This window comes from Ramlibacter sp., from assembly GCF_035548915.1.
Classification (GTDB): Bacteria; Pseudomonadota; Gammaproteobacteria; order Burkholderiales; family Burkholderiaceae_C; genus Ramlibacter.
In genome coordinates this window covers 167,735-225,047 of sequence record NZ_DASZSE010000054.1, presented here as the reverse complement: position 1 = coordinate 225,047, position 57,313 = coordinate 167,735, and the positions used below count along the sequence as shown (strand labels likewise).

The 57,313-nt window shown below is 68.1% G+C and carries 48 protein-coding genes (2 of these 48 cut by a window edge); 22 read left to right on the top strand and 26 right to left on the bottom strand.

Annotation, left to right across the window (positions count from 1 at the left end):
- The 7 genes from pyk to def all read right to left on the bottom strand — a co-directional run.
- Window positions 1-83: the 5' end (the start) of a pyruvate kinase gene (gene pyk / locus VHA82_RS25130; protein WP_325548472.1), read on the bottom strand. The gene continues 1,351 nt to the left of window position 1, outside the view; the window shows 83 of its 1,434 coding nt (coding positions 1-83); it begins with the start codon at window positions 81-83; its stop codon lies beyond the left edge, outside the window.
- 115 nt (window positions 84-198) lie between these two features.
- Window positions 199-1,410 carry a phosphoglycerate kinase gene (locus VHA82_RS25125; protein WP_325548469.1) on the bottom strand — a complete coding sequence of 404 codons (1,212 nt, stop codon included), beginning with the start codon at window positions 1,408-1,410 and terminating at the stop codon, window positions 199-201.
- Between the two features lie 22 nt (window positions 1,411-1,432).
- Window positions 1,433-1,762 (bottom strand): AzlD domain-containing protein, encoded by a 330-nt coding sequence (locus VHA82_RS25120; protein WP_325548466.1) that lies wholly within the window; start codon window positions 1,760-1,762, stop codon window positions 1,433-1,435.
- Window positions 1,759-2,490, bottom strand: a complete 732-nt coding sequence (locus VHA82_RS25115) for an AzlC family ABC transporter permease (protein WP_325548464.1) — start codon at window positions 2,488-2,490, stop codon at window positions 1,759-1,761. Before VHA82_RS25115 ends, VHA82_RS25120 begins: the two co-directional genes overlap by 4 nt.
- A complete protein-coding gene (gene fmt / locus VHA82_RS25110; RefSeq protein ID WP_325548462.1) occupies window positions 2,490-3,446 on the bottom strand; it encodes a methionyl-tRNA formyltransferase in 957 nt (318 codons plus the stop codon). Before fmt ends, VHA82_RS25115 begins: the two co-directional genes overlap by 1 nt.
- Window positions 3,447-3,465: 19 nt before the next feature.
- A complete protein-coding gene (locus VHA82_RS25105) occupies window positions 3,466-3,966 on the bottom strand; it encodes a hypothetical protein (protein ID WP_325548460.1) in 501 nt (166 codons plus the stop codon).
- Between the two features lie 24 nt (window positions 3,967-3,990).
- Window positions 3,991-4,503, bottom strand: coding sequence for a peptide deformylase (gene def / locus VHA82_RS25100; RefSeq protein WP_325548458.1), 513 nt, complete (start codon window positions 4,501-4,503; stop codon window positions 3,991-3,993).
- A gap of 185 nt (window positions 4,504-4,688) precedes the next feature.
- On the opposite strand from def, the gene VHA82_RS25095 reads away from it, so the two are divergent.
- From VHA82_RS25095 to VHA82_RS25085, 3 genes are all read left to right on the top strand, one after another.
- Complete coding sequence (locus tag VHA82_RS25095; protein ID WP_325548456.1) at window positions 4,689-5,936, top strand: LysM domain-containing protein; 1,248 nt, start codon at window positions 4,689-4,691, stop codon at window positions 5,934-5,936.
- Between the two features lie 21 nt (window positions 5,937-5,957).
- Entirely contained in the window at window positions 5,958-7,088 is a 1,131-nt protein-coding gene (gene dprA, locus VHA82_RS25090; protein WP_325548454.1) for a DNA-processing protein DprA, read from the top strand.
- Between the two features lie 66 nt (window positions 7,089-7,154).
- Window positions 7,155-7,631: a DUF494 domain-containing protein gene (locus VHA82_RS25085; protein ID WP_325548450.1), complete on the top strand. Its 477-nt coding sequence runs from the start codon at window positions 7,155-7,157 to the stop codon at window positions 7,629-7,631.
- 12 nt (window positions 7,632-7,643) lie between these two features.
- On the opposite strand, the gene VHA82_RS25080 is transcribed toward VHA82_RS25085, so the two are convergent.
- The 5 genes from VHA82_RS25080 to VHA82_RS25060 all read right to left on the bottom strand — a co-directional run bounded on the left by VHA82_RS25080 (window position 7,644) and on the right by VHA82_RS25060 (window position 17,329).
- On the bottom strand, window positions 7,644-10,370 hold the full coding sequence (locus VHA82_RS25080) for a DUF1631 family protein (protein ID WP_325548448.1): 2,727 nt from the start codon (window positions 10,368-10,370) through the stop codon (window positions 7,644-7,646).
- A 15-nt stretch (window positions 10,371-10,385) separates the two neighbouring features.
- On the bottom strand, window positions 10,386-11,342 hold the full coding sequence (secF, locus tag VHA82_RS25075; protein ID WP_325548446.1) for a protein translocase subunit SecF: 957 nt from the start codon (window positions 11,340-11,342) through the stop codon (window positions 10,386-10,388).
- A gap of 37 nt (window positions 11,343-11,379) precedes the next feature.
- Window positions 11,380-13,263, bottom strand: coding sequence for a protein translocase subunit SecD (gene secD, locus VHA82_RS25070; RefSeq protein ID WP_325548444.1), 1,884 nt, complete (start codon window positions 13,261-13,263; stop codon window positions 11,380-11,382).
- 54 nt (window positions 13,264-13,317) lie between these two features.
- The gene (gene yajC / locus VHA82_RS25065) at window positions 13,318-13,590 is read right to left on the bottom strand and encodes a preprotein translocase subunit YajC (protein ID WP_325548532.1); all 273 of its coding nucleotides are present in this window, start codon (window positions 13,588-13,590) and stop codon (window positions 13,318-13,320) included.
- A gap of 175 nt (window positions 13,591-13,765) precedes the next feature.
- Complete coding sequence (locus VHA82_RS25060) at window positions 13,766-17,329, bottom strand: indolepyruvate ferredoxin oxidoreductase family protein (RefSeq protein ID WP_325548442.1); 3,564 nt, start codon at window positions 17,327-17,329, stop codon at window positions 13,766-13,768.
- Window positions 17,330-17,571: 242 nt separating this feature from the next.
- Between VHA82_RS25060 and VHA82_RS25055 the strand changes: the two genes are divergently transcribed.
- Entirely contained in the window at window positions 17,572-18,069 is a 498-nt protein-coding gene (locus tag VHA82_RS25055; RefSeq protein ID WP_325548440.1) for an Lrp/AsnC family transcriptional regulator, read from the top strand.
- A gap of 17 nt (window positions 18,070-18,086) precedes the next feature.
- On the opposite strand, the gene VHA82_RS25050 is transcribed toward VHA82_RS25055, so the two are convergent.
- The 5 genes from VHA82_RS25050 to VHA82_RS25030 all read right to left on the bottom strand — a co-directional run bounded on the left by VHA82_RS25050 (window position 18,087) and on the right by VHA82_RS25030 (window position 27,223).
- Window positions 18,087-19,244 (bottom strand): murein transglycosylase A, encoded by a 1,158-nt coding sequence (locus VHA82_RS25050; protein ID WP_325548438.1) that lies wholly within the window; start codon window positions 19,242-19,244, stop codon window positions 18,087-18,089.
- A gap of 106 nt (window positions 19,245-19,350) precedes the next feature.
- Entirely contained in the window at window positions 19,351-19,977 is a 627-nt protein-coding gene (locus VHA82_RS25045; protein WP_325548436.1) for a response regulator transcription factor, read from the bottom strand.
- 65 nt (window positions 19,978-20,042) lie between these two features.
- On the bottom strand, window positions 20,043-22,145 hold the full coding sequence (locus tag VHA82_RS25040; RefSeq protein ID WP_325548434.1) for a sensor histidine kinase: 2,103 nt from the start codon (window positions 22,143-22,145) through the stop codon (window positions 20,043-20,045).
- Between the two features lie 45 nt (window positions 22,146-22,190).
- Window positions 22,191-23,024, bottom strand: a complete 834-nt coding sequence (locus VHA82_RS25035) for a carbon-nitrogen hydrolase family protein (RefSeq protein WP_325548530.1) — start codon at window positions 23,022-23,024, stop codon at window positions 22,191-22,193.
- 2 nt (window positions 23,025-23,026) lie between these two features.
- A complete protein-coding gene (locus tag VHA82_RS25030; protein WP_325548432.1) occupies window positions 23,027-27,223 on the bottom strand; it encodes a YhdP family protein in 4,197 nt (1,398 codons plus the stop codon).
- Window positions 27,224-27,247: 24 nt separating this feature from the next.
- Here VHA82_RS25030 and glnE point away from each other — a divergent pair, with 24 nt between their 5' ends.
- The 6 genes from glnE to VHA82_RS25000 are packed head-to-tail and all read left to right on the top strand — an operon-like array spanning window position 27,248 to window position 37,918.
- On the top strand, window positions 27,248-30,073 hold the full coding sequence (gene glnE / locus VHA82_RS25025) for a bifunctional [glutamate--ammonia ligase]-adenylyl-L-tyrosine phosphorylase/[glutamate--ammonia-ligase] adenylyltransferase (protein WP_325548430.1): 2,826 nt from the start codon (window positions 27,248-27,250) through the stop codon (window positions 30,071-30,073).
- 21 nt (window positions 30,074-30,094) lie between these two features.
- Window positions 30,095-31,477 carry an efflux transporter outer membrane subunit gene (locus VHA82_RS25020; protein ID WP_325548428.1) on the top strand — a complete coding sequence of 461 codons (1,383 nt, stop codon included), beginning with the start codon at window positions 30,095-30,097 and terminating at the stop codon, window positions 31,475-31,477.
- Window positions 31,478-31,511: 34 nt separating this feature from the next.
- Window positions 31,512-32,681: an efflux RND transporter periplasmic adaptor subunit gene (locus VHA82_RS25015; protein ID WP_325548425.1), complete on the top strand. Its 1,170-nt coding sequence runs from the start codon at window positions 31,512-31,514 to the stop codon at window positions 32,679-32,681.
- A 7-nt stretch (window positions 32,682-32,688) separates the two neighbouring features.
- Window positions 32,689-35,817: an efflux RND transporter permease subunit gene (locus VHA82_RS25010; RefSeq protein WP_325548423.1), complete on the top strand. Its 3,129-nt coding sequence runs from the start codon at window positions 32,689-32,691 to the stop codon at window positions 35,815-35,817.
- Window positions 35,817-36,851: a glycosyltransferase family 61 protein gene (locus VHA82_RS25005; protein WP_325548420.1), complete on the top strand. Its 1,035-nt coding sequence runs from the start codon at window positions 35,817-35,819 to the stop codon at window positions 36,849-36,851. The genes VHA82_RS25010 and VHA82_RS25005 overlap by 1 nt, the downstream gene beginning before the upstream one ends.
- A gap of 17 nt (window positions 36,852-36,868) precedes the next feature.
- Window positions 36,869-37,918 carry a glycosyltransferase family 61 protein gene (locus tag VHA82_RS25000; protein ID WP_325548417.1) on the top strand — a complete coding sequence of 350 codons (1,050 nt, stop codon included), beginning with the start codon at window positions 36,869-36,871 and terminating at the stop codon, window positions 37,916-37,918.
- On the opposite strand, the gene VHA82_RS24995 is transcribed toward VHA82_RS25000, so the two are convergent.
- The gene (locus VHA82_RS24995; RefSeq protein WP_325548415.1) at window positions 37,900-38,571 is read right to left on the bottom strand and encodes a TetR/AcrR family transcriptional regulator; all 672 of its coding nucleotides are present in this window, start codon (window positions 38,569-38,571) and stop codon (window positions 37,900-37,902) included. The genes VHA82_RS25000 and VHA82_RS24995 overlap by 19 nt on opposite strands.
- A gap of 116 nt (window positions 38,572-38,687) precedes the next feature.
- Here VHA82_RS24995 and VHA82_RS24990 point away from each other — a divergent pair, with 116 nt between their 5' ends.
- From VHA82_RS24990 to VHA82_RS24975, 4 genes are all read left to right on the top strand, one after another.
- Window positions 38,688-39,653: a tripartite tricarboxylate transporter substrate binding protein gene (locus VHA82_RS24990; protein WP_325548412.1), complete on the top strand. Its 966-nt coding sequence runs from the start codon at window positions 38,688-38,690 to the stop codon at window positions 39,651-39,653.
- Window positions 39,654-39,738: 85 nt separating this feature from the next.
- On the top strand, window positions 39,739-41,187 hold the full coding sequence (locus VHA82_RS24985) for an aldehyde dehydrogenase family protein (protein ID WP_325548410.1): 1,449 nt from the start codon (window positions 39,739-39,741) through the stop codon (window positions 41,185-41,187).
- Between the two features lie 58 nt (window positions 41,188-41,245).
- A complete protein-coding gene (locus VHA82_RS24980) occupies window positions 41,246-43,435 on the top strand; it encodes an arylsulfatase (RefSeq protein ID WP_325548408.1) in 2,190 nt (729 codons plus the stop codon).
- Window positions 43,432-44,217 (top strand): DUF1028 domain-containing protein, encoded by a 786-nt coding sequence (locus VHA82_RS24975; RefSeq protein ID WP_325548405.1) that lies wholly within the window; start codon window positions 43,432-43,434, stop codon window positions 44,215-44,217. The genes VHA82_RS24980 and VHA82_RS24975 overlap by 4 nt, the downstream gene beginning before the upstream one ends.
- Before the next feature lie 37 nt (window positions 44,218-44,254).
- Here VHA82_RS24975 and rfaE2 read toward each other — a convergent pair whose 3' ends face one another.
- Window positions 44,255-44,746, bottom strand: a complete 492-nt coding sequence (gene rfaE2, locus VHA82_RS24970) for a D-glycero-beta-D-manno-heptose 1-phosphate adenylyltransferase (RefSeq protein ID WP_325548404.1) — start codon at window positions 44,744-44,746, stop codon at window positions 44,255-44,257.
- Complete coding sequence (locus VHA82_RS24965; RefSeq protein ID WP_325548402.1) at window positions 44,736-45,602, bottom strand: ferritin-like domain-containing protein; 867 nt, start codon at window positions 45,600-45,602, stop codon at window positions 44,736-44,738. Before VHA82_RS24965 ends, rfaE2 begins: the two co-directional genes overlap by 11 nt.
- A gap of 137 nt (window positions 45,603-45,739) precedes the next feature.
- Between VHA82_RS24965 and VHA82_RS24960 the strand changes: the two genes are divergently transcribed.
- Window positions 45,740-46,279, top strand: a complete 540-nt coding sequence (locus tag VHA82_RS24960) for a glutathione peroxidase (RefSeq protein ID WP_325548400.1) — start codon at window positions 45,740-45,742, stop codon at window positions 46,277-46,279.
- A gap of 261 nt (window positions 46,280-46,540) precedes the next feature.
- Here VHA82_RS24960 and VHA82_RS24955 read toward each other — a convergent pair whose 3' ends face one another.
- On the bottom strand, window positions 46,541-47,155 hold the full coding sequence (locus tag VHA82_RS24955) for a glutathione S-transferase N-terminal domain-containing protein (RefSeq protein ID WP_325548398.1): 615 nt from the start codon (window positions 47,153-47,155) through the stop codon (window positions 46,541-46,543).
- 133 nt (window positions 47,156-47,288) lie between these two features.
- Between VHA82_RS24955 and purB the strand changes: the two genes are divergently transcribed.
- The 4 genes from purB to VHA82_RS24935 all read left to right on the top strand — a co-directional run bounded on the left by purB (window position 47,289) and on the right by VHA82_RS24935 (window position 51,741).
- Window positions 47,289-48,668 (top strand): adenylosuccinate lyase, encoded by a 1,380-nt coding sequence (gene purB / locus VHA82_RS24950; RefSeq protein ID WP_325548396.1) that lies wholly within the window; start codon window positions 47,289-47,291, stop codon window positions 48,666-48,668.
- A 445-nt stretch (window positions 48,669-49,113) separates the two neighbouring features.
- Window positions 49,114-49,674: a YaeQ family protein gene (locus VHA82_RS24945; RefSeq protein ID WP_325548394.1), complete on the top strand. Its 561-nt coding sequence runs from the start codon at window positions 49,114-49,116 to the stop codon at window positions 49,672-49,674.
- A gap of 130 nt (window positions 49,675-49,804) precedes the next feature.
- Window positions 49,805-50,227 (top strand): tripartite tricarboxylate transporter TctB family protein, encoded by a 423-nt coding sequence (locus tag VHA82_RS24940; protein ID WP_325548392.1) that lies wholly within the window; start codon window positions 49,805-49,807, stop codon window positions 50,225-50,227.
- Complete coding sequence (locus VHA82_RS24935; RefSeq protein WP_325548388.1) at window positions 50,227-51,741, top strand: tripartite tricarboxylate transporter permease; 1,515 nt, start codon at window positions 50,227-50,229, stop codon at window positions 51,739-51,741. Before VHA82_RS24940 ends, VHA82_RS24935 begins: the two co-directional genes overlap by 1 nt.
- Before the next feature lie 56 nt (window positions 51,742-51,797).
- On the opposite strand, the gene VHA82_RS24930 is transcribed toward VHA82_RS24935, so the two are convergent.
- Together VHA82_RS24930 and VHA82_RS24925 are read right to left on the bottom strand one after the other, a co-directional pair.
- Window positions 51,798-52,100, bottom strand: a complete 303-nt coding sequence (locus VHA82_RS24930) for a putative signal transducing protein (protein WP_325548386.1) — start codon at window positions 52,098-52,100, stop codon at window positions 51,798-51,800.
- Window positions 52,101-52,105: 5 nt separating this feature from the next.
- A complete protein-coding gene (locus tag VHA82_RS24925; RefSeq protein ID WP_325548384.1) occupies window positions 52,106-52,519 on the bottom strand; it encodes a DUF3717 domain-containing protein in 414 nt (137 codons plus the stop codon).
- Between the two features lie 270 nt (window positions 52,520-52,789).
- On the opposite strand from VHA82_RS24925, the gene VHA82_RS24920 reads away from it, so the two are divergent.
- Together VHA82_RS24920 and VHA82_RS24915 are read left to right on the top strand one after the other, a co-directional pair.
- Window positions 52,790-53,458 carry a TerC family protein gene (locus tag VHA82_RS24920; protein WP_325548382.1) on the top strand — a complete coding sequence of 223 codons (669 nt, stop codon included), beginning with the start codon at window positions 52,790-52,792 and terminating at the stop codon, window positions 53,456-53,458.
- Window positions 53,459-53,491: 33 nt separating this feature from the next.
- Window positions 53,492-53,848 (top strand): phage holin family protein, encoded by a 357-nt coding sequence (locus tag VHA82_RS24915; RefSeq protein WP_325548380.1) that lies wholly within the window; start codon window positions 53,492-53,494, stop codon window positions 53,846-53,848.
- Here VHA82_RS24915 and VHA82_RS24910 read toward each other — a convergent pair.
- Entirely contained in the window at window positions 53,816-55,318 is a 1,503-nt protein-coding gene (locus tag VHA82_RS24910; protein ID WP_325548378.1) for a M48 family metalloprotease, read from the bottom strand. The two genes, VHA82_RS24915 and VHA82_RS24910, sit on opposite strands and share 33 nt — an antisense overlap.
- Before the next feature lies 1 nt (window position 55,319).
- Entirely contained in the window at window positions 55,320-56,087 is a 768-nt protein-coding gene (tfpZ, locus tag VHA82_RS24905; RefSeq protein ID WP_325548376.1) for a TfpX/TfpZ family type IV pilin accessory protein, read from the bottom strand.
- Between the two features lie 48 nt (window positions 56,088-56,135).
- On the opposite strand from tfpZ, the gene moaC reads away from it, so the two are divergent.
- Window positions 56,136-56,621 carry a cyclic pyranopterin monophosphate synthase MoaC gene (gene moaC, locus VHA82_RS24900; protein ID WP_325548374.1) on the top strand — a complete coding sequence of 162 codons (486 nt, stop codon included), beginning with the start codon at window positions 56,136-56,138 and terminating at the stop codon, window positions 56,619-56,621.
- Between the two features lie 17 nt (window positions 56,622-56,638).
- Here moaC and VHA82_RS24895 read toward each other — a convergent pair whose 3' ends face one another.
- Window positions 56,639-57,313 carry the 3' portion of a DUF2971 domain-containing protein gene (locus VHA82_RS24895; RefSeq protein ID WP_325548372.1) on the bottom strand. It continues 129 nt past the right edge of the window, so 675 of the gene's 804 nt are visible here — the last part of the coding sequence; its start codon lies beyond the right edge, outside the window; it ends in the stop codon at window positions 56,639-56,641.

Here is a 57,313-nt window from a genome sequence, read left to right as displayed (position 1 = left end):
GCCGCGATCATGCGGCCGAGCACTTCCGGATCGCTCGACGCGGGGCCGAGCGTGGCGACGATCTTGGTAGCGCGACGAGCCATGCGGCCGATCTCCTCGAAACTCGGTTTCGTGGATTCTCACACGGGATGCCCGGGGCGGGTTACGGACGGGTTACGGGCGCGTCACGGGCGAGTCACCGGCGAATTAGGGGGTGAGTCAGGGCGCCGCAGGGATGTCGGCGGCGCGTCTTTCCAGTATTTCGAAGGCCGGCAGCTGCTTGCCTTCCAGCACTTCGAGAAAGGCTCCGCCACCGGTCGAGATGTAGCCGATGTCGCCTTCGATGCCGTATTTGGCGATGGCCGCGAGCGTGTCCCCGCCGCCGGCGATGCTGAACGCGTCGGACTGCGCGATCGCACGCGCGACGGTTTCCGTTCCCTTCGCGAAAGCATCGAACTCGAACACACCGACGGGCCCGTTCCACACGATCGTGCCCGCCGCCTTCAACTGCCGCGCGAGCATCGCCGCGGTCTCGGGGCCGATGTCGAGGATCATCTCGTCCGCGGCGACGTCCCGCGCTGGCTTCGTGGTGGCGGGCGCATCCGCGGCGAAGCTCTTCGCGACGACCACGTCGAGCGGAATCGGCACGTCAGCGCCGCGCGAGCGCATCGCCTCGATCACGGCGTTCGCCTCGCCCACCAGTTCGGCTTCGGCGAGCGACTTGCCGATCGGCAGTCCCGCGGCGAGCATGAACGTGTTGGCAATGCCGCCGCCCACGATGAGCTGGTCCACCTTCCGCGCGAGCGACGTGAGGATCGTGAGCTTGGTGGACACCTTGGAACCCGCGACGATCGCCACCAGCGGCCGCTTCGGTTGCGCGAGCGCCTGAGTGAGCGCGTCGATCTCCGCTGCGAGCAGCGGCCCGGCGCAAGCGACTTTCGCGTACTGCGCGATGCCGTAGGTGGACGCCTCGGCCCGGTGGGCCGTGCCGAACGCATCGTGCACGAAGATGTCGCACAGCGCTGCCATCTTCTTCGCGAGCGCCGGGTCGTTCTTCTTCTCGCCCTTGTTGAGGCGGCAGTTTTCGAGCAGCACCGCCTCGCCGGCTTTCACCTCGACGCCGTCGACCCAGTTCGACTTCAGCGGCACGTCGCGGCCGAGCAGTTCGCCCAGGCGAGCGGCCACCGGGGCGAGCGAATCTTCGGGCTTGAACTGGCCTTCGGTCGGGCGGCCGAGGTGCGAGGTCACCATCACCGCGGAGGCGCCCGCGTCGAGTGCCATGCGGATGCACGGCACCGAAGCGCGGATGCGCGTGTCCTCGGCGATGCGGCCCGCGTCGTCCAGCGGCACGTTGAGGTCGGCACGGATGAAAACGCGCTGCCCGCGAACGCGGCCGGCGGCACAGAGGTCGGAGAATCGCAGGATGTTCATGATCCCGCGATTGTAGGAAGCGCTACCAGCGCAGCGCGATATGCAGCGGCAGGTAGGCCAGCATGCCCGCCGCGAGGGTGAGAAGGACGCTGCGGCGCCAGAAGTAGACGGCCGTCCCGAGCGCCGCGCCGAAAAGCCGCGCATCGTGCCAGGTGCCGATCAGCCTGCCGTCGGCGGTGAGGATTTCGGGCGCCACGACGGCGGCGAGCGCCGCGACCGGCGCATAGTGCAGCGCGCGCTCGGCCCACGCGGGCAGCATCCACTGGCGATCGAGGATGAAGAAGAAGCAGCGCGAGATGAGCGTCACTACCGCCATCGCGACGATCACCCCGACGGTCCAGCCATCCGTCATGGGGCTTCCTTGGGGCGCGGCCAACCCGCTTCCAGCCGGAAGCACAGCAACACCGCGGCCCCGATCGCGAGCACGACGTTCAGCTTGAGCGGCAGTGAATAAGCCGCGATGGCCACCGCGCCGGCGATGAGCGCGGCCAGCACGCGCAGCGGCGTCGTGGTGAGCGAGCACAGGATGGCGAGCAGGCACAGGATGCCCGCGAATCCCAGCCCCCAGCCGGTGGGAACGAGGTTGCCGAGGAAAACGCCCGCGAGGCTCGCGCCGACCCAGGTCACCCACGTGAGGAAGTAGTTGCCCGCGAGGAACGCCTCCTGCGCGAGCCGCCCTTCGGCGTCCTGGGCCGGCTGCGTGAAGCGGCTCGTGAAGATCGCATACGTGAGGTCGGCGGTGAGAAAGCCGTTCACGAGACGCCGCCAGCGGGGCATGTGCATGAGATAGGGCCGCATGTGCAGGCTGAAGACGACGAAGCGCAGGTTCACGCAGAACGCGGTGGCGAGAATCACCCAGGCCGGCGCGCTCGCGACGATGAGCGGGATCGCCGCGAGCTGCGAGCTGCCCGCGTAGACGAGGACCGTCATGAGGCCGGCTTCGAGCGCGCTCATCCCCGACTTCACCATCGCGACGCCCATCATCAGCCCCCACGCGCTCGTCCCCGGCGTGACGGGCGCGGTGGCGAGGATGCCCTGCCTGAATTCGGGATGGCGGTAGATGCGCCGCTCGAAGAACATCAGCCGAATCGCTCCCCGGCCTGGATGGGAAAGCCGCGCAGGAACTCGGAGTGCGCGAGGCGCTTGCCGCCCGCACGCTGCAACTCGGTGATTTCGAGGCGGCCTTCACCGCACGCCACGCCGATCCCGTGCTCGTCCACCGCCACGACGGTGCCCGGCGGCACGCTGCCGCGGCCGCGCATCGAGGCGGTGGCGCGCCAGAGCTTCAGCGTCTCTCCGCGCAGCGTCGCGCTCGCGCCGGGAAAGGGATCGAAGGCGCGGATGCGTCGTTCGATCGCCTCGGCCGGCAGCCACCAGTCGATCCGCGCTTCGGCCTTCTCGATCTTGCTCGCATACGTCACGCCCTCGGCGGGTTGCGGACGCGGCGCAAAGCCGCCGCGCGCCGCCAGCTCGAGCGCTTCGACGATCAACCGTGCGCCGAGCGCGGCCAGCTTGTCGTGCAGCGTGCCGGTGGTGTCGCCGGGCTCGATGGGAATCGCTTCCTCCAGCAGGATGTCGCCCGTATCGAGCCCTTCGTCCATCTGCATGATGGCGACGCCGGTCTGCGCATCGCCGGCTTCGATCGCGCGGTGGATCGGTGCCGCGCCACGCCAGCGCGGCAGCAGCGACGCGTGGATGTTGAGGCAGCCGAGCCGCGGCGCCTCGAGCACCCACTTCGGCAGGATGAGGCCGTAGGCCGCGACGACCATCACGTCCGCGCGCGCGGCGTCGATCGCCTCGCGCGCGGCCTCGGCGTCGGCCGGATACTTGCCGTGAAGCCGCAGGCTGCGCGGTTGCGCGAGCGCGAATCCGTGCTCGAGCGCGAACTGCTTCACCGGCGAAGGCTGCGGCTTCATGCCGCGGCCGGAGGGCCGGTCCGGCTGCGTGAGGACGAGGACGATGTCGCAATGCGTCGCATGCAGCCGCTCGAGCGCGGTGCGCGCGAATTCCGGTGTGCCGGCGAAGATGACTCGCATCGAGGCGATGGCGCGTCCTTCAGTTCCGGTCGTTGGGCGCGTTGATGAATTCCATGCCGGGATGCGCGCGCTGCACGACGCCCCTCGGGTCCACGTAGACCCAGTAGAACATCGGCTCGTTGCCTTCCTTCCAGCGGTAGGTCCACACCTCGCCCTCGAAGCTGCGCACGCCGTCCACCCACGCAGGCGGGCCGAACTCGCGCAGCACGTCCTCGCGCGTCCATTGTCCGGGCACGATGCGCTGGAACTCGGCGGCCGTCATGACCTGGCGCGAACGCACCACCTTGCCGGCGGCGTCGAGGTCGACGTCGAACACGTAGTGGCCAAGCGGCTGCATCGAATACTGCAGGCGCTGGCCGCCATCGGGCAGCGGCACGACGCGCGACGGCCGCCCCGCGCGGGCGAGCACCTCGTCTCGCGTGGCGCCCGGCGCGATGTTCCAGGCACGCATCGGACCGGCACAGCCCGCGAGGAGCGCAAGTAGCGCGAGCGACAACGCAAGCGACGGGAATCTGCGCATGGCGGCTTTCCCCGGCATTCGAGCTCAGACCCGTTCGGCGTCGCGCCGGGCCTTGAGCATCTTGGTCCTGATCCGGTTGCGCTTGAGCGGCGACAGGTATTCCACGAACACCTTGCCAAGCAGGTGATCCATCTCGTGCTGGATACAGACGGCGAGCAGACCCTCGGCTTCGATCACCCGGGCGTTGCCCTCACCATCCAGCGCGCGGACCTTGACCGCTCTCGAGCGCTCCACGCCGTCGTAGATGCCCGGCACCGAAAGACAGCCTTCGTCGTTCACCTGCTTCTCGTCGCTCGCCCAGACGATCTCGGGATTGACGAACACCTGCGGCTGGTCGCGTTCCTCGGACACGTCGATCACGATCAGCCGCTCGTGCACGTCGACCTGCGTCGCGGCAAGCCCGATGCCGTTGGCCTCGTACATGGTCTCCAGCATGTCCGCGATCAGGGTCTTCACGCGCGCGTCGACCGCCTCCACCGGCTTGGCCACGGTGTGCAGTCGCGGATCGGGGTAGCAGAGGATGGGCAGGCGTGACATGGAAGAAGGCGTCTCGGAAATCCACACGGCAAAGATGGGGGCGGTGTCGCTATTTTCGCTACTTTTGCCGCGGCTGACCGGTCAAAAGGCCAATATTCGTTGCCCGATCAAGGGCTTGAGCGCAGAATCGCCAGTAACTTGTCAAGTCCTGCGCTTGGGGGCGAGGGGCAAAAGGAACAACGACCATGGCGCACAGTCCGGCAACCGGCTCGAAACTCCTGGCGAATGCGCTCGCATGCGCTGTCGCGCTGGCGCTCGGCGCCCTCGCGGGCGGCCCGGCCTTCGCGCAGAACTATCCCATCACGCCCGAGCAGCGCGCAACGGCCCAGCAGGTCGCCCAGGCGGGCGTGCCGCTTTCCGAGCTGGCTCCCAACGCGCCCGACAGCTATACCGTCAAGCGCGGCGACACCCTGTGGGGCATCTCGGGCGTGTTCCTGAAGAGTCCGTGGCGCTGGCCGGAGCTCTGGGGCATGAACATGGAAGAGGTGCACAACCCGCACCTCATCTATCCCGGCCAGCAGCTCTACCTCGAAAAAATCGGAGACCGGGCGCGGCTGCGGATGGGCACCGCGGCCGCGGGCGTGGTGGAGGCGCCCGCCCCTGCCGGCGAGACGATCCGCGTGTCCCCGCGCGTGCGCTACGAGGCGCTCGCCGATACCTCCATCCCGACGCTCGCACCCCACCTGATCGAGCCGTTCCTGTCGGAGCCGCTGGTCGTGGGCGAAGGCGATCTCGATCAGGCCCCCCGCCTCGTCGCGACGCAGGACACGCGCGTGCTCATCACCCGCGGCGACCGTGCCTACGCACGCGGGGTCACGGGCAAGCCGCTGAAAGAGTCCGATCCGCGCCGCATCGACTCGTTCCGGGTCTTTCGCAATGCGGTTGCGCTGCGCGACCCGGTCACCCAGCGGGTGCTCGGCTACGAGGCCAAGTACCTCGGCGAGGCCGAGCTCGTGCGCGGCGAAAGCGTGGAGCCGGTGCAGACTTCGGGCGGCGGCACCCAGCAGATGGTGGTGCCCGCGACGATCGACATCACGGCCGCGCGCGAGGAAATGCGCGTCGGCGACCGGCTTCTGCCCGAGCCGCCGCGCCAGCTCACGCGGTACGTGCCGCATGCGCCCGCGCAGCGGCTGCAAGGCAGCATCGTCTCGGTGTATGGCGACGCGGTCGCGGTGGCGGGACAGAACCAGGTGGTCGCGATCAACAAGGGGCTGGCCGACGGCATCGAAGTGGGCCACGTCCTCGCCATCCTGAAGGACGGCGCCGTGATCGAGGACCGCTCCCAGGACGGCCAGCACGCGACGATCAAGATTCCCGACGAGCGCAACGGCCTGCTCATGGTGTTCCGCCCGTTCGAACACGTGTCCTACGCGCTCATCCTCGAAATCGGCGATACGGTGAAAGTCGGCGACCGCGTGGTCAACCCGCGCTGACGCGCCGCGTTCCATGATGGCATGGAACGCGACGAACTCTCGGCCTGGCTTCGGCTCACCCTCACCCCCGGCGTCGGCAACCTCGCGTCGCGGCATCTGCTTGCGGCGTTCGGGCTGCCCCACCGCATCTTCGAACAGGACCGCGAAGCGCTCGAACGAGTCGTCGGTGCCTCTCAGGCCGCGAGCCTGCGGCGCGAGCCCGAGGGTCTGCAACGCCAGCTCGACGCGACGCTGGAATGGCTCCAGGGCGCCGCTGCCGGCGCCGTGCGGCGCGTCCTCACGCTCGCCGACACCGGCTATCCAGCCGCGCTGTTGCAGACGGAAGACCCGCCGCCGCTGCTCTACGTCATGGGGCGAGCGTCCGCGCAGTGGCCGCCCGCCGTATCGATCGTCGGCAGCCGCAATCCCACCGCGCAGGGCGCGGACAACGCGCGCGCGTTCGCCAAGGCGTTGGCCGAGGCAAGGCTTGCCGTCGTCTCCGGTCTCGCGCTGGGCATCGACACCGCGGCGCACGAAGGCGCGCTGCAAGGCGCCGCCGCCGATGCGCTCGCGACGATCGCCGTGGTCGGCACCGGCCTGGATCGCGTCTATCCCAAGCGCAACCTCGCGCTCGCGCACCGGATCGCCGAGCACGGACTGATCGTGAGCGAGTTCGCATTGGGCGTGCCACCGCTCGATGCCAACTTCCCCCGGCGCAATCGCATCATCGCGGCGCTCGGATTGGGCACGCTGGTGGTGGAGGCGGCGCTGAAGTCCGGCTCGCTCATCACGGCGCGCCTGGCGAGCGAGCAGGGCAAGGACGTCTTCGCGGTGCCCGGCTCCATCCACTCCCCGCAGTCGCGCGGCTGCCATGCGCTCATCCGCCAGGGCGCCAAGCTCGTGGAGACGGCCGAAGACGTGCTGGAGGAGCTGCGGCTCATCCAGGCTCGGCCGGTGGCCCGGGCCGAGGCCCCGGAGCGCGAAACCGAGGAGGCCGAGAACGACAGCACGCTGCTCGGCGCCTTGGGGTTCGACCCGGTCGGGCTGGACGCGCTCATCGCGCGCACCGGCGTCCCGGCTGCGAAGCTGCAGGCCGAACTTCTGGAGCTCGAACTGGCCGGACAGGTCGCCCGCCTGCCCGGAGGCCTCTACCAGCGAATCGCAAACGGCTGAAGTCCGCGGGGAGAACATGCTGTATCAGGCTGGATAAGGGGATCGGTTCTCGGCTATATTGCGCTCATGTTCGAAGTGCTGGTGTTCGTCTACGAAACCTACTGGCGCGGCGATGCCGTCCCCGAACTGCCCCAGCTGGAGCGCAAGCTGAACGCCCACGGCTTCGAGCCCGATGAAATCCACGACGCGCTCGTGTGGCTCGATGGGCTGAACGTCGCGGCGGAAAACACCGAGGTCCCGCAAGACGCGGGCGAGGTCGTCGCCCCTTCGCTGCAGTCGCTGCGGGTGTATTCGAAGGCCGAGCAGGACCACCTGGGCGCCGAATGCCTCGGGTTCATCGCCTTCCTCGAATCCTCGGGCGTGCTGCCTGCGCCCATGCGCGAAATCGTGCTTGACCGCGCGATGGCCGTGGAAGAAGGCCCCGTCACGCTGGACGACCTGAAAATCATCGTGCTCATGGTTTACTGGCGATTCGGCCAGGAGCCGGATGCGCTGGTGCTCGACGAGCTCTGCGACGACGCGGCCGACCGGCTCGCGCACTGAGCGCCAGGCTCTTTACTGCAGCAGCCGCTCGGGGTTCGCGTCGAGCTTGGCGAGCGCATCGCGCGTGGCCCGCACGGTGAGCGCTTCTTCCTCGGTCGGCACCAGCAGCCCCGCTTGCAGGTAGGCGGCCAGGCGCTTCAGCTGAATGAGGTAGCTGCGCCCGTCGCGCGAGGCGAAGAGGTGCAGCTGCTTGCGGTCGCTGCGCCACACGTACTGCACCTGCGCCGGCTGCCCGTTGTGGTCGAGCGTGAACCAGTTGCCCTGCTGCAGCTCCTGCGCCCATGCGAGCATCGCCGCGTTCGGCATCGAGCCGCCGTCGGCGATCACTTCGATCATCGAAGCATCGATGCCCAGCATCATCTCGATGCTCTCCTGGTCGAGCGGCAGGTCTTCGCCCGGATCGTCGCTCACGTAGTCTTCGAGATTCGCGAGGCGCTTGCCCAGTTCCTCGATCTGCGCCTGCGGAATGGATTCCGTCTTGGAGAGAAAGGCATCGGCCATCGTGTCGCCGATGCGCTTGATGTGCTCTTCCTGATCGGCCGCCTGCAGCCCGAGCAGGCCCATGCCCTCGCGCAGCTTCTGCAGGAGCTTGGGCAGCTCCTGGATCACGCGGCCGCGCTCGGCGCGATTGGGCTTGGCGCTCGCGGCCCACACCAGGTCGGGCGCGCACTTCTTGAGACTGGCGGTCTGCTCGTGCTGCGGGCCGTACTTCACGGCCGAAACGGCGAGCACCTCGGCCCAGACCTTGAAGAGGAATTCGCGGATTTCTTCTCGCACCGGCACGTTCGTGAGGAGCTTGCGCATCTCGATCGTGTACTGGATCGCGAGCGTTTCCTTCTGCTCCACCTGCTGCGCGACGCTCACGAGCTTTTGCGTCGGGCCCTTTTCGGTGAGGAAGCGGGAGAGAAACTTCTGGAATTCGTCGTAGACGAGCTGAAACACGCGGCGGCCCGTCTCCGGATACTGCTCGATCACCTGCACGACGCGCTTGATCTCGATTTCGAGTGCGCTGCCCGAAATGGCGGCCGTGTCGAAACCGAGCACGCACGAGCCCATGCGGTCGATCAGCTGGCGCGCCGGATGTTCGAGCGAGCCGAAGAATTCGGGCTCGGCGATCGCCACGCGCAACACGGGCATCTGCAATCGCGCGAACCAGACGCGCACCGCCGCCGGGATGCGCTCCTCCGACAGGATGCTCTGGAACATGAGCGCCACGATCTCGATGATCGCCTTTTCGGACTGCGTGGAGGCCTTGCGCTTCAGCTCGGTCGTGCGGTGCCGCAGATCGAGCGCGATTTCCTCGACGTCCGCATCGTCGTAGACCACGATGTCGCCGGCCGCCTGCGTGCGCGTATGCACCTGCGTCTGCACCTGAGTCTGAACGTGCGCCTGATGCTGCGTGATCGCCTGCGCGAGGCCCGGCGAGGCCGCGGAGCCCTGCTGCGCATCGAAGCCGGCCTTGTCGGTGAGAAGGCGCTTCAGCTGCCCGAGCACGCCGCTCGCCCGCGCGCGTGCCCGCGCGAGCGGCGTGGTGGCCGTCTGCATCCGCGTCTCGTCGTGGACTCCCCCGGGGCCCGCATAGCCACTGGAGCCGGCATATCCGCTGCTGCCCGGCCCCGAAGGACCGGCGCCGGCGCCGATGCGCGGCCCGCCCTCCGCGCCGGAGTAGTTGCCTGCGCCATGACCGCCCGCACCGCCCGCGCCGCCGCCCGAGCCGCCCGGCGCGCCGCCATAGCCACCCGCGTGTCCGGACCCTTGACCGGCCGCATGACCTGACCCTTGACCGCCCGCGTACCCGCCCGCACCTGAGCTCCCGTATGCTGCGCCGCCCGGGCTCGCCTGCGCGTGTCCGCCGTACGCGCCAGCCGGGCCGGGGCCGCCACCCGCATAGCCTCCACCGGCGTAGGCACCGGCTGGGCCGCCGCCGTGTCCACCCCCGTATCCGCCACCTGAACCGGGCCCGCCGCTGCCGGGCGCGCCGTGGCCTCCCATCCCGCCCAGCGTGGGCCCGTCGCCGCTCAGCGCGCCGGGCTGGCTTGCGCCGAAACCGCCCTGCGTTGCGTCGCCCCCGCGGCGCCCACCGGGCCCGGCAGGGGGCCTCTTCACTCGCGCGCTCAGTTCGATATCGCGCAGCACGCCCTGGCTCACGAGGAAAGCGTTGGCGGCCTGGTAGCCCTTCACCATGGCCTGGATCACGTGCTCGTGGATCAGGTCCTTCACGAGCGTCCAGGTCTCGCGCTTCAGCCCGCTCGCCGTCCACTGCTCGACCATGTTCTGCGCCGCCGCCTCGGGCCGCAGCACGTCTTCCGTGGCGAGGTCGTCGCCGCCTTCGAGATGCTGGATGCGCAGCTTGAGCTCGTTCAGGTCCCACACCGCCTTCTCGCCCACCGACAGCGCCAGACGCGACGCGAGAATCTTGTTTTCCACGACGTCATCGCCGATCAGCTCGAGATTCATCATCTCGAGGCGCACACGGGCCGTCGCGGTGGGCGGCACCAGGGCCCGGCGCCAGGCCTCGAGCGTGCCTTGCACCCACTTCACGCGCGCCCGATCGAATTCGAGCATGCCGTCGCGGCGCTCCTGCATCTCGCGCATGTTGGTGGCCGCATCGGTGAGTTCGATGAGCCGCGAGCGGATCGCATCCGCCAGCCCCGGCAGCATGGTCGCGAGATGCCCCACGAACTGTTCACGCGCGGCACGCGCCAGAGGCGCGGTCGTGGGCGTGAGGGGCGAAACCATGGGCTGGCAGCGAAGCTACACCACGGCGCCGGCGTTGGGATCGGCGGGATCGTTCTCGCCCCGCTTGCGTTCGCCCTTCACGAGGTCCTCGCGCTTGATGCCCAGCCACATCGCGATCGCGGCGGCCACGAAAACCGACGAATAGATGCCAAAGAGGATGCCGATCGTGAGCGCGAGCGCGAAGTAGTGCAGCGTGGCGCCGCCGAACAGGAGCATCGACAGCACCATCGCCTGCGTGCAGCCGTGCGTGATGATCGTGCGGCTGATGGTCGACGTGATCGCGTTGTCGATGATCTGCATCGTGGTCATCTTGCGGTAGCGCCGGAAGTTCTCGCGAATGCGGTCGAAGATCACGACCGACTCGTTCACCGAGTAGCCGAGCACCGCGAGCACCGCGGCCAGCACCGACAGCGAGAACTCCCACTGGAAGAACGCGAAGAAGCCGAGGATGATCACCACGTCGTGCAGGTTGGCGATGATGGCCGCGACCGCGAATTTCCATTCGAACCGCACGGCGAGATACAGCATGATGCCGACCACCACCATGGCAAGCGCCTTCAGGCCGTCGGTCGCGAGTTCCTCTCCCACCTGGGGGCCGACGAATTCGGTGCGCTTGAGCGACACGGCGGGGTCGCCCGCGCGCAGCGCCGCGAGCACCTTCTCGCTTTGCTGCGCGGAGCTCACACCCTTTTGCGCGGGCAGCCGGATGATGATGTCGCGCGCGGTGCCGAAGTTCTGCACCTGCACGTCCGAAAAGCCGAGGGCCGCCACGGTGCCGCGCACCTGCTCCACCTGAGCGGGCTGCGGATAGGTCACCTCCATCACTGTCCCGCCGGTGAACTCCACCGACAGGTGCAGGCCTTGCGTGCCCAGGAAATACACCGCCGCGAGGAACGTCACCAGCGAGATGATGTTGAACACCAGCGCATGCCGCATGAACGGGATGTCGCGCCGGATCTTGAAGAACTCCACCAGTTGCTCCTTGTAACGTCCTGCGCCAGGACGATCGTCATTGCGCCTTCGTTATAGCGCCTTCGGCGGTGTGCCGCCAGACGGTGCCGATCGAGACGGACTTCAGCTTCTTTTGCCGGCCGTACCACCAGTTCACGAGGCCGCGCGAGAAGAACACCGCCGAGAACATCGAAGTGAGAATGCCGATGCAGTGCACCACCGCGAAGCCGCGCACGGGGCCCGAGCCGAAGATGAGAAGCGCGAGACCGGCGATCAGCGTCGTCACGTTCGAGTCGAGGATCGTCGCCCAGGCACGGTCGTAGCCCGCGTGGATCGCGGCCTGCGGCGACACGCCGCCGCGCAGTTCCTCGCGCACGCGTTCGTTGATCAGCACGTTCGAGTCGATCGCCATGCCGAGCGCAAGCGCCATGGCCGCCATGCCGGGCAGCGTGAGCGTGGCCTGAAGCATGGAGAGCACCGCCACCAGCAGCAGCAGGTTCACTCCGAGCGCGATCGCCGAGAACAAGCCGAAGAGGTGGTAGTAGAGCACCATGAACACGCAGATGCCGGCGAAGCCCCAGGCGACGCTGTGAAAGCCCTTGGCGATGTTCTCGGCGCCGAGCGTCGGGCCGATCGTCATCTCCTCGATGATCTCCATCGGCGCGGCCAGCGAGCCGGCGCGCAGGAGCAGCGCCACGTCGTTGGCCTCCACGGTCGTCATGCGGCCCGAGATCTGCACGCGGCCGCCGCCGATTTCGCTGCGGATCACGGGCGCCGTCACGACTTCGCCCTTGCCCTTTTCGAACAGGAGGATCGCCATGCGCTTGCCGACGTTTTCGCGCGTCGTGTCGCGAAAGATGCGCGCTCCCTTGGAGTCGAGCGTGAGGTGCACCGCCGGCTCCTGCGTCTGGCTGTCGAAGCCCGGCTGCGCGTCCGAGAGGTTCTCGCCCGTGAGGATCACCTGCTTCTTCACGATCACGGCGTGGCCTTCCCGGTCGGCATAGCGCTCGTCGCCGAACGGCACGGGGCCCGTGCCCAGTTCGGCCGCGCGGCCTTCGGCGCTCTCGTCGACCATGCGCACTTCCAGCGTCGCGGTGCGCCCCAGGATTTCCTTCGCGCGGGCCGTGTCCTGCACGCCCGGCAGCTGCACCACGATGCGGTCCAGCCCCTGCTGCTGGATCACCGGCTCGGCGACGCCCAGCTCGTTGATCCGGTTGTGCAGCGTGACCATGTTCTGCTTGAGCGCCTGCTCCTGCACCTTGCGCGCCGCCTCGGGCCTGATCGTCGCCGTGAGCTTGTATCCCGTGCCCTCGGGCTGGTCGGCCACGAGCAGGTCGGGGAAGGATTCGGCGATCACGGCCTTCGCCTGCCCCAGCGTGGCGCTGTCGCGAAAGAGGACCTCGATCGTCTGCGCATTGCGCGTGATGCCGGAATGGCGGATGTTCTTCTCGCGAAACGTCGTGCGCAGGTCGCCCGAGAACGCCTCGGCCTTCTTGGTGAGCGCCGCCTGCATGTCCACCTGCAGCATGAAGTGCACGCCCCCGCGCAGGTCGAGGCCGAGGTACATGGGCGCGGCGCGCAAGGCTGTCAGCCACGACGGCGAGCGCGACAGCAGGTTGAGCGCCACCACGTAGCCCGCGTCGTTGGGGTCGGGCACGAGCGCGTGCTGGATCACGTCCTTGGCCTTCAGCTGCGTGTCGGTCGTCTCGAAGCGCACCTTCACGGAGTTCGCATCGCGCGCCACGACGTCGGGCTTGATGCCCGCCGAGGCGAGCGCCTGCACGATGCGCGTCTCGGTGGTCGCGTCGATCTTCACGCTCGACTTGGCCGACGACACCTGCACGGCGGGCGCCTCGCCGAAGAAGTTCGGCAGGGCATAGACGAGCCCCACCAGCAGTGCGATCACGATGATCGCGTATTTCCAGACGGGATACCGGTTCATAGACTTCCGACAGGACTGAAGCGACGCGCACCGCGAAGCGGCCGCGTTCTCACCTCATTTCATCGTACCGCGCGGCAGCACCTGCACGACCGCGCTGCGCTGCAATTGCACTTCCACGCCGCTCGCGATCTCCACGCCCAGGTAGGTGTCGCCGAGCCTGGTCACCTTGCCGATCAGGCCGCCCGCCGTGGCCACCTCGTCGCCCTTCGCAAGCGCATCGACCATGGTCTTGTGCTCCTTTTGCCGCTTCATCTGCGGCCGGATCATCACGAAATACATGACCACGAGCAGCAGGATCGGGAAGGCGAGCGTGTCCATGCCGAACATGCTGCCGCCCGCCGCGGGCGCGGTCTGGGCATAGGCTGAGGAAATCAAGAACACGAAAGTGGCTCCAGTGGATGTTCGAGGCTCGTGACCCGCCCGCAGGCGATCACGGCACCCCCGGGGTGCCGTGCGAGCGGAAAGCATTCGATTGTATGCCGCGGCCCGCGGGCCCGCCGGTTCAGGCGGCCACGCGAGCGTCCGCCGGGGTCTCGGCGAACTGCCGCACGAGCCGCTCCCACTGCGGGCGCACCGCCGCCAGATGGCGCGCCTTCACGTGGCCGAAGCCGCGAATCTGCTCGGGCAGCCGGGCGATCTCGAGCGCCAGCGCGTGATTGGCGGGGTTGAGCTTCGCAAGAATCGCCTCGACGGTGGCGCGGTACTCGACGATCAGCGCGCGTTCGGTGCGGCGCTCTTCCGTGCGGCCGAACACGTCGAACACCGTGCCGCGCAGGCCCTTCAGCTTGGCCAGCAGGCGCAAAGCGAGCACCGTGGAGGGGCCGAACCTGCGCTTCACGAGCTCGCCCTTCTCGTTGTGCTTCGCGATGAGCGGCGGCGCGAGATGGTAGTGAATCCTGAAGTCGCCTTCGAACTGCCCGGCGATCCGTTCGCGAAAACCCGTTGCGGTATGCAGCCGCGCGACCTCGTACTCGTCCTTGTACGCCATCAGCTTGAAAAGGGATTTCGCGACCGACTCGGCGAGAGACGACTTGCCAAGCGGCGCTTCGGCGGCGCGTACCTTCGCCACGAAATCGCGATACGCCTGCGCATACGCGGCGTCCTGGTAGTCCGCGAGGAATTCGGCGCGGCGCGCCACGATGGTGTCGAGCGTCTCGCGCTTCTTCAGCTCGATCACCTGCGCGGGCGCGAGCACCTTCTCGACCGCGGCCCAGTCGTGCGCCGCGCGGCGGCCCCATTCGAACGCGGCCTTGTTCTTCTCGACCGTGACGCCGTTCAGCTCGATCGCGCGCAGGAGCGACTCGCGCGCAAGGGGAATCCAGCCTTTTTGCCAGGCGAAGCCGAGCATCATCGGGTTGGTGTAGATGCTGTCGCCGAGCAGCTTCGACGAAGCCGCTTCCGCGTTGAAGGCCGCGAGCGCTTCGGCGCCGACCGTCTTGCCGATCTCGAGCGCGCAGGCATCCGACGGATCGGTCCAGTTCGCGTTCTTCACGAAAGCCGCCGTGGGCGCGCTGTGGCCGTTGAGCGCGACCTTCGTGCGGCCCGGCCGCATGCGCATCACGGTTTCCTTGCCGCCGGTCACGATCGGGTCGCAGCCGATCACGACGTCCGCGCCGGCCATGCCCACGCGCGTCGTGCGGATCTCGTCCTGCGACGGCGCGACGAGCACGTGGCTCCACGTCGCGCCGCCTTTTTGCGCGAGACCGGCCGCGTCCTGCGTGACGATGCCCTTGCCTTCCATGTGCGCGGCCATGCCCAGCAACTGCCCGATGGTGATCACGCCGGTGCCGCCGACACCCGCCACCACGATGCCGTAGGCGCCTTGCAGCACGGGCAACGCGGGTTCGGGCAACTCGCCGAGATCGAAGGGAGAAGGCATCTGCCGGCTTGCCTTCTTCTTCAGGGCCCCGCCTTCCACCGTCACGAAGCTCGGGCAGAAACCCTTCAGGCAGCTCGTGTCCTTGTTGCAGGTGCTCTGGTTGATCGTGCGCTTGCGCCCGAACTCGGTTTCGAGCGGCTCGACGGACAGGCAGTTGGACTTCACGCCGCAGTCGCCGCAGCCTTCGCACACGAGCTCGTTGATCATCACGCGCACGGCCGGATCGGCCATCGTGCCGCGCTTCCTGCGGCGGCGCTTCTCGGTGGCGCAGGTCTGGTCGTAGATGATGGCCGTGCAGCCGGCAATCTCGCGCAGTTCGCGCTGGATGCGATCGAGCTCGTCGCGATGATGCACTTCGACTCCGGGCGGCAGCTTCGCCACCGTGTACTTCTCCGGCTGGTCCGTGACGACCACCTGCTTCGCCACGCCCTCGGCCGCGAGGCTGTGCGAGATCTGGATCACCGAGTGGCCCTCGGGCCGCTCGCCCACCTGCTGGCCGCCGGTCATCGCGACGGCATCGTTGTAGAGGATCTTGTAGGTGATGTTCACGCCCGCGGCGATCGACTGGCGGATCGCGAGCGAGCCGCTGTGGAAGTACGTGCCGTCGCCCAGGTTGGCGAAGATGTGCCTGTCGTTCGAAAACGGCTGCATGCCCACCCACGGCACGCCCTCGCCGCCCATCTGGGTGAAGCCGATGGTCGCGCGGTCCATCCACGTCGCCATGAAGTGGCAGCCGATGCCCGCCATCGCGCGCGAGCCTTCGGGCACGACGGTGGACGTGTTGTGCGGGCAGCCCGAGCAGAACCACGGCTGCCGGTCGCCCTTCACTTCCACGACCTGCATCGCGGCTTCCTTCGCTTGCAGGATCGCAAGCTGCGAGTCGATGCGGGCGGCCGTGTCGGAATCGATCCCCATCTTCTCGAGGCGCCTTGCGATGGCGCGCGCGATGATGGCGGGCGACAGGTCCGCATTGGCACGCAGCAGCGCATTGGCCGTGGGATTGGGCATCGACCATTCGCCGCCGGAGAAGTCGCCCTCCACTTCGTCGAACTTGCCGAGCACGTGCGGGCGCACGTCGGCTCGCCAGTTGTAGAGCTCTTCCTTCAGCTGGTATTCGATCACCTGGCGCTTTTCTTCCACCACCAGGATCTCGCGCAGGCCGGTTGCGAATTCGCGCGTGATCTGCGCCTCCAGCGGCCACACCACGGCGACTTTGTGCACGCGGATGCCGAGGCGGCGGCAGGTCTCGTCGTCCAGCCCGAGATCGAGCAGCGCCTGGCGCGTGTCGTTGTACGCCTTGCCGCTCGCGATGATGCCGAAGCGGTCGTGCGGCCCTTCGATCACGTTGTGGTTCAGCCGGTTCGCGCGGATGTACGCGAGCGCGGCATACCACTTGTAGTCGAAGAGGCGCGCCTCCTGTTCGAGCGCGTGATCGGGCCAGCGGATGTGCACGCCGCCCGGAGGCATCTGGAAATCGGTGGGCACGTGAATCGGCACGCGCTGCGGATCGATCATCGCCGTCGCGCTCGACTCGACGATCTCCTGGATCGTCTTCATGGCGGTCCACACGCCCGCATAGCGGCTCATCGCGAACGCGTGCAGGCCGAGGTCGAGGATCTCCTGCACGTTCGCCGGAAAGAATACCGGCAGCCCGCAGGCCTTGAAGATGTGGTCGCTCTGGTGCGCGGCCGTGGAGCTCTTCGAGACGTGGTCGTCGCCCGCGACCGCGATCACGCCGCCGAAGGGCGTGGTGCCCGCCATGTTGGCGTGCTTGAAGACGTCGGAGCAGCGGTCCACGCCCGGCCCCTTGCCGTACCAGATGCCGAACACGCCGTCGAACCGGTTGCTGCCCGCCGGGGCGAAGCCGAGCTGCTGCGTGCCCCAGATCGCGGTGGCCGCGAGCTCCTCGTTCACGCCGGGCTGAAAGACGATGTTCTGCGCCTGCAGGAACTTCTTCGCCTTCCAGAGCGCCTGGTCGTAGCCGCCGAGCGGCGAGCCGCGGTAGCCGCTCACGAAGCCCGCGGTGTTCTTCCCGGCGAGCGCGTCGCGCTGGCGCTGCAGCATCGGCAGCTTCACGAGCGCCTGCACGCCGCTCATGAAGGCGCGGCCGTAATCGAGGGAGTACTTGTCGTCGAGCGTGACGGTCTCGAGCGCCTTGCGGATGTGCTCGGGCAGTGGTGCGTTCATGGCGGGGACATCTCCAGGAGGTCGCGAAAGTGTAGAACCGCGGGACGGATATGTCTTTGCTTTCTTTGCCTGAATCGAGGCGGAACGAGAAAGAATCTTTCGCCAACCTGGGGTTTCGGCGATGAACCGGCCGGCGAGACCCGCGACGGCGTACCGATCCTGCGCAGGCGCGCGCTTGACTCACAATGCCGCGATGCGCGCGTCCCATGCCGGCTCGCGCGCTGCAACCGAAGGCCCATTCCATGTCATCCCCGCCGGACACCCTCGACAAGTTCGACGTCGCCATCCTGCAGGAATTGCAAGCGGACGGCCGCCTCACGAATGCCGAGCTCGCCCAGCGTGTCGGCCTCTCGGCCGCGCCCTGCTGGCGGCGCGTGCGCGCGCTGGAAGAAGCCGGCTACATCAAGGGTTATCGCGCCGAAATCGACCGTCACCGCATCGGCCTGGGCGTGCTCGCCTTCGTGCGGCTCGATGCCGACCGCAACACCGGCGAGCGCACGAAGGAGATGGAAGACGCGATCCGCAAGATCCCAGAGATCGTCTCGTGCCACTACATCAGCGGCGCGGGAACGTTCGAGCTGCAGGTGGTCTCGCGCGACCTCGACTCGTTCGCGCAGTTCGCGCGCAAGGTGCTCATCAACCTGCCGAACGTGAAGGACATCCACACGAGTTTTTCCCTGGGAGAGGTGAAGTCGTCGAGCGCGCTGCCGCTTGCGCATCTCACCAGGAAGACGAAGTAGGCAGGTGCTCTCGGCCCTCACCACCGCGGCCAGAGCACCCACAGCCTGAGCGGCTGCTTCAGCCGCCCGGCGATCTCGCCCGCGTCCGGACCCGAACCCACGAAGTAGTCCGCGCGCACCGCGCCCGTGATGGCACTGCCGGTGTCCTGCGCGAAAACGAGACGCTGCAGGGTCATGAGCGGCCCGGGCGATGCGAGCCACACCGGCGTGCCGTAAGGAATCGCATTCGAATCCACCGCGATCGATCGCCCCGGCGTGAGCGCGACGCCCTGCGCGCCACGCGGCCCGGCCGACGCGTCCGGATCGGCGAGCGCCTCCTCGCGGAAGAACACGTAGCGCGGATTGCTCCAGAGCATCTCCTGCACGCGCCCCGGGTTCTGCGCGGCCCACGCCTTGATGCCGGGCCACGATGCGTCGCGCAGCGCGCCTTGCTGCAGCAGCCAGTTGCCCACGCTGCGATAGGGCTCGCCGTTGCTCCCCGCGAACGCAAGGCGCACGAGCCGCACGCGGCCGTCGGGCTCGGTGATGCGAAGGCGCCCCGAGCCCTGCACCTGCAGCGAGAGCGCATCCAGCGGATCGGCCACGAACGCGATCTCCCGTCCGCGCAACGCGTCTCGCGCCTCGGGCAGCGTATCGATCTCCCGGCGCGTGTACCAGCCCCTTGCCTGCGCGAGATTCTCCGGCGGGCGGTACAAGGGCACCGCATTCGCCGTCGTGGGCAGCCGCGTCGCGTCGATCACCGGCTCGAAGTAGCCGGTGAGAAGGCCCTCGCTCGCGCCCTGCGGCGATTCGACGCGATACGGCTGCAGACGTTGCATGAGCCAGTCGCGCTGCTCCTCGGGGCTTGCGAGGACGAGCCTGCGCACTTCGGGACACAGCGCGCCCGTCACGGGCTGGGGCCGCTCGCAGTTGCGCAGCCATGCGTTCCACGCCTCGTTGAGCGCGTCGTCGGCAACACCGGGAAGCTCGGACCAGCGCACCGGCTGCCAGCGCGCGTTGCCGCGCACCAGGGCGGGCCCAAGCGGTACCTCATCGGCCGGCAGCCGCGCCGCCGGTGATGGCGCCGGCGCGGGCGCGCGGGCGGGCGGCGGCTCATCGCTTGGCAGCGGAAGGCTCGCGCAGCCCGCGAAGAAGAGCGCCGCCATGCATGCGATGATGCGTTCCATGTGGATCATTGTCCTGGAAGCCCTGCTCGCAATGGTGCTGCTGATCGGCATCGTGTGGTGGACGATGTTTTCGGGGCGGCCGCGCGGCGAGCCGCCTTCCGAACGCGAAGACTGATCAGGGCGTGCGCAGCAGGTTCGCGAGTTCCACCGCCGACTTCACTTCCATCTTGTCGAAGACGCGCGCGCGGTGCACCTCCACCGTGCGCACGCTGATGGAGAGCCGGTCGGCGATCAGCTTGTTGGGCACGCCCTTGGCAACGAGGCGCATCACGTCGCGTTCGCGTTCGGTGAGCTCCGCGAGGTGTTCCCGCACGCGATCGTGCTCGCGCCGCGCCGCCAGCACCTGCCCGGAACGCTCGAGCGCCTGCACGATCCGGTCGACCAGGGCGTTGTCGGAAAAAGGCTTCTCGCAGAAATCGAACGCGCCGCGCTTCACCATGTCCACCGCCGTCGGCACGTCGGCATGGCCGGTGAGGAAGATCACCGGCATCGCCTCGATCAGGCCGCGCTCAGCGAGCTTGTCGAAAAGCGCGAGGCCGCTCGTCCCGGGCATGCGCACATCGAGCAGCAGGCAGCACGGATGCGCGGGCTCGAAGCCCTGCGCGAGCATGGACTCGAACTCGTCGGCGCTCGCGAAACTCTCGGACAGCAAGTGGCGCGATCGCAGCAGCCACGCAAGCGCCTCGCGCACGCTCGCGTCGTCGTCGACGATGAACACGGTGGCATTGGCGGCAGGCTGCATGGACGAAAGGGAATGTGCGAATCTCGGGCGCGGAACATGTCGAGCCGGTCAGGCGATCAGGCGAATCAACCCCCAGGGCCGGGCGCCGCCGGCAGGGTGAACCGGAAAATCGTACCCTGCGGCCGCTGGGGCTCGAACCCGAGGAATCCCCCATGCTGTTCCACCACCGTGCGGCACAGCGACAGGCCAAGCCCCATGCCTTCGGCCTTGGTCGTGAAAAACGGCGTGAACAGCTGCTGCTTCACGTCCTCGGGAATGCCCGGCCCGCAGTCCGCGACCGAGAATTCGAGCCACGCCTTGCCACCGGCCGATTCCGCTGGCGCGACGCGGCGCACCTGGATGCGCAGCCACGGGTCGGCGACCTTCGCCCCGTCCATCGCCTGCATCGCATTGCGCGCGAGATTGAGCAGCACCTGCTCCACCATCGTGCGGTCGCATTGCACGCCCGGCAGGTCGTCGGACACGCGCGTGTCCACGCGCACGCCGAGCTTGCGCGCCTGCAGGTTCACGAGCGGCAGGACCGCGTCGATCAGCACGCGCGGCAGGACGTGCTCGCGTTCCTTGTCGCGGCGGCGCACGAAATCGTGCACGCTCTTGATCACGCGTCCCGCGCGGTCGGCCTGCTCGGCGATGCGATTCATCGCCAGTTCGAGCGAATCGGCGAGTTCGGTGTCGAGCCCCGCATGCACCGTCGCGGCTTCCCCTTCGCGCCGCGCGGCGAAATTGGAATCTGACCCCGATTTGTCCGGGTGATGCAGCAGATTGAGCGAGCCCGTCGCGTAGCTCGCGATCGCCGCGAGCGGCTGGTTCAGCTCGTGGCTCAGGAGGGAGGCCATTTCGCCCACGGTCGCGAGCCGCGCGGTCGCCTGCAGGCGGTCCTGGCTCGCGCGCGAGAGTTCCTCCACCCGCCGCTGCTCGCTGATGTCGAGCACCGCGCTCATCCAGCCGGTCTGCACGCCGTGCACGTTGATGAGAGGCGCTTCGATGATGAGCACCGGAAAGCGCGTGCCGTCCTTGCGCATGAAGACCGACTCGTAGCCCTCGCGCGGCGGCACGCCGTCGCTCGCGAGCCGGATCGCCTGGCGCTTGCGGTAGTCCTCGGCCGATTCGGGCGGCCAGTAAGGAGGCGGATGCGTGCGCAGGATCTCCTCGGGCGTGAAGCCGACCATGTTGCTGAAGGCCGGATTCACGTAGGTCGTGCGCCCCTGCAGGTCGCGCGCGCGCAGGCCCGTCACGAGCGAATCCTCCATCGCCTTGCGAAAGGCGAGTGCGTCGGCGAGATCCAGCTCCGCGCGCATGCGCCGGCGCATGTCGTGGCCCAGCATGAAGAGCACGACGATGAGCGCGATCGACATCGCCGTCACGAGCGCGGTGAGCACATTGGGAAACACGTCGGGCGCGGCACGCCACGCATCCACGCGCAGCACCATCGTCGCGCCCGGCAGGTCCACGAGCTGCTGCGAGGTGAAGACGCGCGAGCCGCGCCGAGCGACGCCATGCACCGCAAGCCGCGTGCCGTCCGCCTCCGTGAACGAGACTTCGTGGCTGCGCAGCACCTCGGGCCCGATCATGCTCGCGAGCATCTCCGGCAGCGCGTAGGTCGCCACGACGTAGCCGGTGAGCCGGCCCCCGCTCACCTGGCCGACGCACAGCTCCAGCACTTCGAGGCCGAGCCCGTCGACCTGCGGCACGAAATAGCTGCGCTCGTAGGAGGCCGAATTGATGCGGCGCGCATTGAGGCACGCCTGCTGCACGTCGGGCTGCGAATTCGCGCGTCCGAGCTTCTCGAAGACGGGCGAGCGATACGGCGAATCGACCGCGGCGATCGTGCCCAGCTGCGGGTCCCGCCATTCGAGGCGCACCAGCTCGCGATGGTCGTGCAGCATCGCCGCGGCCGAGTGCATCCATGCCTCGCGCGTCGGCTCTCCCGCCTGCAGGGCCTGCAGCGACTGCAGGTTGCGCGTGAGGGCCGAGCGCAAGTCGCCGAGCGCGTCGGCCGCATCGCGCTCGACCGACGCCTGCGCCCGGCTGGTCTCGTAGCGCCCCGCGAGCCACACCACCGTGCCGACCAGCGCGATGAGAAGGAAGGCGAGCACGCCCCAGAGCAGCCAGCGCAGCGATGCCGACAGCCACTTCGGCTGCGATGCCTCGTCCGCGTCTTCCTTCACGCTGTCCTCACGCCACGCCGCCGAAGCGCGGCCCCGTCCGCCGGCTCATAACACGCGATGCTCCAGCGCCGGCAGCTGCGAGCGCACCTGCGCGAGCCGCTCGCGGTCGAGCGAGGCCATCACCACGCCCGCGCCGGGCTCGTCGCGCCGCGCGAGCACCACGCCCCACGGGTCCACGATCATCGAATGGCCCCAGGTGCGGCGCCCGTTCTCGTGCTCGCCGCCCTGCGCGGGCGCGATCACGTACGCAAGGTTCTCCACCGCACGCGAGCGCAAGAGCAGCTCCCAGTGCGCCTCGCCCGTCACGTAGGTGAAGGCGCTCGGCACGAGCAGCACGTCGGCGGCCAGCGCACGATAGAGCTCGGGAAAGCGCAGGTCGTAGCAGACCGACATGCCGATGCGCCACGTCTCGGGATCGGCCCCGCCTTCGCCTTCGCCCCCGCGTGCCTTCAGCTCGAACGCGCGGGGCACCGCGCCGCTCTCGATCACGCGCGCTTCGTCGTAGCGCTCGCGCCCGTTGTCGAACTTGAACAGATGCATCTTGTCGTAGCGCGCCACGCGCTCGCCGAGCGGCGAATAGGCCATGCTCGTGTTGCGCACGCGATCGGCATCCCGCGCTTCGAGCGGCAGCGTCCCGCCCACGATCCAGAGCCGCAGATCGCGCGCGGCGCGGGCGAGGAAATCCTGCACGCGTCCCGCGCCTTCGGCTTCGCGCACGGCAAGCTTGTCACTGTCTTTGCGGCCCATGAGGCAGAAATATTCCGGCAGCACGGCAAGTTCGGCCCCGCCGCGGGCCGCCTCTTCGAGCAGCGCGCGCGCCGCCTCGAGGTTGGCCTCCACCGAAGTCCCGGACACCATCTGGATCGCTGCTGCCTGCATCGTCATCGCGCGGCCTCCTGCCTGCCTTCGGGTGCCGCCGCCTGCCCGGTCGCGGTGGCGGACGCCTTGTTCACCTTGGTGACGCGCGGATCGGCCCAGGTGCCGTCCACGTGGAACTCCTGGGTCGTCGCGCGGATGAGGGGCTGGCGCAGGAACACCTGCGCGAGAAACGAGCCGAGCCCGAGCGCCGGGTTGATCACCGTCGCCACGAGCGACGCCGTGCCCGCGTTGATCTCCGGCACCACCACCACCTTCAGGTCCTGCGTCTCGTGCAGCATGTCGGCCTTGCCCTCCATCAGCACCGCCGCGTTCACGCCTTTCATCTGCAGGTTGTTGGTCGCGGCGATGCCCTGCTGGATCGTCACGTCGCCGCGCACGAAGTCGAACACGAAGCCTTCGCTGAACACGTCGCGGAAGTCGAGCGCGAGACGCCGCGGCAGCGACTGCAGGCTGAGCACGCCCATCAGCTTCGCGATGCCGGGATCGGCCTTCAGGAACTGGCCGCTCTCGACGTTCACGTTGAAGTTGCCGCTGAGGCTCGGATAGTCGATCGAAAGCGGCGAACCCAGCCAGGCCATCTGGCCTTCCATCTTGCCGCGGCCGCGCCGCACCACGTCCTTCATCCCGAAACGCGCGAGGGTGCCGCCCGCATCCGCGAGGTCGAGCTTGAAGTTCATCACCGTGCGGCGGCGCTCGGGCCCGCGCGGCGCGGAAGGCGCCTGCGCGCCCAGGGCGGCCCAGTTGCCGCTCGCGTTGAAGATCGCCTCCGGCGTGGCAAGCACGAGCCGGTTCAGCCGCCACTCGCGCACGCCGCCTTCGCGCGCCGCCGCGAACGCACCGCGATTCACCGCGTCGATCTCGAGGCGTCCGAGCTTCCTGCCGCGCAACTCGAAGTCGTCCACCACCACGTCGAGCGCGGGAATGTTGGCGGGCTGCTGCTCGAGCAGGTTTTCCACATCGCGTTCGTTGGAGGCGCCGATCGCGAGCCGCGCGAGCCGGGCATAGACCCGGCCCGAGCCGCTGCCCGAGGGCTGGCGGTATTCGATGTAGCCGTCGAGCTCGCCCGCATCGACGTTGGCGCGCCACGTGCGGCCGTCGCGCGAGCCGCCCACGACCACGTCGCGCAGCGTGCGGCCCTCGAGCTTCAGCTCCTTCGCGCGCACGGCCAGCGTCGTCGGCAGATAGGTCGACGCCGCGCTGTCGGAATTGCCGAGCAGCGTCCCACCGGGTGCCCCAGCTTGTGCGCCACCTGGTGCGCCACCTGGTGCGCCACCCGGTGCCGCGGCCGCCGGCGCCATCCGTTCGAGCACTTCCTGCCAAGCATCCATGTCGGCCGTGCCGAGCTGGATGTTCGCGCTCACGCCCTGCTCCGGCAACGCGGCCTCACCCCCGCCGACCGACACCGCGCCGCGCACCGCGCGAGGCTCGGGAGTCGACACATCGCGCACGTAGACAACCGACAGCACCTTGCCGAGGTCCACCGTCATGCGGTCCTGCAGGCGAAGCGGCGCGCCCGGCGCGGCCGCGGCGCCCGCGAGCGATTCGCGCGTGAGCGCCGTCTCGTAGCGCAGCGGCAAGGCGGTGTCGGCGCTCTTGGCGAGCGGCGCGGGCAATTGCAGCGCCATGCCCTGCAGCGAGCTCGCGACGAGCACCTCGGGCTGTCCCTGGCGAATCCCGATCACCGCGCTGTACGGCGCCGCGCCGCTCATGTCGCGCGCGAGCCGCGCGACAAAGCCGAGCTCGCCCGCCTGCCTGAGCCCTTCGGCCGTCGCCGTCCCCTGTGCGCGCAGCACCACCGGCGCATCGGAGCCGAGCTGCACGGAATTCGGCAGCATGGCGCGCGAGCCGCCTTCGAGCTTCACGTCGCCGCCGAGCGCGCGCGCCTGCACGCCCACGAGCTGGAAGCCGCGCTCGCTGAAAGCGATCATGCCCCGCGCCTTGGTGAGCCACGGGCTGTCGGGCGTCACCTGCACGTCGTTGTTGCCGGCAAGCGTGACGGTGCCGAGCACCTTCGAGCTGTCGATGTGCGCGATCGGCAGCGCGAGCTGCAGCTTCACGTCCGCCGTGCCGTTGGCGCGCGCCTTGCCGAGCGCGCCGCCGAGCATCGCCGAGACCGGCGAGCCGCCCACGACCGCGATGGATTCCGCGAGGGGGCCGCCCACCTGCCCGGCCACACTCACGACCGTGGCGCGGAAGTCGGGAATCTGCGCATCGGCCTTCACCGAAAGCCCGGGCATGCCGGCAAAGCCTCCGCGCGCATCCTTCACGGCCATGCCGTTGCCCTGGAACACGAGATCGCCCGAGAGTTGCGCAAGCGCGGGCCACGCACCGGGCCCCTTGTTGATGCGGTGCGGCACATAAGCGAAGAGTGCGTCGCGCACCTTGCCCGTGATCAGGAACTCGCCGTCCTTCGCATCCTTGCCGTCCCACGGAAAGTGCTTCAGGTCGCCGCGCACGCGAAACTGCGCCTGCGTCACTTCGCCTTGCTGCACGGCGTCGCGCACGTAGTCGCGCGCGGTCTTGATCACGGTGAGCGGCAGATAGCGCCACACGCGCGAGCCGTCCGCGCGAGCGAGGCTGCCCTGCAGATCGAGGACGCCGGGGAATCGCGGTTCGGCCTTTCCGTCGCCGGTGCGCCAGCTCACCTGCGCCTGCCCCAACGCATCCGCGTTGGCGAACTCGAGGTTGCCGATGCCCAGCGAAATCTGATCGTCCTTCAGCTTCCACTGGACGTCCGCCGTGAGCGAGTCGAGCGGCAGCACCGGCTCCTCGAAAACACCCGGCAGATCGAGCGCGCCTTCATGCACCGCGAGCTTCGCCTGGCCGCCCGCCTGCGTGAGGTCGAATTCGACGTCGGCGCCGCGCAGCCCCGGCGTGCCCGCGTGAGGATGCGCGTCGCTCGAGCCGTGCTGCGGGCGCGAGGCGACCTCGAGCCCCGAGGCCCGACCGCGCGCCTCGTACTTGCGCAGCGCGCCGAGCGGGCCTTCCCACTTCGCGTCGAGCTTGTCGATGAGGCCCTTGGGCTGATACGCCGTGAGCGCCGCGTGCGTGGCGGTGCCGAGCGGCAGATGCGACGCGACCTGCGAGAGCGCCGCGAGGTCGAGCTGGTCCGCGCGCAGCTCGCCGCGCGCGGGCGCCTTGCCCTCGCCCGCGAGCCACATCACGTACACGTTGCCGCCCGGCCAGCGCTGGCCCTCGACGGTCTGGAACCGCAAGTCCTGCGTGTGGAATTCGAAGCCGCCCTTCAGGCGCTTGCCGCCGAGCCGCCCCGACACCGCCTGCAGCGCGAGCGGCGCGAGCTTCGGGCCGAGCGTGGCGTCGACGGCGTTGAGCGCCACGTCGGCCGTGCCGCCCACCACCTGCCCGCGCTCGATGTCGGCCCATGCGCGCAGTGCGCCGCGGCCCTGGCCGATGCGCACGCCGATGTCCGCGTAGCGGCGCAGCTGCGACAGGTCCACGCGCGCGAACTCCGCGTAGAGCTGGCCGGCCCATTGCTGCCAATGACTTCCGTGCGGCGACAGCAGCGGCTCGCGGAACTGGCCCTCGATCGTGAAGCGCGCGCCCCATTCGGCGGGCGGGGTCGCGTCAAGGCGGATCGAATGGCGCCTCGAGCGGTTGCGCACGACGAAGTCCACGTCCGCGAGCGCGAGCGGCGGCGCACCGTGCATCTCGTCGGTCCAGCGCAGCATGCCGCCGCGAATCGCGAACTCGCCCTGCTCGAAGAACCAGTCGGCCGCGCGGGCGTCGTTGCTCCCGGGCCGGGAGAAGTCGAGCCCCGCCACGAAGATGTGGCCGTCGGCCGAACGCCGGATGTCCAGTTGCGGCGCGTCGATATAGAGCTGCTCGAAGCCGAACTTCAAAAGCGAATGCGGCGACAGCGCCACGAGCACGCGCGGAAGGCGCAGCGCCTCGCGGCCCTGCGGGTCGAGCAGCACCACGTCGCGCAGCTCGAACGAAGGGATGAGCCCCTCGCTGCGCGCACCGATGCTGCCGATGCGAACGGGCACCCCCAGGGCGCGCCCGGCTTCCATTTCCAGCGCGCCGCGCCATTCGCCGATTCGCGGCACAATCCACGCATGCAGCGCCCCCCAGGCCAGCGCGAACGCCAGCCAGGCGGCCATCAGCAGCCACAACGAGGCCTTGGCGGCGACCGCGAAGACTTTCAGCGGCCGTGAGGGTGCGGGCGGCGACTCGTTCATGAAACCTTCGAATCAGCAGGCATTATGACCCTCGGGCCCGGGTTCGATTCCTCGGCGCGGGGCACGGCGGTTTTCGCCGGCAACGGCGCAGCCGGCCCTTCGGACGACCCGTCCTTGCGCCTCGTTACCTTGTCGGCCCATTCGCGCCTCGCGCAGCGCCTGAGGCGCCGCTACGCGGCCGAACTGCGCCTCCTCGCACCGGGGGTGCCCGTGCTCGCCACGATCACCGAGGCTTACCGCCTGCTGCGCGATCAAGGCCATGCGACGGGCACGGCGCTCAGAATCGTGCGGCAGCTCGTGATCGAGCGGCTGATCGCGCTCGACTGCGACGAGCGCTGCCCGCTCGCGGCCGTCACGACCGCGGTCACGCAGCTCGCGGAATTCGCGCTCGACACGGCCTTGGCCGAGGCGATGCGCGAGCTGGATGCGCGCCATGGCGCGCCGCTCACGCCCGCCGGCGCGCGCGCCGAGCTCTGGGTGGTGGGCATGGGCAAGCTCGGCGCGCGCGAACTGAACGTTTCGAGCGACATCGACCTCGTCTATCTGTACGACCAGGACGGCGAGACGGCGGGCGATGCCGAAGGACGCAACCGCATCACGGCGCACGAGTATTTCGAGCGGGCCGTGAAAAGCGTGTACGCCCTGATCGGCGACGTGACCGAGCACGGGTTCGTGTTCCGAGTCGACCTCGCGCTGCGTCCCAACGGCAACTCGGGACCGCCCGCCGTATCCCTTGGCGCGCTGGAAGAGTATTTTCTGGTGCAGGGTCGCGAGTGGGAACGCTTCGCGTGGCTCAAGAGCCGCGTGGTGGCGCCTCGCGAGGCGGTGCTGCGCGGCTCGGCCCAGCAGCTGCGCGGCGTGGTGCTGCCCTTCGTGTTCCGGCGCTATCTCGACTACGGCGTGTTCGATGCGCTGCGCGTGCTGCACCGGCAGATTCGCGAGCATGCGGCCCGGCGCGCGGCGGGGCGGCCCGAGCGTGCGAACGACGTGAAGCTCTCGCGCGGGGGCATCCGCGAAATCGAATTCATCGTGCAGCTGCTGCAAGTCGTGCGCGGCGGCCAGTTTCCGGAGCTGCGCACGCGCCCCACGCTGCAGGCGCTCGAGAGGCTGCAGCGCGCGGGGCTGATGCCGCCCGCCACGGCTGCGTCGCTTGCGAACGCCTACGAATTCCTGCGCCGCACCGAGCACCGCATCCAGTATCTCGACGACCAGCAGACGCACGTGCTGCCGTGCGGCTGCTCGGAAGACGGGCGTGAGAGCGAGCGCAGCGACGGCGACTTGAACTGGATCGCGCGGACGATGGGCTTCGCCGACTGCTGCGCGTTCCTGCACGAGCTCGATTCGCACCGCGAGTTCGTGGCGCAGGAATTCGATCGCCTCCTCGGCGGCGCGACTGAATGCAAGGGCTGCGGCGGCCCGAAGAACGGGCGCGGCCGGCCGCCGGAGCTCGAGCAGCTCATCGAGCAGCTTCCGGCGCAATTGCGCGAACGCATCGAGCCCTGGGCGCAGCATGCGCGCGTGCAGTCGCTTCGGGACGAGGCGCGGCAGCGGCTCGCGCGGCTCGTGCAGCGCACGGCGCAATGGGTGGAGCAAAAGCGCGTGAGCGAGACCGCGGCGCTGCGGATGATCGACTGGGTCGAGCCGCTCCTGCGCCGCGAGAGCTATCTTGCGCTGCTCGCCGAGCGGCCGGGCGTGCACGAGCGGCTGCTGAGGCTCCTCGGCGCGGCGCGCTGGCCCGCGCGCTACCTCATGCAGCATCCCGGCGTGATCGACGAGCTGGCGAGCGAGGCGCTGCTTGCCGAACGCTTCGACGCCGAGGAGTTCGAGCGCGAGCTCGACCACCGCAGGCAGGCGCTCGCGATCACCGGCGAAGCCGACGACGAGGCGCTGCTCGATCTGCTGCGCCGCGCGCATCACGCGGAGGTGTTTCGCACGCTCGCGCGCGACGTGGAGGGGTGCCTCTCGGTGGAGCAGGTGGCCGACGAGCTGAGCGCGCTGGCCGACGCGGTGCTGCGCATCACGGCGCGCTGGTGCTGGCAGCGGCTGAAGAGCCGGCATCGCGAGGAGCCGCTTTTCGCGATCATCGGCTACGGGAAGCTGGGCGGCAAGGAGCTCGGCTACGGCAGCGACCTCGACATCGTCTTCGTCTACGAGGACGAGGACGAGGACGAACGCGCGCAGGAAGTCTATGCGGCTTTCGTGCGCAAGCTGATCAACTGGCTCACGACGAAGACGGCCGAGGGCGACCTCTACGAGATCGACACGGCGCTCAGGCCCAACGGCAGTTCGGGGCTGCTCGTCACGACGTTCCGCGCGTATGCCGACTACCAGCAAAAGCGCGGCAGCAATACGGCATGGACCTGGGAGCACCAGGCGATGACGCGCGCGCGGTTCGTGCTCGGTACCGAGTCGCTGAAGTCGCGCTTCGACCTCGTGCGAGAGGCGGTCATCACGGCGCCGCGCGACGTGGATTCGCTCAAGCTCGAGATCGAGCACATGCGCGAGAAGGTGAGTGCGGCGCATCCCGTGAAGGCGGGCCGATTCGATGTGAAGCACAGCCCCGGGGGCATGGTCGATGCCGAATTCGCCGTGCAGTTTCTCGTGCTGTCGCGCTCGGCCGAGCATCGCGAGCTGATCGCCAACGTCGGCAACATTGCGCTGCTGCAGCGTGCCGAAGCCGCCGGGCTGTTGCCGCGAGGCGTCGGCCTGGCGGCGGCCAACGCCTATCGCGAACTCAGACGCGTGCAGCACCGGGCGCGGCTGGATGAGGAGCCGACGCAGGTCGACCCCGCGACGCGAGAAGCCGAGCGCAATGCGGTGGCGACGCTCTGGCGGGTCGTGTTTTCGTAGGAGGGTGATACCCTTCGCGCGATGAAAAACTCGCGCCAGTTCGCGGCCGCCGCGGCTGCGCTCGCGCTCGCCGCGTGCGCGGTGCGGACTCCGCCCGGCTCGGTCGAAACGCCCGCGCCGCCGCAGTGGTACGCCCCGCTGCCGCACGGGGGCTCGCTCGCCGATCTCACGCGCTGGTGGCAGCAGTTCGACGACCCGCTCCTCATCGAGCTCATCACCGCCGCGCAGGACGCGAGCCCGACGGTCGCCGCCGCGGCATCGCGTATCGAACAGGCGCGCGCAACTCGCGTCGCCGCGCATGCCGCGCTGCTGCCGAGCGTCGACGCGAACGCGCAAGCCGTGCGCGCCAACCAGCCGCCGCTGCCGCTGTCGACCACGGTGCAAGTGGGCGCGCAGACCGCCTGGGAAATCGACCTCTTCGGTGGCAGGCGCGCCGCCGAACGCGCCGCCGCCGAACGCCTGCGCGGCAGCCAGGCCGGCTGGCACGAAGCGCGCGTCTCGGTCGCGGCCGAAACCGCCAATGCCTACTTCGACCTGCGCTCCTGCGAGCGCCAGGCGGTGGTCGCGAGCAACGACGCCCGCTCGCGCGCCGAAACCGCGCGCCTCACCGACTTGAGCGCGAAGGCCGGCTTCACCGCACCCGCGGTGGCCGCGCTCGCCCGCGCAAGTGCCGCGGAGGCCGCGGCACGCGCGACACAGCAGCGCGCCCAGTGCGACCTCGACGTGAAGGCCCTCGTCGCACTGTCCGGCATCGCCGAGCCCGCTCTGCGCGCGAAGCTCGCGGCCCCCTGGCAGGAGCCCGAGTCGTTCGCCCAAGCCGCGGTCGATGCCGTGCCCGCGCGCGCGATCGCCCAGCGGCCCGATGTCTACCGCGCCGAGCGGGAGGTGGCGGCGGCCAGCGCCGATGTCGGCAGCGCCCGCGCCGACCAGTTGCCGCGTCTGTCGCTCTCGGGCTCGATCGCCGTGGGCCACGCGTGGCTCGCGGGCACGAGCGTGGCCGCCGACACATGGTCGATCGGCCCGCTCGCGCTCACGCTGCCGGTCTTCGACGCAGGACGCCGCGCGGCCGCCACGGATGCGGCGCGCGCGCGTTACGACGAAGCCGTGGTGCAATACCGCTCGAGCGTGCGCCAGGCCGTGCGCGAAGTGGAAGAGGCCCTCGTCCATCTCGAAAGCGCGCGCGAGCGCGGGGCCGATGCGTTCACCGCGGTCGAGGGCTATCGCGCATCGTTCACCGCCACCGAGGCACGCTACCGGAGCGGCCTCGCAAGCCTGATCGAGCTGGAAGACCAGCGGCGCTCGGCGCTTGCCGCGGAAGAGGCGCTGGTGCAGTTGCAGCGCGAACGCGTGGGCGCCTGGGTGGCGCTCTATCGCGCGGTGGGCGGCGGCTGGTCGCGGCCGTGAGCCGGGGCCGGCAACGAGAACAACGAAAGCGAAGATGCAAACGCACATCGACCGTCGAAGCGCAGCGATCGCGACCTTCTGCGCTGCCGCGGCCCTGCTCCTCGCGGGCTGCGGCGACAAGGCGAACGACAAGGATGCGAAGGTCACCCCCAAGCCCGCCCTCACGGTCACGACGACCACGCCCGAACACACGATGCTGTCCGTCACGCTCGAAGCCAACGGCAACCTCGCGGCGTGGCAGGAAGCCAGCGTCGGCGCCGACACCAACGGCCTGCGCATCGCCGAAGTGCGCGTGAACGTCGGCGACCGCGTGCATCGCGGCCAGGTGCTCGCGACCTTCTCGGCCGACACCGTGCGGGCGGAGTTGTCGCAGGCGCGTGCCTCGCTCGTGGAAGCCGAAGCCAACGCCGCGGACGCGGCCGGCAACGCGCAGCGCGCGCGCAGTCTGCAGACCACCGGCGCATTGAGCCAGTCGCAGATCAACCAGTACCTCACTGCGGAGAAGACGGCGCAGGCGCGCGTGCAGGCGGCGCGCGCGGCTTTCGAGGCGCAGCAGGTGCGCCTCGCGCAGGCGACCGTGCGTTCGCCGGACGACGGCATCATCTCGTCGCGCACGGCGACCGTCGGCTCGGTCGTGAACAGCGGCACGGAACTCTTCCGCCTGATCCGCAAGGGCCGGCTCGAATGGCGCGCCGAAGTGACGTCCGCCGAACTCGGCAAGCTCACGACGGGCACGCGCGCGATCGTGACGGCGGCAAGCGGCGCGCGGCTGGAGGGGCGCGTACGAACCATCGGCCCCACGGTGGATCCGGCCAATCGCATCGCGCTCGTCTACGTCGACGTGCTGCCCTTGCCGGGCCCCGCGGCCGGCAGCGCGCGGGCGGGCATGTTCGCGCACGGCGAGTTCGATCTCGGCTCGGTGCCCGCACTCACGGTGCCGCAGCAATCGGTGGCGGTGCGCGAAGGCTTCAGCTACGTGTTCCGCGTGAATCCGGACCATCGCGTGACGCAGGTGAAAGTGCAGATCGGACGCATCGCGGGCGACCGCCTCGAAGTCACTTCGGGCCTCGCGGCGGATGCGCGCATCGCCGCGACCGGCGCGGGCTTCCTGAACGACGGCGACGTCGTTCGCATCGCGGGCGACACGGCTGCAGCGGCGGGGGCATCCGCGGCGGCGTCCGCGGCGTCGTCGCCGGGCAGGTGAAGCCATGATGAACGTCTCGTCCTGGTCGATCAGGAATCCCGTTCCCGCGGTGATGCTCTTCGTGCTGCTCACCTTCGGCGGGCTCATCTCCTTTCAGGCGATGAAGGTGCAGAACTTCCCCGACATCGACCTGCCCACCATCAACGTGACGGCGCTCTTGCCCGGCGCGTCGCCCGCGCAGATGGAAACCGACGTGGCGCGCAAGATCGAGAATTCGATCGCCACGCTGCAAGGCCTGAAGCACATCTACACGACGGTGCAGGACGGCGTGGCGAACGTCACCGCGGAGTTCCGGCTCGAAAAGCCGGTGCAGGAAGCACTCGACGACGTGCGCTCGGCCGTGTCGCGCGTCCGCTCCGACCTGCCGGCCGACCTGCGCGACCCGATCGTCACCAAGCTCGAACTGGCCGCGCAACCGGTGCTCGCGTTCACCATCACGTCGGGCCACATGGACGAGGAGGCGCTCTCCTGGTTCGTGGACAACGACGTGTCGCGCAAGCTCCTCACTGTGCGCGGCGTGGGCGCAGTCACGCGCGTGGGCGGCGTCTCGCGCGAAATCCGGGTCGCGCTCGATCCCGCCCGGCTGCAGGCGCTGGGCGTGACGGCCGCCGACATCTCGCACCAGTTGCGCCAGACGCAGCTCGAAAGCGCGGGTGGCCGCACCGACATCGGCAGCGGCGAACAGCCGGTGCGCACGCTCGCCACCGTTCGCAGTGCGCGCGAGATCGGGCAGATCCAGATTCCGATTCCGGGGCTGGGCGGCGGCGCCAATGCGGCCGGACGCAGCGTGAAGCTGGAGGACGTCGCGACCGTGAGCGACACGATCGCCGAGCGTCGCGAGGCGGCGCTCCTGAACGGCAAGCCCGTGGTCGGATTCGAGGTCTCCCGCAGCCGCGGCGAAAGCGAAGTGGACGTCGGCGCGGGCGTGCAGAAGGCGCTCGCGGAACTGAAGGCGCAGCACCCCGACATCCAGCTCACGCAGGCGTTCGACTTCGTGACACCCGTCGAGGAGGAATACGAGGGGTCGCTCCACCTGCTCTACGAGGGCGCGGCCCTGGCGGTGCTCGTGGTGTGGCTGTTCCTGCGCGATCCGCGCGCGACCTTCGTGTCCGCCGTTGCCTTGCCGATGTCGGTGATCCCGGCCTTCGTGGGCATGCACTGGCTCGGGTTCTCGATCAATGTCGTCACGCTGCTCGCGCTGTCGCTGGTGGTCGGCATCCTGGTCGACGACGCGATCGTCGAAGTGGAAAACATCGTGCGGCACCTGCGCATGGGCAAGACGCCCTACCAGGCCGCGATGGAAGCGGCCGACGAGATCGGGCTCGCGGTGATCGCGACCACCTTCACGTTGATCGCGGTGTTCCTGCCCACCGCGTTCATGAGCGGCATCGCCGGCAAGTTCTTCAAGCAGTTCGGCTGGACGGCCTCGCTCGCGGTGTTCGCGTCGCTGGTCGTCGCGCGCATGCTCACGCCGATGATGGCCGCTTACCTCCTGAAGCCCGCCTCCGGAGAATACGTCGAGCCGCGCTGGCACAAGGTGTATCTGAGGTGGGTGCGCTGGAGCATGACGCACCGGCTGGCGACCTTCGTGCTGTCGGGCCTCTTCTTCGTCGGCTCGGTGATGCTGATCCCGCTGCTGCCCACCGGGTTCGTGCCGCCCGACGACAATTCGCAGACACAGGTCTATCTCGAGCTCGCGCCCGGCTCGACGCTCGCGCAGACCCAGGCCGCGGCCGAGGAGGCGCGCGCCGCGGTCATGAAGGTGAAGTACGTGCAAAGCGTCTACACCACCATCGGCGGCGGCAGCGCGGGCACCGATCCGTTCGCGCCGTCGGCAAGCGCCGAGCCGCGCAAGGCAACGCTCACGATCCTGCTTGCCGAGCGCGGCGAGCGGCCCGTGAAGCAGCGCATCGAAAACGACATCCGCGCAGCACTCGAGCCGATCCCCGGCATCCGCAGCAAGGTGGGCCTGGGCGGCTCGGGCGAAAAGTACATCCTCGTGCTTTCGGGCGACGACGACGAGGCGCTGCGCACCGCGTCGCTCGCGGTCGAGAAGGACCTGCGCACGATCCCCGGGCTCGGCCAGATCGCCTCCACCGCGAGCCTGATCCGACCGGAGATCGCCGTGCGGCCGAACTTCGCGAAGGCCGCCGACCTCGGCGTGAGCAGCTCGGCCATCGCAGACACGCTGCGCATCGCGACCACCGGCGACTACGACGTGGCGCTGCCGAAGCTGAATCTCTCGCAGCGGCAGGTGCCGATCGTCGTGAAGCTGCGCGAGGACGCGCGCCGCGACCTGGGCGTGCTCGAACGCCTCACGGTGCCGGGGGCGCGCGGGCCGGTGATGCTCGGTGAAGTCGCCACGCTGGAGCTCACCGGCGGGCCGGCCGTGATCGCGCGCTACGACCGTTCGCGCAACATCAATTTCGAGATCGAGCTCTCGGGCCAGCCGCTCGGCGAGGTGAAGGCGAAGGTGGACGACCTGCCCTCGATCCGCCACCTGCCGCCCGGCGTGCACGTGCGCGAAGTGGGCGACGCCGAAGTGATGGGCGAGCTCTTCACGAGCTTCGCGCTCGCGATGCTCACGGGCGTGCTGTGCATCTACATCGTGCTCGTGCTCCTCTTCCACGACTTCCTGCACCCGGTCACGATCCTCTCGGCGCTGCCGCTGTCCCTGGGCGGCGCGTTCGTCGGATTGCTCATTGCGCAGAAGAGCTTCTCGATGCCGTCGCTGATCGGGCTCATCATGCTGATGGGCATCGCCACCAAGAACTCGATCCTGCTCGTGGAGTACGCGATCGTCGCGCGCGAGGAGCATGGCTTGAGCCGGTTCGATGCGCTCATGGATGCCTGCAGCAAGCGCGCGCGGCCGATCATCATGACGAGCATCGCGATGGCCGCGGGCATGCTGCCGATCGCGATCGGCATCGGCGCGGCCGACCCGAGCTTTCGCTCGCCGATGGCGGTCGCCGTGATCGGCGGGCTCGCGACTTCCACGGTGCTCAGCCTGCTCGTGGTGCCGGCCGTGTTCACGTACATGGACGATCTCGAACACTGGGTTCGCCGCCGCGGCGCGGGCTTGCGCGCGCGCCTTGCGAATCTTCGATTCAGGCCGCGGCCGAAGCCTTCCGCGTGATGGAACTGAAATTCGTCGACCTCGACCTCTTCGATGCGCTCGCCGAGCGGCGCGTGCGCGTCGCCGAGGAACGCTTCATCGTGAAGTCGGAAATGCTCGGCAAGATCGCCATCGCGCCCGGGGTCTCGCTGCACGAAGACTTGACCGTGCTCGGCACCGACTGGATTCCCGCGCGCGGCGACGGCATCGCGACACTGCAGCAGATGACGCACACGCCGCAGACCTTCCTTCCCAAGGCGCGCAACATCGCGCAGCGCGAGGGCCGGTGGTTCACGGCATGCGCGACGCAGCGCGCGATCGAGGAGCCCGTGGTGCTCGCGGGCGGCAACATCAACTACTACCACTGGTGGATCGACAACGTGCCGCGCCTTCTGATGGCGCGCAAGTACGGCCAGCTCGAGGGCCGGAAGGTGCTGGTCAACCACGACCTCACGTCCTTCGCGGCGGGCACGTTGCGGCGGCTCGGGATCGGCGAGGAGCGCCTCGTGCGGGTGAGCGCCGACGAGGCCTTGCTGTGCGGCGACGTCTGCGTGCCTGCCATGCTGGCTTCGGCGACGGCGGTGCATCCGGCGGTGCCCCCGCTCGTGCGCGACGCGCTGGGCGTGCGCGGCCACGCCGGGGGCAAGCGCCGCATCTATCTCTCGCGGCAGGACGCCGGCTCGCGGCGGCTCGTGAACGAGGAAGCCTTCACCGAAGTCCTGGCACGGTGGGGGTTCGAGCGCATGCTGCCTTCGCGGATGAGCGTGGACGAGCAGATCGAGTGCTGCTCGGAGGCCGAGGCGATCGTCGCGGTGCACGGCGCGGCGCTTGCCAACATGCTGTTCGCGCCTGCCGGCGCTGCCGTCATCGAGATCTTCACACCGGCCTACCCGGCCAGCTTCTACGTGCTCCTCGCGCATGCATGCGGCGTGCGACACGTGTTCAGTCCGGCGCCGCTCGTGGAGGCACAGGCGGGCGTGAGTCCGCTCTACCATCCGCTATGGGAAGCGGACCTCGAAGCGCTGGAACGCACGTTGCGGGAAACTCTGGGGTGAGTGGTGTGGAGAGCGGCGTGGAACTGAAATTCGTCGGCATCGAGGCTTGGGAAGCAGCGTCGAACGAACGCATCGACGTGCCGGAAGACCGCTACACGCTCACCGACGGATCGGGTGCGAAGTTCTCGATCCTGCCCGGCCTCACGCTGCATCGCGATCTCACGATTCTCGGGACGGACTGGATTCCGGTGCGGCGGGACGGAACGTCGGCGCTGGACCAGATGACGCATCGCCCCGAGTCGTTCATCGGGAAGGCTCGCAACTTCGAACAGCGCGACGGGCGCTTTTTCGTCACCGCGGCCCGGCGACGACGGCTCGACGGCAGTGCATTGCTCGTGGGCGGCCATGCCAACTACTACCACTGGCTCATCGACTACGTTCCGCGCCTTCTGTATGCGGAGCGGCACGGCGAATTCCTGGATTCGCGCCGGCTGCTCACGAATGCGCAGCGCACGCCCGCGCAGCGCGAAGTGCTGGACCTGCTCGGCATCTGCGCGGACCGCCTGATCGAAGTCGAGCCCGACGAGGCGGTGACGATCGCCGAAGTGTGCGTGCCCAACATGCTGGCGGCCTCGTCCGTCGTTCATCCGCTCGTGCCCGAACTGCTGCGCGAGGCGCTGCCGCCGCGCGACTCGCGGCCCGGACGGCGCATCTACCTCTCACGGCAGGATGCGCCCACGCGGCAGCTCGTGAACGAAGAGGCGCTCACGCAGTTGCTCGACCGGTACGGCTTCGAGCGACTGGTGCCGGGCCGCATGCGCGTGCAGGACCAGATCGACGCGTGCGCTTCGGCCGAAGCGATGGTGGCGGTGCACGGAGCGGCGATGGCGAACCTCGTCTTCTGCCCGCCGCATGCGCGGGTGATCGAGATCTTCACGCCGGGACACGCGGCGAGCTACTTCCTGATCCTGGCTCACGTTTGCGGCCTCGCTCACCAGTTCAGCCCCGCGTCGGTCGTGGACCGGCAAGCGGGCAGGACCGACCTGCATCATCACTGGGAAGTGGACCTCGCAGCACTCGAAAGCATCCTGCGCACGATCGGGTCAGGCTATGTTGCGGCGAGGTAGGAGTGGATCAATCTGAGCAGTTCCCGCTCGATCCTCTTGTCCTCCAGCCCGAGCGGGCCCGGGTCGTTGAGCACGGCGTGCACCAGCACGCCCGCCAGCGCGTGATAGGCAAAGAGAATGCGCAACTCCCGCTGCGCGGGCGGAACCCCGACCAGATAGGGGCTCAACAGGCGGACCAGCATCACACGGTAGCGGTCGCCGGACTCCTTGATGACCTTCCACATGCCCTCTCTGCTGTGCTGGAGTGATGCGCGCATCACGCCCAGGTTGGTGCGGAAGTTCTCGACCGTCTCCCGCACGATGTCGGCGCAGAGTTTTTCCAGGGACGATTCGCCCGGAGGATGCCGGGCGATGAACGCCTTGATCGCCTGCTCCGTGCGAATGGTCTGCACGCGTTGCATGGTGACGAAGAAGTCGCCCTTGCTTCCAAACCGGCCGTAGAAGGCGCCAACCGTCGTTCCCGCCGCCTCGCAAAGGCCGTCGATCGACAGATCCTCCAGCGACATCTCCCTGAGCAGCCGCCGCCCTGCATCGATCAGGGCAGCCGCGGTCTTGATGCTGCGGGATTGTCTGGCGGGCAGCATCTCCGGCAGGCGTCCTTCCGCCGCCCACGTCCCGATGTTCTCGGGTGAGCCGAGGTCGTCGGCTTTCATGCGCGCGCGCTCACCACCCATTGACAGAGGAATGAAAGAGAATAAGAATCACGATTCTATTTTGACCTGGCGAGGCTTCGCGTTGCGATCCGTCGCAAGCCCATCTGGAGGTTCATATGCTGGGACGACGAAGTTTTCTTCTCCTCGCCGCGGGTGCTGGTGCATTCAGTCTCGCCCGAGCGGATGGCTGGCCGTCTCGGCCGATTCGTATAGTACTCAACTTCCCGCCGGGCGGACCGGCCGACGCCGTGCTGCGCTATCTCGCGCGGCAGCTGAGCACCTCCCTGGGTCAGCAAGTCGTCGTGGAGAATCGAAGCGGCGGGGCCGGCGCCGTGGGCATCCTCGCGGCCTCCAGTTCGGCGCCCGACGGATACACGTTTCTCTTCACGACGACGACGGGCCTCGTGCAGGTCCCGCAGATCACGAAGGATGCGAACTTCGATCCGGCGCGGTCCGTGACCCCGGTTGCGGGGGTGGGCAACACGCCGATCGCGCTGCTTGCGCACCACAGCGTGCCGGCGACCGATTTTCCGAGCTTCCTGCAATGGGCCCGCAAACGGGAGACCGGTGTCTTCATCGGCGGGGGCGGTCCCATCCTCGAGATCGCCACGGCCGTCCTGTCCCGCGAAGCGGGTGTGAAGCTGGTCTACGTTCCCTACCGCGGCACCGCACCGGTGCTGCAAGCCGCGCTGGCCGGCGAAGTGCAGGTCTTCTTCAGCACGCCGTCGGGCGCCATCAACGAGTATGTGAAGACAGGCAAGCTGAAGGTCCTCGGCGTCACGGCGGCCGAGCCGTCGACGCTGGTGCCGGGCGCGGAGCCGATCGCCAAGTACGTCCCGGGATATGTGCAAGACATCAACTTCGCCTTGTTCGCACCGCATGGCACACCGGCGGAGGCGACCGGCAAGCTCTACCAGGCCGTGGAAAAAGTCCTCGCCGCGCCCGGTGCTGCGGGGCAGATCCTCGACTTCGGGATGAACGCCCGTCTCGTGAGCGCTCCGGAGCTCGCGAAGATCGTGGCACGGGATGCGGAATCCATCCGCAAGACGCTGGAAACCACACCGATCAAATTCGGGCAGTGACCGCTTTGACCGGAATCGACACTTCCCTTCGAATCGTGCATTGCTGCGGGCAGATGGCCTGCGACGTCGCAGCGGCGCGTCGAGCATGAAGAAGCAGCATTTCATTGCCAACGCGTGGTCTGCCGCGAGCGAGGGCGAATCCATTCCCGTCATCGATCCGAGCAATGGCTGCAGCCTGGGGGAAATCGCGCGCGGCAGCCGGCGCGATGTCGATGCGGCAGTGGCCGCGGCCCGTGCGGCGATCGGCGAAACGTTCGACGGCCCCTGGGGGCGTCTCAGCGCTTGCCAGCGCGGGCGCGTCATGTACCGCTTCGCGCAATCCATCATCGCGCATGCGGCCGAACTCGCCGAGCTGGAAGCCTGCGACACAGGCAAGTCGACGAAGACCGCGCGGGCCGATGCGGCGGCACTGGCCCGGTACTTCGAGTACTACGCTGGGGCCTGCGACAAGCTGCATGGCGAGACCCTCCCGTACGAAGCTGGCTACATGGTGATGACGGTGCGCGAGCCGCACGGCGTGACGGCGCATATCGTGCCGTGGAACTATCCCATGCAGATTTTCGGCCGCACGGTCGCCGCGTCGCTGGCCGCCGGCAACGCCTGCGTGGTGAAGCCCGCGGAGGATGCGAGCCTTTCCCTGTTGCGGCTGGCCGAACTGGCCGCCGAAGCGGGCTTCGCGCCCGGCGCGCTCAACGTCGTCACCGGCTACGGCCACGAGGCGGGCGCCTGGCTCACCGCGCATGCGGGCATCGACCACATTTCGTTCACGGGGTCCACTGTCACGGGACGGCTGGTGGCCGAAGCGGCAGCCAGGCGGCACTGTCCCGTCACGCTCGAACTCGGTGGGAAGTCTCCGCAGATCGTGTTCGACGACGCGGACCTCGACGCGGCATTGCCCGCGATCGTGAATGCGATCGTCCAGAACGCCGGCCAGACGTGTTCCGCCGGGAGTCGCCTGCTCGTGCAGCGCAGCGTGTACGAGAAGCTGCTGGACGCCCTGGCCGACCGCTTCCGTACCCTGCAATCGGGACCGCCCGCGCTCGACCTGGACATGGGCCCGCTCGTGAACCGCAGGCAATACGAGCAGGTGAAGGCCATTCTGGCGCGCGCCGAGGCGGACGGCATCCGCGTGATGATGCGAGGCCGGATTCATCCGCAAGCCACCTCGAGTGGGTTCTATCAAGAGGCCGTGCTCCTGCGGGATGTGCCCCACGAGCACAGCATCGCGCAGGAAGAAATCTTCGGGCCCGTGCTCGCCGCGATGCCTTTCGACGACGAAGAAGAGGCGGTTCGGCTTGCCAACGGCACCGACTATGGGCTTGTCGCCGGCGTCTGGACGCGTGACGGCGCGCGCCAGCTGCGCGTGGCGCGCAAGTTGCGCTGCGGCCAGGTCTTCGTCAACAACTATGGCGCAGCCGGCGGAGTCGAGCTTCCCTTCGGCGGCGTCAAGTCCAGCGGCCACGGCCGGGAAAAGGGCTTCGAAGCGTTGCTGGGCTTCACCGTGCTGAAGACCATCGCGGTGAGGCATGGCTGACACGAGTGGCCGCGGCCCCGCCGTCACCGGCATTGGCCCTGCGCCCAAAGGAAAAGAAGTGAATCCACGCGACAAGTGGCCACGACGGCCGAAAGCCGAGGGCTCGGCGAATGTGCTTCTGTTCCTGACCGACGACGTCGGCTTCGGCGCATGCAGCACTTTCGGCGGACCGATACAGACCCCCAACCTCGACGCGCTGGCCGCACGCGGAGTTCGCTTCACCCAGTTCCACACGACGGCCATGTGTTCGCCGACGCGCGCCGCCTTGCTGACGGGCCGCAACTCGCATCGCGTCGGCATGGGCCGCGTGACGGCGCGGCCGGCCTGCTACGACGGCTACACCAGCGTGATTCCCAAGAGCGCCGGAACCATCGCCGCCATCCTGCGGGCAAGCGGCTATCACACCGCCATGTTCGGCAAGGGGCACATCACGCCCGAGTGGGAGATGAGCGCGCTCGGCCCTTTCGATCGATGGCCGACGGGCCTGGGGTTCGACTACTTCTACGGATTTCTCGGTTTCGATACGAACATGTGGGCGCCGGATCTCGTGGAGAACACGACTTGCGTGGACGACAAGCACCCCGGCAGACATTTCGACGAGACGCTCGCGGACCGCGCCATTCAATGGATATCCGACCAGAAGGCCATCGCGCCGGACGAGCCCTTCTTCATCTACTACGCGAGCGGAACGGCGCATTCTCCCCATCATGCGCCCGCGGCCTGGCTGAACAAGTACCGCGGCCGGTTCGACCGGGGCTGGGATGAACTGCGTGAAGAGACTTTCGAGCGGCAAAAGCGCTTGAATCTGATTCCACCCGGCACTCTCCTCACGCAGCGCCCCGACAACCTTCCTGCATGGTCGGACTTGTCGGAGTCCCAAAGGCTTCTGGCTTCACGACTGATGGAAGCGTATGCGGCCGCACTCGACCATTTCGATCATCACGTGGGGCGAATTCTCTCGTCCTTGAAGGAGCTCGGCGAACTCGACAATACCTTCGTGCTGTTCATTCAGGGCGACAACGGCGGCAGCGCCGAAGGCGGATTCAACGGCCTGCTGTTCGAACAGTCGTGGGCCAACGGTTTCGACGAGGCCCTCGAGGACCAGCTGAAGCTGATCGACGACATCGGCGGCCCGAAGGCCTACAACCACTTTCCAGCTGCATGGGGCTGGGCCATCAACGCGCCCTTCAAGTACTACAAGCAGGTGGCCTCCCATTTCGGCGGAACGCGCAACGGCCTCGTGATGACGTGGCCGGGAGTCATCACCGACCACGGATCGGTGCGCAGCCAGTTTCACCACGTCGTGGACATTCTTCCCACCATTCTCGAGGCCGCGGGCGTGAAAGCCCCCGACAGCCTCGACGGACTTGCGCAGGATTCGATCGACGGCGTCAGCATGCTCTATGCCGCCAGAAGCGCCGAAGCGCCGGCCGCGCGCACCACGCAAGTGTTCGAATCCATGCAGAACGTGGGCGTGTATCACGACGGCTGGATGGCTTGCTCGACCCCTGAAAACGACCCCTGGGAGGGATTTGCGAGCAGAAAGACGCGCGCGCTGGAAGACAAGACGTGGGAGCTCTATCACCTTCCTTCCGATTTCAGCCAGGCATGCGACCTCGCATCGCGCGAGCCCGGGAAGCTGGAGCGCATGAAGAGCCTCTTCGCCTCTCTCGCGGCGGAAAACGGCATCTTGCCGATCCATGCGCCCGGATCGGGCGCGCAAGGCAAGCCCAGCTTCGGCTCGCAGCGACGGTCGTTCACGTTTCGACGCCGAATCCGGCGGCTTCACAACGATGCCGCACCGCATACCGTGGGCCGCTCCTTCACGGTGGGGTGCAGGATCGTCGTGGGTGCAAACGGGGGAAACGGAGTGATCGTCTGCCACGGCAGCTCCGTTTGCGGCTACAGCCTCTATCTGAAGGAAGGTCTGCCGGTCTTCTACTACAACGCGATTGCTCCTTACACCTGCCGCGTGGCGGCCACCCGGAAGCTGAGTGCCGGCGAATACACGATCACCGCACGATTGACCATGGAGCAAGGCGATCCCGGGGCGGCGGCGCGGATCGCCATCGAGGTGAACGGCGAAGTCGTCGCGCAGGGCCGCGCAGTTCGGACTCTGCGGACCTTCCTGAATCAGAACAGCTTCAATGTGGGCGGCGACAGCGTGAGCGCGACCTCGCCCGAATACCGGCTGGAGGAAAGCGAATTCGACGGCGAACTGGGCGCCCTCGCATTCGATCTCGCGTGATCCGTCCGCCGATCGGGAGCTTGCATGCCCGTGTCGATCGAAGCAGTTTCACGGGTGAACGTCGTCTCATTTTCGAAAGCACGAACATGACCTTTGCAATCGTTGCCCGCGACAAGGCGACCGGCCAGATCGGTGTCGCCAAGACCACCCGCACCCTTGCCGCGGGAGGGCTCGATCTTTATCGTCACGTTCCGAGGATGGGACTGTGCCTGGGCATCAGCACGGTCGGCCGCTGTCACAAGGTGGGCGCGGTCATGATTTCCAACGGACTTGGCGCGGAGTTCGCGATGGCGACGATGGTGCGTTCCGACGAACACATCGCCTATCGTCAGCTTGCGGCGATCGACGCCGAAGGACGCGCCACCGCCTATACCGGTGCAAGCTGCTTTCCGTACGCCGGTCACATCGTGGGCGATGAGTTCGCGGTGCTTGGCAATGTCCTGGTCGGGCCTGAAACGGTCCAGGGGATGGAGCAGGCGTATCTGAAGAGCGAAGGACAGCCTTTCGCGCGCCGGCTCCTCGCGTGCCTCGAAGGCGGACGCGACGCGGGCGGTCAGCACGGGGGCCAGCGGTCGGCCGACATCGCCGTCTTCGGAGACCGCGAGGGAGCGCTGCTGGACCTGCGCATCGACATCAGCCCCGAACCGGTGGGCGCGCTCCTGGCCCTGTACGAACAGTTCGCGCCGCTGGTGCCCTACTACGAGCTGCACCGGCTCGCACCGAACGGGCTTCCCCGCGCGGATGACTGGCTCAGGCAACAAGGTCTCGCGAATCCCCAGTGATCGGCACGAGCACGCATACGCCGCGGCTCGCGCTCGATCAGGAGGCCGCCCGGATGCGCGTCACGAGCGCCGTCGTGGAATACCCGTCGACGAACGGAATGGCCAGCGCGCTGCCGCCCCACTCCTGCACGAGCTTCGTCTCGGCCAGGGTCGCCATGTCGTAGTCGCCGCCCTTCACATACACCTGCGGCTTCAGTTCGGCGAGCAACGCCACCGGCGTGTCGTCGTCGAAGAAAGTGACCAGGCTCACGGATTCCAGCGCGGCGACGACCGCGGCGCGATCGGCCTCGGCGTTGAGGGGCCGGTCCGCGCCCTTGCCGAGACGACGCGCCGACGCATCGGTGTTCAAGGCGACGACCAGCGAGCCGCCGAGCGAGCGAGCCTGCGCGAGATAGCTCACGTGGCCGCGATGCAGCACGTCGAACACGCCGTTCGTGAATACCACGGGCCGCAGCAACGCGGCCACGCGCGCGGGCGCCTTGTCGCGCGCCACGATCTTGTCGAGGAAGGACGGCGGTTCAGGCCGCATTCGGCAGCGCTCCGCCGCCACCCACACCGAGACTCGCCTGCAGGTCTTTGCGGTAGCGATTGAGTTCCTGCACGGTCTTGAAGCTCTGGTCCATGAGCAGGCTCATGTTGTGCAGGATGCGATCCACGACCTTGCGTTCCCAGATGGCATCGAAGCGGATCTGCCGGTCGAGCCACTGTTCCAGCCACTCGGGATTGGGCAGGCGCGACTGGATCGTGTCGCGGGGATAAAGCGTCCTGTTGACGTGCAGGTTGGTCGGATGCAGCGCCTGCGCCGTGCGCCGGGCGCTCGCCATGAGCACGCCCACCTTCGCGAACGCCGCTTTCGCCTCGACTCCGAACTTGCCGATCGCGCGCTTCATGTAGCGCAGGTAGGCGCCGCCGTGGCGCGCCTCGTCCTGCGAGAGCGTCGTGTAGATGTGCCGGATGACCGGCTCGGTGTGCCACTCGGCGGCGCGGCGGTACCAGTGGTTCAGCCGAATCTCGCCGCAGAAATGCAGCATGAGCGTCTCGAGCGCGGGCGCCGGGTCGAATTCGAAGCGCACGTCGTGCAGCTCCGCTTCGGTCGGAACGAGCTCCGGGCGGAAGCGGCGCAGGTATTCCATGAGGACCAGCGAGTGCTTCTGCTCCTCGAAGAACCAGATCGACATGAAGGCCGAGAAATCGCTGTCGTCGCGGTTGTCGCGCAGGAACATCTCGGTGGCCGGCAGCGCCGCCCACTCGGTGATGGCGTTCATCTTGATGGTCTGCGCCTGCTCGTCGGAGAGCCGCGAGGCATCGAACCGCTCCCAGGGAATGTCGCGGTCCATGTCCCAGCGGACGGATTCGAGCTGCTTGAAGAGTTCGGGATAGAGCATCGTCGGGCAGGGAATGACTGTCGAGATTCTAGGCGGGACGTGATGAAAAAGGTCTTACAGCCGCACGACGCGCGCATGACCGCGCGAGGACGCGGATGCACAATGGCCGCTTGCCGTCGCCCGAAAGGGGCAAGAACATGCTGCGCTCGATCGCCCTTCTCCTGGCTCTCGCCTTCTGTGGCGCCGCGGCCCATGCGGCCGACACCTGTCCGGCGAGCCTGCGCTTCACCTTCCCGCGCCTGCAGGACGAGGCGCCTCAGGCCCTGTGCCAGTACCGGGGCAAGGTCGTGCTGGTGGTGAACACCGCGAGCTATTGCGGCTACACGCCGCAGTACAAGGGCCTCGAGGGGCTCTATGCGAAGTACCGGGACCGCGGGCTCGTCGTGCTCGGCTTCCCGTCCAACGACTTCGAGCAGGAAAAGGGCAGCAACAAGGAGATCGCCGAATTCTGCGAAAACACCTTCGGCGTGAAGTTCCCGATGTTCGGCGCCTCGCACGTGCGCGGCGCGGCGGCCAACGCGATGTTCCGGCAGTTCGCGGCCCAGGGCGCCGGCGAGCCGCAATGGAATTTCTACAAATACATGCTCGGGCGCGACGGCCGCCTGGTCGGGCACTGGCCGAGCGAGACCACGCCGCAGGAGCTCGCGCCGCTCATCGAAAAGCAGCTTGCCCGATGAAAAAGGCGCGGCCGTGCGCCGCGCCTTTTCGTTCGAATAAAAACGCTGCGAAGCGCCCCGGAACGAAGGAGGGAGGGAGGGAGGAGGAGAAGAGGCGCCCCAGGATTGCAGCCGAAAACGCTCGGGTCTTCGGCAGGCTTCGCAGCAATAACCGGGTACTTGATCCGTCCCTGCCTCTGTGCCGATGGACTCGACCGCGGGGCGCGAGGTTCCGCGGCGCGAGCGGAATCGCAGGTAAATCTTTGTGAACGGACGAGCGCTTCAGGCGGGCCGGGAGTCGGCGAAGCTTGGCCGCTGCGCGAGCTTCTCGTGCAGCTTGGCGAGATTCGGGTAAGGGGCGCGCCAGTCGATCTCGGGGAAGCGAAAGTCGAGATAACCCAGCGCGCAGCCGACGGCGATGTCGGCCAGGCTCAGATAGATGCCCGCGCAAAACGGCTTGTCGCCCAGGCCCTGGCTCATCGCTTTCAGGCTGGCGTGGGCCTTTCCCATCTGGCGGTCGATCCAGGCCTGGGAGCGCTGCGCCTTCGGGCGCCCGCTCCACGTGTTTTCCAGGCGCGCGAGGATCAGGGCATCGAGCACACCATCGGCGAGGGCCTCCCACGTCTTCACTTCGGCCCGCTCGCGGCCGACGGCCGGGATCAGCTTGCCGACCGGAGAGAGCGTGTCGAGGTATTCGACGATCACGCGCGAATCGAAAAGGGCTTCGCCGCCTTCCATCACCAGGCACGGAACCTTTCCGAGCGGGTTGGACTGCATGATGCTGGAGTCGGCCGACCACACGTCGTCCTCGACGAACTGGTAGTCCAGCTTCTTCTCGGCCATCACCACGCGCACCTTGCGCACGTAGGGGCTGGTCGTCGATCCGATCAACTTCATGAAGGCACTCGTTGCGATGATGTCGTTCCTTGGGGCGGGTTCATTCTAGGGGAAGCGGTCCACCCCCTTGTCGCACCGCTGCGACAGGCCCTTGACACGGCTCGGGCAGGGTGCGCCGCCTACAATCCGGAGCATGATGCCTTCGACGATTTCGGCGCTGTCGCCCCTGGACGGCCGCTACGCCAACCGCCTCGCTGCGCTGCGGCCCCTCATGAGCGAGCAAGGCTACATGCACCGGCGCGTTCAGGTCGAGATCTGCTGGTTCATCGCACTGTCGGACGCGGGCTTCGCCGAATTCAAACCCTTGACCCCGGGAGCACGCACTTACTTGCTGGGCCTCGTGAAGAACTTCTCGGAGGCCGACGCCGTCGCCATCAAGGAGATCGAGAAAACCACCAACCACGATGTCAAGGCGGTGGAGTACTGGATCAAGTCGAAGTTCGAGGCTCGGCCCGAGCTGCGAGCGGCGAGCGAGTTCGTCCACTTCGCCTGCACCAGCGAGGACATCAACAACACGAGTCACGCACTGCAGCTGAAGGCGGCGCGCGAGCAGGTGCTGCTGCCCGCGCTCGACAAGGTGATCGCGAGCCTGCGCGAGATGGCCCACAAGTATGCGGCGGTGCCGATGCTGAGCCGCACGCATGGCCAGACCGCGAGCCCGACCACCGTCGGCAAGGAAATCGCCAACGTGGCCGTGCGCCTCGCGGCCGCGCGCGAGCGCATCGCTTCGGTGCGTCTCATGGGCAAGATGAACGGCGCCGTCGGCAACTACAACGCCCACCTGGCCGCCTGGCCCGCCTTCGACTGGGAAGCGTTCAGCCGCAAGGTGGTCGAGTCGCCGGAGCCTGCGGGACTGGAGCTCACGTTCCAGCCGTACAGCATCCAGATCGAGCCGCACGACTACATGGCGGAGCTCTTCGATGCGGTGGCGCGCGCCGACACGATTCTCATCGACTGGTGCCGCGACGTGTGGGGGTACGTGAGCCTCGGGTACTTCAAGCAGAAGCTGCGCGAAGGCGAGATCGGCTCCTCCACCATGCCGCACAAGGTGAATCCGATCGACTTCGAGAATGCCGAGGGCAACCTCGGGCTTGCGAACGCGCTGCTCAAGCATCTGTCGGAAAAGCTCCCCATCTCGCGCTGGCAGCGCGATCTCACGGATTCCACCGTGCTGCGCAACATGGGCGTGGCGCTCGGCTATGCGGTGCTCGCCTACCACTCCCTCGCCGCAGGCCTCGCCAAGCTGGAGCTGAACGAGGAAGCGCTGCGCGAGGACCTGGATCGCGCCTGGGAAGTGCTGGCCGAGCCGATCCAGACCGTGATGCGGCGCTACGGCGTGAAGGGCGCGTACGAGCAGCTGAAGGAAGTGACGCGCGGCAAGAGCGTGCGGCCGGAAGACCTTCATGCGCTCATCCGCTCGCTCGACATCCCGCAAGCCGAGCGGGATCGGCTGCTCGGGCTCACGCCCGCTTCGTACATCGGCAAGGCCGCCGAACTCGCCAGGCGCGCCTAGCGTGGCTCGCGCTTTGCATCGCGCCGGTCATGCACCGGTCCCCGCACGACGCCCCCATCGAGGAAGCCTTCCTTTCATTGTGTCCGCGTGGACCTGCGAACGAACTCGATCCCCAAGGTCACGATGACGATCACCCCTGCGAGACACAACATGCCGCAGCCAGCCTGCATGCAAGTCCGCCAGGCCTCGCTCCTGCGCTGGGCGGCCGGTGCGGAGCGCACGCCGCGCGCCGCCAGGCTGCCAAGCGCATGGCCCGCTGGAGTCTCGCCCTCGGCCCGCCCGGCGACGTCCTGCGGCGCGGCAACGGTGTGATAGTGATATCCGTCGAAAGTAAGAAGAGGAGCCATGTCCATGGGCAAGCGCGAAGTTCGCAAGTCGCGCAGACTATGCGCGACTTGCGGTGCCATCAACATACGGACGTCTCACACCGGGAGCCTGTCGCCTCATGGCGCTCAAATCCACCATCTTCAAGGCGACGCTTTGCGTTGCCGACATCGATCACGGCTACTACGCCGACCACGCGCTCACCATCGCACGTCATCCGAGCGAGAACGACGAACGCATGATGATGCGGCTCGCGGCCTTCGCGCTGCATGCCCATCAGATTCAGTCGCTCGGCAACGGCGACGCGACCCTCTCGTTCGGCGCCGGCGTCTCCACGCCGGATGAGGCCGATCTCTGGCTGCGCGATTTCACGGGGGCCATCCGCGCCTGGATCGACGTCGGCCAGCCCGACGACAGCGCACTCGCCAAGGCCTCCAGGCAGGCCGACGAAGTGACGGTCTACGCCTTCCACCACGCCGCCGACGTCTGGTGGCGCGGCATCGAAAACAAAGTCGCCCGGCTCGCGAACCTCTCCGTCTGGCGCGTTGCGGCCGCCGAGTCGCAGGCGCTTGCCGAGCTTGCGCAGCGCACGATGCACCTGCAAGCGACGGTGCAGGAAGGCACGCTGCTCGTGGGCGACGCAGCCCGGCACGTGAGCCTGGAGCGCGTACGGCTGAAGTGAGGCGAGTCGCCCTTCGGTGACGGCGCACCTCCCGCCCTCTTTACGTACTTCCTCTCACCGACGCGGTCAGTCTGCGGTCAGTGCGGCCAACCGATCATCCGGCGGTCCCTTCCTCCACGAGCCTCCCCCAATGAATGACCGCACCCTCGTGAGGGGCCTGTTCCTCATGGCGATCGCCCTCGCCTTCGGGCTCACGTCCTTCAAGTACCCCATCGGCGAGTTCGGCCGCGCCGGCCCGGGGCTCTTCCCGCTCATCGTGAGCGGCCTGCTGCTCCTCGTGGGCATCGCCACGGTGATCCGCTCCCGGTTCAGCGAGGCGAAGACGATCGACTTCCGCATCAAGAACATCGCCGTGATCATGGGCAGCCTCGCGGGCTTCGCCCTTCTTTCGGAGTTCGTGAACATGATCGTCGGCATCGTGTTCCTCGTGTTCTGCGCTTCGCTGGCCGCCACGTCGTATTCGACGATGCGCAACGTGAAGATCGCGGCGGTGCTCGTCGCCATCGCATTCGCCTTCTACAAATTCCTGGGCGTGAACCTGCCGCTTTATTGATGGAAATCCTGCACAACCTCGCGTTCGGCTTCGAGCACGCGCTCACCTGGCAGAACCTCCTCTTCTGCGCCATCGGCTGCACGGTGGGCACGCTGGTCGGGCTCCTGCCCGGTCTCGGGCCGCTCGCCACCATCAGCCTGCTGCTGCCGCTCACGTACTCCATCCCCACCGGCGGGGCGCTCATCATGCTGGCCGGCATCTATTACGGCGCGCAGTACGGCGACAGCGTCTCGGCGATCACGATGAAGATGCCGCACGCGAGCTCGATCGTCGCGTGCATCGACGGCTACCAGATGACGCTCAAGGGCCAGACGGGCCTCGCCCTCTTCACCGCGGGTGTCTCGAGCTTCATCGGCGGCACCGTGGCGATCGTCGTGCTGGCGTCGCTCGCGCCCGCGCTCGGCGAAGTCGCCTTCCTGTTCGGACCCGCGGACTACACGGCGCTCATGCTGTTCGGCTTCTTCTGCGTGAGCTTCGTCACGACGGGCAGCCTGCTCAACGGTCTCGCGATGTGCCTGATCGGCGTGCTGCTCGGCCAGATCGGCACCGACGTGAACAGCGGCATGCAGCGCTTCACCATGGACTTGCCGTTCCTCGCCGACGGCATCGGCGTCGTCTCCATCGCGCTCGGCTGCTTCGGCATCGCGGAGATCACGAAGAACCTCGACAGCAAGGAAGAGCGATCGCCCTTCCAGGGCAAGATCAAGCTGATCCCGACCTGGCCGGAGTTCAAGCGCATCATCCCAAGTTCCCTGCGCGGCAGCGTGGTCGGCTCCTTCCTGGGCATCCTGCCCGGCGGCGGCCCGGTGATCGCCCAGTTCGCGGCTTACGCCGTCGACAAGAAGCTTTCCAAGTACCGCGACGAGATCGGCCACGGCGCGATCGAAGGCGTGGCTGGACAGGCCGCGGCCGACGAGGCCGCCGCGCGCACGAGCTTCATCCCGCTCATGTCGATCGGCATCCCGGAAAACGCCGTGATGGCCCTCATGATGGCCGCCTTCATCATCAAGGGCATCCAGCCGGGGCCCAACATGATCGCGGGCCACCCGGACCTCTTCTGGGGGCTGGTCGCCTCCATGTGGGTCGGCAACGTCTTCCTCATCACGCTGAACGTGCCGCTCGTGCGCTACTGGCTGTCGGTCTTCAAGATTCCGTACAACGTGCTGTTCCCGGCGATTCTCTTTTTCTGCTGCATCGGCACCTACAGCGTCAACAACAACCTGGACGACATCTTCATCACCGCGCTCTTCGGTCTTATGGGCTACCTGATGATGCGGCTCGAGCTCGACCCGGCGCCGCTCATGCTCGGCTTCATCCTCGGGCCGATGCTCGAGGAGAACTTCCGCCGCGCCCTCCTGCTGTCGCGCGGAAGCTTCTCGATCTTCGTGACCCGCCCCATCAGCGGGACGCTGATGGGCCTGATTGCGCTGCTCGTGGTATGGCAGCTCGTCACGTTCTTCCGCAAGAAGCCGGCCAAGCCGCCGGTCGCACCGGAGGTGCTGCAGGAAGCATGAGGCGGCGGCCCTCCGACGGTTCATGAAGGGCGCCCCTTGTGGGCGCCTTGCCGTTTTCAGGCGGGCATGAACCGTCCGCAGCGCCAGCACGACTCGAAGCCGCCTTCCACCCGCTCGCCGCAGGCGCAGACCCACCGGCGCTGCGGAATGTGCTGCAGGTCCTTCAGCACCGCCCGCGCCCGCGGCTCCTGCTCGTCGTCGATCAGCCAGATTTCGGGCAGGCACTGATCGGGCGGGATTTCGCCGGCCACGCCCGAGAGGAAGTACCGCTGCATGGACGCATCGATGCCCGCCTGGCGCAGCATGTCGACCCAGAGCGCGGCGATCGCGATGTTCGGGGCGCGGGTGAGGCGCAGCATGCGGACTATTGTGCGCCCGGCGCCGCGCGCTCGGCGTAGCGGTTGAAGCGCCACGCGCTGTCGGCGAGCGTGATGCGCCGCCACACCACGCGCTTCTCGGCAGGGGTCATCTGCGTCCAGTGCTGTACTTCCTCGAAGGTGCGCCCGCACCCCTTGCACTCGGCATCGCCCTGGCTCGTGGAGCAGATCGCGATGCACGGCGTGTCGGGCTGGGTGTCGTACCACGCTCTCCAGGCGGCATACGCCGCGGCGGGAAAACCGCGTTCGTCGGCTTCGTCCTCATGATGGAAGACGAGCAGCGCATACACCTCGGCCAGCGCCCGGAGCTCCGGGGCGAGGGTGACGCCGTCGGGCGAGGGCTTGCGCGCGCGCCAGAAATTGATCGCGGCTTCGATGTCGGTGATGTGAATCGCGGCCATGGGAAAGGAACGGGGAGGAAAGGATACGCGTTTCCGCGCACCGGCAGCGAGCCGGCGGATGTGCTCTAATCCCGCTTGCGAAGGGGAGTAGCTCTTTTGCGGTGTCGCCGTCAGTACGGAACCTTCAGTTTCCGGCGCACCGGGCAGGCGAGTCGAGCCTGCTGAGCAAGACCTTCGATCGCGGCCGTGCCCGGCTGCGTCGAAGCGCGCTTCCCCGCTCCTCGTGCACAGGGCCCGGCATCCGTTCGATGCAACCTGGAGCCTGTCCGCATGGAATTCCTCTCCGCCCCCTGGTGGTCCGCCCTCGCGGCCATCGTCCTGATCGACCTCGTCCTCGCCGGCGACAACGCGATCGTGATCGCGCTCGCCGCGCGCAACCTGCCGGCACAGGTACGGCGCCGGGCCATCGTCTGGGGCACCGTCGGTGCGGTGGTCACGCGTTGCGCCATGACGATGGGCGTGGTCTGGCTTTTGAAGATCCCCGGGCTGATGCTGGCCGGCGGCCTCGCGCTCCTTTGGATCGCGTGGCAACTCCTTGCGCAGCGCGACGCGCAGACCGATCACGGCCCGGCCGCGGCGACCTTCTGGAGCGCGATGCGCACGATCGTCGTCGCCGACGCGCTCATGGGCATCGACAACGTGCTGGGCGTCGCGGGCGCGGCGCACGGCAGCATGGCGCTCGTGGTGATCGGGCTGGTGGTGAGCGTCCCCATCGTCGTCTTCGGCAGCTCGCTCGTGCTGAAGCTCGTGGAACGCTTCCCGCTCGTGATCGAAGCCGGCGCGGCCGTGCTCGCCTTCACCGCCGCGCGCATGATCGTCGAGGAGCCGCTGCTGGACGCGGTCTTCGACCCGCATGCCGTGGCGCGATGGGGCCTGTATGCGGGTGCGATCTGCGCCGTGCTCTGGGCGGGGCGGCGGACCCGGTCGCAGCCCGCCTGAAATCCGGCCGAAGCGCGTGTATGCTGCCGCTCCATGGTCAAGCTCATCACCAAATGGCTGCTGCTGGCCTCGGCGCTGCTCTTCACGGCCTACATCTACGAAGGCGTGGAAGTGCGCAGCTACGGCGCGGCCCTGATCGCGGCCTTCGTGATCGGCCTGCTCAACACCGTGGTGCGGCCGGTGCTCGTCGTGCTCACGCTGCCCGTCACGGTGGTCACGCTCGGGCTCTTTCTCTTCGTCATCAACGCGCTCATGTTCTGGGCGGCCGCGGCTTTGCTGGAAGGCTTCCACGTGCGCGACTTCCTCGCCGCGCTCGTGGGCTCGCTCATCTACTCCTTCATCGGCATGATCATCGAGTCAGCGCTCGAGAGCCTGTTCTCGAAGAAGTGACTGGACCTGCCGCGCGCGGGTGTCGATGATCGACGCTTCGATGTGGTCGCTGCTCGACGTGCTGCGGCGCGCGAAGTCCTGCGCCGCCTTGAAGCGGTCCAGCGCCGCGGCGTAGTCCATCAGCGCCACCTGCGACTCCGCCTCGGAGTGGATCGAGCGCAGCGAGTCGCCCTGCATCGCGTAGGCGCGCGCGAGCAATTGCCACGCCGTCGCGTCGCGCGGATGGGTCGCGACCCAGGTCTGCAGACGTTGCGATACATCGCGGCCCCGGCCCTGCAGCAGCAGCGCCTGTTCGGCAAGCAGGAGGTCGGGCCGGTGCGGCGAAGCCGGGTCGACGTCGGCCAGCGTGTGCTGCGCATCGCCCGAGGCAAGCGCCACCTCCGCGTCGAGCAGCTTCGCGAGCCGCGCGGACGGCGCGTCGCTCGCGACCAGCGCCGCAAGGCGCGGCACGAGGCGCATGGCCGGCCGGTAGTCGCGCAGCCGCACATCCGCGAGGATCGCCGCATAGAGCGTGGCCGCCTGCTTCGCGACCGTCTGCTGCGCAAGGTCGGCCGTCTCGGCCTCGGTCACGAACCCGCGCAGACCGTCGACACCGGGGTTGGACAGGACGCGGGAACGCGCGGTGATCATGGCGTGCTCCACGGATGGGGCAGCGTGAGCCGGGCGGACCACCAGCTGCTGGCGCGTCTGCATGTCGGCCACGCGTTCGGTCGTGAGCGGGTGCGTGCGCAGGTAGGGATAGCTGCCGTTGTCGGTGAGGCGGGAGGCCTGCTGCAGCTTCTCGAACATGCCGACGAAGCCGTGCGGATCGAAGCCCGCCTGCGTGAGGACCCCGAAGCCGATGCGATCGGCCTCGCGTTCCATGTCGCGCGAATAGCTGAGCTGCTGCGACATGGCGAGCGCCTGCGTTCCCGCGAGCACGGCGTTGGCGGCTTCGGGATTGTGGCTTGCGGCGATGGCGCCGAGGATCATGCCCGCGAGCAGCCAGGGCGTGCGCATCTTCTCCTGCGCCATCATGCGCGAGATGTGCCGCTGCGTGACGTGGCTGAGTTCGTGCGCGAGCACCGACGCGAGCTCGTCGCGCGTGGCGGTGATGTTGATGAGGCCCAGCTGCAGGCCGAGCCAGCCGCCCGGCACGGCGAACGCGTTCACGATGCGGTCGCGCCCGAGCAGCACCTGCCAGGCGAAGCGTTCGTCGATCTCGTTCGTGAGGTCGCCGCGCGCGCGCGCCGCGGCGAGCAGCGGCCGCCAGATGCCTTCGACATATTCGATCAGCACCGGATCGTCGATGTAGTCCGGGTCGCGGTAGAGCTCGCGCGCGACGCGTTCGCCGAGCTTGCGTTCCGACACGCTCGACATGTCGCCGCTGTCCCCGAGCGTGGGCAGCTGCGCGCGGACCGGCGCGAACGCGAGCGCCGCGACCACCGCGAGGAGGACCGCGCGGGAGAGCATCTTGCGCGTCGTGGACATTTCAGAACGAGTCGAGGGGCATGAAAGCAACGGGTTCGGCCGTGGCGGGATCGATGAACACCGTCCAGAATGTCTTGCGGCCCGCGAGCGGCAGCCACACGGTTGGCTTGCCGCCGCGGCCCGCCGAGGCGAGCAGGGCATCGATCTGCGCCGAGCGCTGCGGAAAGCGCTTCGTAAGCGCCTCCAGCGGCCGCGCGGCCGTCTTCACTCGATCCCTGGCGTTGTCATAAGGTTCCCACAAGGCCGGTTGCGCCGACAGGCTGATGCCCCGCACGGCGATGAACGTGAAGTCGCTGCGCTCGACGGAATCGCGGAAGGGCCGCACGGCGAGCAGCGTCGGGCCGAAAAGCGGCAACGCGTCGACGCCGGGCGGAGTCTTCGAAAGCGCATCCTCGGGGATATCGGCGGCCGCCACCACGCGGAACCGGTCGATCTCGAACACGAGGTGGACGGGCCGGGCGAGGTACACCGTATGAAGACCGTAGATCAGCGCCGAGAGCTGCAGCACGCCGACGATGGCGAGGTCGCGCTTCAGTTCGCGCCAGGGCTTCGCGCGGTTGAAGATGGCGAACGTGATGAGCGGGCCGATCACGACGTCCACCGAGGTGAGGAGGATGAAGAGTTCCCGCCCGCCGGAGATCTCGCGGTACGGATACGGGTACCATTCGATGAAGACGAGCAGGGCCGCGAGCAGGGCGACGCCGATGCTCAGGCCCAGGTGGATGGTGGCCGCCCTCAGGCGCTCCTGCCAGTTCCAGGCGTGCTTCATGCGGGCGATGGTAGCGGATGCGATGAGTCCAAGCGATGGGCGCAAGCGATGAGCGAACTCACACACTTCGACGGCGAAGGCCGTGCGCACATGGTCGACGTCAGTGGCAAGTCAGCGACCCGGCGCGTTGCCGTGGCCGAGGGCCGCATCGTGATGCGGCCCGAGACGCTGGCCGTCATTGAATCCGGTGGGGCGAAGAAAGGCGACGTGCTGGGCGTGGCGCGCATCGCTGCCATTCAGGGCGCGAAGCGCACGAGCGAACTGATCCCGCTATGCCATCCGATCGCGCTCACGCGCGTGGCGGTGGAATTCGAGATCGAGCGCGATGCGAATGCGGTGCGGTGCGTGGCGACCGCGGAGACCGTGGGGCCGACGGGGGTGGAGATGGAGGCGCTGACGGCGGTGCAGGTGGGACTGCTCACGGTTTACGACATGTGCAAGGCGGTGGATCGCGGGATGGTGATCGAGGGCGTGATGCTGCTCGAGAAGCACGGGGGCAAGTCGGGTGGGTTCATGCGTGGCGCAAAGAAGTGATGCGTGCTCCGCTCGCCTTAGAGACGCCCCTGTCTCTTTGCTTCCAAGTGGGACGTATAGCTCATTTGCCTGAATTCGACAGAGAAGGCGGACTTGCTGCGGGCGCCTTGCCATAGCTGAACGTGCTCGTTCTGCCCGGCCAAGATCAAAGCGACGATCTCAATCGTCGTGAATGAGGCCTGAGAGCCAAAATAAACACCAGTCAACGCTTCAGCCGCGTAGGTGAACGCCGTTCCCCCCTCCTTGTGGATGCATCGCCACTCTCGCTCGTAACTCCAGTCCCAGCCCTTGGTGCAGTACAGGCTTTCGATGTGGTCGAAGTCTCTGTCATACAGCATCTTTGCCAAGTCGTATTCAGGCATGGTCTTGGAGTACGTGACCGGGCGAATCCTTTGGAATGGCTCGGCATCGGTTCGGAATTCCAAGCAGAATCCGCGATGATGGCTCGCATAGTGCGACCACATCAGCAGGTTGTCTGGCACTTCGGAAAAGCATGACACCCCGCGCTGCGAAACGAACTGCCGGACCTGCTTCTCAAGTACGTCTTGCCCGGTTTTCAGGAGCATCGCCCGCAGAGCAGGGACCGTCATGGTTTCAAATTCGAAGCGCGGCCTGTCCGATATGTCCGGTCGGGAGAGGTAGTGCGAACGAATCTTCTCCACGTCCTCGTCACTCAGGTCCTTGATGCTCGG

Coding starts and splice junctions, on each gene's coding strand:
- VHA82_RS25020 (WP_325548428.1), top strand. CDS start 30,095: ATGAAAAACTCGCGCCAGTTCGCGGCCGCCGCGGCTGCGCTCGCGCTC.
- fmt (WP_325548462.1), bottom strand. CDS start 3,446: ATGCGAGTCATCTTCGCCGGCACACCGGAATTCGCGCGCACCGCGCTC.
- VHA82_RS25080 (WP_325548448.1), bottom strand. CDS start 10,370: ATGGTTTCGCCCCTCACGCCCACGACCGCGCCTCTGGCGCGTGCCGCG.
- VHA82_RS25010 (WP_325548423.1), top strand. CDS start 32,689: ATGAACGTCTCGTCCTGGTCGATCAGGAATCCCGTTCCCGCGGTGATG.
- VHA82_RS24935 (WP_325548388.1), top strand. CDS start 50,227: ATGGAAATCCTGCACAACCTCGCGTTCGGCTTCGAGCACGCGCTCACC.
- dprA (WP_325548454.1), top strand. CDS start 5,958: ATGGAACGCGACGAACTCTCGGCCTGGCTTCGGCTCACCCTCACCCCC.
- VHA82_RS24940 (WP_325548392.1), top strand. CDS start 49,805: ATGAATGACCGCACCCTCGTGAGGGGCCTGTTCCTCATGGCGATCGCC.
- VHA82_RS25005 (WP_325548420.1), top strand. CDS start 35,817: ATGGAACTGAAATTCGTCGACCTCGACCTCTTCGATGCGCTCGCCGAG.
- VHA82_RS25125 (WP_325548469.1), bottom strand. CDS start 1,410: ATGAACATCCTGCGATTCTCCGACCTCTGTGCCGCCGGCCGCGTTCGC.
- VHA82_RS25085 (WP_325548450.1), top strand. CDS start 7,155: ATGTTCGAAGTGCTGGTGTTCGTCTACGAAACCTACTGGCGCGGCGAT.
- tfpZ (WP_325548376.1), bottom strand. CDS start 56,087: ATGAAGCACGCCTGGAACTGGCAGGAGCGCCTGAGGGCGGCCACCATC.
- VHA82_RS24990 (WP_325548412.1), top strand. CDS start 38,688: ATGCTGGGACGACGAAGTTTTCTTCTCCTCGCCGCGGGTGCTGGTGCA.
- glnE (WP_325548430.1), top strand. CDS start 27,248: ATGACCCTCGGGCCCGGGTTCGATTCCTCGGCGCGGGGCACGGCGGTT.
- VHA82_RS24965 (WP_325548402.1), bottom strand. CDS start 45,602: ATGCTCTATCCCGAACTCTTCAAGCAGCTCGAATCCGTCCGCTGGGAC.
- rfaE2 (WP_325548404.1), bottom strand. CDS start 44,746: ATGCGGCCTGAACCGCCGTCCTTCCTCGACAAGATCGTGGCGCGCGAC.
- VHA82_RS24930 (WP_325548386.1), bottom strand. CDS start 52,100: ATGCTGCGCCTCACCCGCGCCCCGAACATCGCGATCGCCGCGCTCTGG.
- VHA82_RS24985 (WP_325548410.1), top strand. CDS start 39,739: ATGAAGAAGCAGCATTTCATTGCCAACGCGTGGTCTGCCGCGAGCGAG.
- moaC (WP_325548374.1), top strand. CDS start 56,136: ATGAGCGAACTCACACACTTCGACGGCGAAGGCCGTGCGCACATGGTC.
- VHA82_RS24915 (WP_325548380.1), top strand. CDS start 53,492: ATGGTCAAGCTCATCACCAAATGGCTGCTGCTGGCCTCGGCGCTGCTC.
- VHA82_RS25060 (WP_325548442.1), bottom strand. CDS start 17,329: ATGAACGCACCACTGCCCGAGCACATCCGCAAGGCGCTCGAGACCGTC.
- VHA82_RS24910 (WP_325548378.1), bottom strand. CDS start 55,318: ATGTCCACGACGCGCAAGATGCTCTCCCGCGCGGTCCTCCTCGCGGTG.
- VHA82_RS24920 (WP_325548382.1), top strand. CDS start 52,790: ATGGAATTCCTCTCCGCCCCCTGGTGGTCCGCCCTCGCGGCCATCGTC.
- secD (WP_325548444.1), bottom strand. CDS start 13,263: ATGAACCGGTATCCCGTCTGGAAATACGCGATCATCGTGATCGCACTG.
- VHA82_RS25115 (WP_325548464.1), bottom strand. CDS start 2,490: ATGTTCTTCGAGCGGCGCATCTACCGCCATCCCGAATTCAGGCAGGGC.
- VHA82_RS25095 (WP_325548456.1), top strand. CDS start 4,689: ATGGCGCACAGTCCGGCAACCGGCTCGAAACTCCTGGCGAATGCGCTC.
- VHA82_RS25015 (WP_325548425.1), top strand. CDS start 31,512: ATGCAAACGCACATCGACCGTCGAAGCGCAGCGATCGCGACCTTCTGC.
- VHA82_RS25045 (WP_325548436.1), bottom strand. CDS start 19,977: ATGCAGCCTGCCGCCAATGCCACCGTGTTCATCGTCGACGACGACGCG.
- VHA82_RS24955 (WP_325548398.1), bottom strand. CDS start 47,155: ATGAAGTTGATCGGATCGACGACCAGCCCCTACGTGCGCAAGGTGCGC.
- VHA82_RS24995 (WP_325548415.1), bottom strand. CDS start 38,571: ATGAAAGCCGACGACCTCGGCTCACCCGAGAACATCGGGACGTGGGCG.
- purB (WP_325548396.1), top strand. CDS start 47,289: ATGATGCCTTCGACGATTTCGGCGCTGTCGCCCCTGGACGGCCGCTAC.
- def (WP_325548458.1), bottom strand. CDS start 4,503: ATGTCACGCCTGCCCATCCTCTGCTACCCCGATCCGCGACTGCACACC.
- VHA82_RS25055 (WP_325548440.1), top strand. CDS start 17,572: ATGTCATCCCCGCCGGACACCCTCGACAAGTTCGACGTCGCCATCCTG.
- yajC (WP_325548532.1), bottom strand. CDS start 13,590: ATGTTCGGCATGGACACGCTCGCCTTCCCGATCCTGCTGCTCGTGGTC.
- VHA82_RS24925 (WP_325548384.1), bottom strand. CDS start 52,519: ATGGCCGCGATTCACATCACCGACATCGAAGCCGCGATCAATTTCTGG.
- VHA82_RS25030 (WP_325548432.1), bottom strand. CDS start 27,223: ATGAACGAGTCGCCGCCCGCACCCTCACGGCCGCTGAAAGTCTTCGCG.
- VHA82_RS24960 (WP_325548400.1), top strand. CDS start 45,740: ATGCTGCGCTCGATCGCCCTTCTCCTGGCTCTCGCCTTCTGTGGCGCC.
- VHA82_RS25050 (WP_325548438.1), bottom strand. CDS start 19,244: ATGATCCACATGGAACGCATCATCGCATGCATGGCGGCGCTCTTCTTC.
- VHA82_RS25105 (WP_325548460.1), bottom strand. CDS start 3,966: ATGCGCAGATTCCCGTCGCTTGCGTTGTCGCTCGCGCTACTTGCGCTC.
- VHA82_RS25035 (WP_325548530.1), bottom strand. CDS start 23,024: ATGCAGGCAGCAGCGATCCAGATGGTGTCCGGGACTTCGGTGGAGGCC.
- VHA82_RS24945 (WP_325548394.1), top strand. CDS start 49,114: ATGGCGCTCAAATCCACCATCTTCAAGGCGACGCTTTGCGTTGCCGAC.
- VHA82_RS25120 (WP_325548466.1), bottom strand. CDS start 1,762: ATGACGGATGGCTGGACCGTCGGGGTGATCGTCGCGATGGCGGTAGTG.